At 50.6% G+C, this 57671-nt stretch carries 52 protein-coding genes and 1 pseudogene (2 of these 53 cut by a window edge); 30 read left to right on the top strand and 23 right to left on the bottom strand.

The window, feature by feature from the left end:
• From FEK46_RS07835 to FEK46_RS07825, 3 genes and pseudogenes are all read right to left on the bottom strand, one after another.
• Window positions 1-1070, bottom strand: a pseudogene (locus FEK46_RS07835) (formate C-acetyltransferase); it reaches 1228 nt to the left of the window's first position.
• Between the two features lie 52 nt (window positions 1071-1122).
• Window positions 1123-1443, bottom strand: a complete 321-nt coding sequence (locus tag FEK46_RS07830; RefSeq protein WP_130206566.1) for a PTS fructose-like transporter subunit IIB — start codon at window positions 1441-1443, stop codon at window positions 1123-1125.
• 14 nt (window positions 1444-1457) lie between these two features.
• Entirely contained in the window at window positions 1458-2537 is a 1080-nt protein-coding gene (locus FEK46_RS07825) for a PTS fructose transporter subunit EIIC (protein WP_130215303.1), read from the bottom strand.
• Between the two features lie 309 nt (window positions 2538-2846).
• On the opposite strand from FEK46_RS07825, the gene ptsP reads away from it, so the two are divergent.
• From ptsP to FEK46_RS07805, 4 genes are all read left to right on the top strand, one after another.
• On the top strand, window positions 2847-5348 hold the full coding sequence (gene ptsP, locus FEK46_RS07820; protein WP_135560286.1) for a phosphoenolpyruvate--protein phosphotransferase: 2502 nt from the start codon (window positions 2847-2849) through the stop codon (window positions 5346-5348).
• An 11-nt stretch (window positions 5349-5359) separates the two neighbouring features.
• Window positions 5360-6022, top strand: coding sequence for a fructose-6-phosphate aldolase (gene fsa, locus FEK46_RS07815; protein ID WP_135560287.1), 663 nt, complete (start codon window positions 5360-5362; stop codon window positions 6020-6022).
• Window positions 6023-6032: 10 nt separating this feature from the next.
• Entirely contained in the window at window positions 6033-7136 is a 1104-nt protein-coding gene (gldA, locus tag FEK46_RS07810; RefSeq protein WP_130206574.1) for a bifunctional L-1,2-propanediol dehydrogenase/glycerol dehydrogenase, read from the top strand.
• Window positions 7137-7411: 275 nt separating this feature from the next.
• Window positions 7412-8029, top strand: a complete 618-nt coding sequence (locus tag FEK46_RS07805; RefSeq protein WP_135560288.1) for a DUF1287 domain-containing protein — start codon at window positions 7412-7414, stop codon at window positions 8027-8029.
• Between the two features lie 26 nt (window positions 8030-8055).
• On the opposite strand, the gene yijE is transcribed toward FEK46_RS07805, so the two are convergent.
• The 3 genes from yijE to metF form a co-directional block, all read right to left on the bottom strand.
• Window positions 8056-8961, bottom strand: coding sequence for a cystine transporter YijE (gene yijE / locus FEK46_RS07800; RefSeq protein WP_130206576.1), 906 nt, complete (start codon window positions 8959-8961; stop codon window positions 8056-8058).
• A gap of 93 nt (window positions 8962-9054) precedes the next feature.
• Entirely contained in the window at window positions 9055-11235 is a 2181-nt protein-coding gene (gene katG / locus FEK46_RS07795; protein ID WP_130222342.1) for a catalase/peroxidase HPI, read from the bottom strand.
• Window positions 11236-11575: 340 nt separating this feature from the next.
• A complete protein-coding gene (gene metF, locus FEK46_RS07790; protein WP_135560289.1) occupies window positions 11576-12466 on the bottom strand; it encodes a methylenetetrahydrofolate reductase in 891 nt (296 codons plus the stop codon).
• 498 nt (window positions 12467-12964) lie between these two features.
• On the opposite strand from metF, the gene FEK46_RS07785 reads away from it, so the two are divergent.
• On the top strand, window positions 12965-14464 hold the full coding sequence (locus tag FEK46_RS07785; protein WP_131161576.1) for a PTS transporter subunit EIIC: 1500 nt from the start codon (window positions 12965-12967) through the stop codon (window positions 14462-14464).
• 87 nt (window positions 14465-14551) lie between these two features.
• The gene (gene malI / locus FEK46_RS07780) at window positions 14552-15568 is read left to right on the top strand and encodes a Mal regulon transcriptional regulator MalI (protein ID WP_135560291.1); all 1017 of its coding nucleotides are present in this window, start codon (window positions 14552-14554) and stop codon (window positions 15566-15568) included.
• 65 nt (window positions 15569-15633) lie between these two features.
• Here malI and metL read toward each other — a convergent pair whose 3' ends face one another.
• Together metL and metB are read right to left on the bottom strand one after the other, a co-directional pair.
• Window positions 15634-18066: a bifunctional aspartate kinase/homoserine dehydrogenase II gene (metL, locus tag FEK46_RS07775; protein WP_135493215.1), complete on the bottom strand. Its 2433-nt coding sequence runs from the start codon at window positions 18064-18066 to the stop codon at window positions 15634-15636.
• Window positions 18067-18068: 2 nt separating this feature from the next.
• Window positions 18069-19229 carry a cystathionine gamma-synthase gene (gene metB, locus FEK46_RS07770; protein ID WP_131161573.1) on the bottom strand — a complete coding sequence of 387 codons (1161 nt, stop codon included), beginning with the start codon at window positions 19227-19229 and terminating at the stop codon, window positions 18069-18071.
• A 276-nt stretch (window positions 19230-19505) separates the two neighbouring features.
• Here metB and metJ point away from each other — a divergent pair, with 276 nt between their 5' ends.
• Together metJ and FEK46_RS07760 are read left to right on the top strand one after the other, a co-directional pair.
• Window positions 19506-19823 (top strand): met regulon transcriptional regulator MetJ, encoded by a 318-nt coding sequence (gene metJ, locus FEK46_RS07765; protein WP_000852812.1) that lies wholly within the window; start codon window positions 19506-19508, stop codon window positions 19821-19823.
• 59 nt (window positions 19824-19882) lie between these two features.
• Window positions 19883-20491, top strand: coding sequence for a YiiX family permuted papain-like enzyme (locus FEK46_RS07760; RefSeq protein WP_135408547.1), 609 nt, complete (start codon window positions 19883-19885; stop codon window positions 20489-20491).
• Between the two features lie 163 nt (window positions 20492-20654).
• Here FEK46_RS07760 and FEK46_RS07755 read toward each other — a convergent pair whose 3' ends face one another.
• A complete protein-coding gene (locus FEK46_RS07755; protein WP_130206592.1) occupies window positions 20655-22040 on the bottom strand; it encodes an MFS transporter in 1386 nt (461 codons plus the stop codon).
• A gap of 389 nt (window positions 22041-22429) precedes the next feature.
• Here FEK46_RS07755 and FEK46_RS07750 point away from each other — a divergent pair, with 389 nt between their 5' ends.
• From FEK46_RS07750 to FEK46_RS07735, 4 genes are all read left to right on the top strand, one after another.
• On the top strand, window positions 22430-22771 hold the full coding sequence (locus FEK46_RS07750; RefSeq protein ID WP_135490497.1) for a hypothetical protein: 342 nt from the start codon (window positions 22430-22432) through the stop codon (window positions 22769-22771).
• 140 nt (window positions 22772-22911) lie between these two features.
• On the top strand, window positions 22912-24144 hold the full coding sequence (locus FEK46_RS07745) for an ABC transporter substrate-binding protein (RefSeq protein WP_135408545.1): 1233 nt from the start codon (window positions 22912-22914) through the stop codon (window positions 24142-24144).
• Window positions 24141-26108 (top strand): ATP-binding protein, encoded by a 1968-nt coding sequence (locus FEK46_RS07740; RefSeq protein ID WP_135560292.1) that lies wholly within the window; start codon window positions 24141-24143, stop codon window positions 26106-26108. The genes FEK46_RS07745 and FEK46_RS07740 overlap by 4 nt, the downstream gene beginning before the upstream one ends.
• Before the next feature lie 2 nt (window positions 26109-26110).
• A complete protein-coding gene (locus FEK46_RS07735; protein WP_130215272.1) occupies window positions 26111-27373 on the top strand; it encodes a sigma-54 dependent transcriptional regulator in 1263 nt (420 codons plus the stop codon).
• An 81-nt stretch (window positions 27374-27454) separates the two neighbouring features.
• Here FEK46_RS07735 and rpmE read toward each other — a convergent pair whose 3' ends face one another.
• Window positions 27455-27667 (bottom strand): 50S ribosomal protein L31, encoded by a 213-nt coding sequence (rpmE, locus tag FEK46_RS07730; protein WP_000710769.1) that lies wholly within the window; start codon window positions 27665-27667, stop codon window positions 27455-27457.
• A gap of 203 nt (window positions 27668-27870) precedes the next feature.
• On the opposite strand from rpmE, the gene priA reads away from it, so the two are divergent.
• The 8 genes from priA (at window position 27871) to FEK46_RS07690 (ending at window position 36570) form a co-directional block, all read left to right on the top strand.
• Window positions 27871-30069: a primosomal protein N' gene (gene priA / locus FEK46_RS07725; protein ID WP_135560293.1), complete on the top strand. Its 2199-nt coding sequence runs from the start codon at window positions 27871-27873 to the stop codon at window positions 30067-30069.
• A gap of 155 nt (window positions 30070-30224) precedes the next feature.
• Window positions 30225-31250, top strand: coding sequence for a DNA-binding transcriptional regulator CytR (cytR, locus tag FEK46_RS07720; protein ID WP_130206604.1), 1026 nt, complete (start codon window positions 30225-30227; stop codon window positions 31248-31250).
• Between the two features lie 91 nt (window positions 31251-31341).
• A complete protein-coding gene (gene ftsN, locus FEK46_RS07715; protein WP_130206606.1) occupies window positions 31342-32301 on the top strand; it encodes a cell division protein FtsN in 960 nt (319 codons plus the stop codon).
• Between the two features lie 92 nt (window positions 32302-32393).
• The gene (gene hslV / locus FEK46_RS07710) at window positions 32394-32924 is read left to right on the top strand and encodes an ATP-dependent protease subunit HslV (RefSeq protein WP_000208242.1); all 531 of its coding nucleotides are present in this window, start codon (window positions 32394-32396) and stop codon (window positions 32922-32924) included.
• Window positions 32925-32933: 9 nt separating this feature from the next.
• On the top strand, window positions 32934-34265 hold the full coding sequence (gene hslU, locus FEK46_RS07705) for an HslU--HslV peptidase ATPase subunit (protein ID WP_001293348.1): 1332 nt from the start codon (window positions 32934-32936) through the stop codon (window positions 34263-34265).
• Window positions 34266-34331: 66 nt separating this feature from the next.
• Window positions 34332-35258, top strand: coding sequence for a 1,4-dihydroxy-2-naphthoate polyprenyltransferase (menA, locus tag FEK46_RS07700; RefSeq protein WP_130206608.1), 927 nt, complete (start codon window positions 34332-34334; stop codon window positions 35256-35258).
• Window positions 35259-35350: 92 nt separating this feature from the next.
• Window positions 35351-35836, top strand: coding sequence for a ribonuclease E activity regulator RraA (rraA, locus tag FEK46_RS07695; protein ID WP_000872908.1), 486 nt, complete (start codon window positions 35351-35353; stop codon window positions 35834-35836).
• Window positions 35837-35895: 59 nt separating this feature from the next.
• On the top strand, window positions 35896-36570 hold the full coding sequence (locus FEK46_RS07690; RefSeq protein WP_138194664.1) for a hypothetical protein: 675 nt from the start codon (window positions 35896-35898) through the stop codon (window positions 36568-36570).
• A gap of 251 nt (window positions 36571-36821) precedes the next feature.
• Here the strand turns inward: FEK46_RS07690 and zapB are convergent, their stop codons facing one another.
• A complete protein-coding gene (gene zapB, locus FEK46_RS07685; RefSeq protein ID WP_001296623.1) occupies window positions 36822-37067 on the bottom strand; it encodes a septal ring assembly protein ZapB in 246 nt (81 codons plus the stop codon).
• A gap of 424 nt (window positions 37068-37491) precedes the next feature.
• Here zapB and glpF point away from each other — a divergent pair, with 424 nt between their 5' ends.
• The 4 genes from glpF (at window position 37492) to fpr (ending at window position 41920) form a co-directional block, all read left to right on the top strand.
• Entirely contained in the window at window positions 37492-38337 is an 846-nt protein-coding gene (gene glpF, locus FEK46_RS07680; RefSeq protein ID WP_130206614.1) for a glycerol uptake facilitator protein GlpF, read from the top strand.
• A 22-nt stretch (window positions 38338-38359) separates the two neighbouring features.
• Window positions 38360-39868 (top strand): glycerol kinase GlpK, encoded by a 1509-nt coding sequence (gene glpK, locus FEK46_RS07675; RefSeq protein WP_130206616.1) that lies wholly within the window; start codon window positions 38360-38362, stop codon window positions 39866-39868.
• Window positions 39869-40066: 198 nt separating this feature from the next.
• The gene (gene glpX, locus FEK46_RS07670; protein WP_130206618.1) at window positions 40067-41077 is read left to right on the top strand and encodes a class II fructose-bisphosphatase; all 1011 of its coding nucleotides are present in this window, start codon (window positions 40067-40069) and stop codon (window positions 41075-41077) included.
• Between the two features lie 96 nt (window positions 41078-41173).
• Window positions 41174-41920, top strand: a complete 747-nt coding sequence (gene fpr, locus FEK46_RS07665) for a ferredoxin--NADP(+) reductase (protein ID WP_135560294.1) — start codon at window positions 41174-41176, stop codon at window positions 41918-41920.
• 4 nt (window positions 41921-41924) lie between these two features.
• Here the strand turns inward: fpr and uspD are convergent, their stop codons facing one another.
• From uspD to FEK46_RS07650, 3 genes are all read right to left on the bottom strand, one after another.
• Entirely contained in the window at window positions 41925-42353 is a 429-nt protein-coding gene (uspD, locus tag FEK46_RS07660; protein WP_130206622.1) for a universal stress protein UspD, read from the bottom strand.
• Between the two features lie 26 nt (window positions 42354-42379).
• Window positions 42380-42679, bottom strand: coding sequence for a DUF406 domain-containing protein (locus tag FEK46_RS07655; protein ID WP_032204720.1), 300 nt, complete (start codon window positions 42677-42679; stop codon window positions 42380-42382).
• 210 nt (window positions 42680-42889) lie between these two features.
• On the bottom strand, window positions 42890-43330 hold the full coding sequence (locus tag FEK46_RS07650; RefSeq protein ID WP_135560295.1) for a DUF805 domain-containing protein: 441 nt from the start codon (window positions 43328-43330) through the stop codon (window positions 42890-42892).
• Between the two features lie 100 nt (window positions 43331-43430).
• On the opposite strand from FEK46_RS07650, the gene FEK46_RS07645 reads away from it, so the two are divergent.
• Window positions 43431-44030, top strand: a complete 600-nt coding sequence (locus tag FEK46_RS07645; protein WP_130206624.1) for a YiiQ family protein — start codon at window positions 43431-43433, stop codon at window positions 44028-44030.
• 107 nt (window positions 44031-44137) lie between these two features.
• Window positions 44138-44905: a triose-phosphate isomerase gene (gene tpiA, locus FEK46_RS07640; RefSeq protein WP_130206626.1), complete on the top strand. Its 768-nt coding sequence runs from the start codon at window positions 44138-44140 to the stop codon at window positions 44903-44905.
• Window positions 44906-44963: 58 nt separating this feature from the next.
• Here the strand turns inward: tpiA and cdh are convergent, their stop codons facing one another.
• From cdh to cpxP, 5 genes are all read right to left on the bottom strand, one after another.
• The gene (gene cdh, locus FEK46_RS07635; protein ID WP_130215256.1) at window positions 44964-45719 is read right to left on the bottom strand and encodes a CDP-diacylglycerol diphosphatase; all 756 of its coding nucleotides are present in this window, start codon (window positions 45717-45719) and stop codon (window positions 44964-44966) included.
• Window positions 45720-45823: 104 nt separating this feature from the next.
• The gene (gene sbp / locus FEK46_RS07630) at window positions 45824-46813 is read right to left on the bottom strand and encodes a sulfate/thiosulfate ABC transporter substrate-binding protein Sbp (RefSeq protein ID WP_135560296.1); all 990 of its coding nucleotides are present in this window, start codon (window positions 46811-46813) and stop codon (window positions 45824-45826) included.
• A 319-nt stretch (window positions 46814-47132) separates the two neighbouring features.
• The gene (gene pfkA, locus FEK46_RS07625; RefSeq protein ID WP_032185626.1) at window positions 47133-48095 is read right to left on the bottom strand and encodes a 6-phosphofructokinase; all 963 of its coding nucleotides are present in this window, start codon (window positions 48093-48095) and stop codon (window positions 47133-47135) included.
• A 180-nt stretch (window positions 48096-48275) separates the two neighbouring features.
• Window positions 48276-49178 (bottom strand): CDF family cation-efflux transporter FieF, encoded by a 903-nt coding sequence (fieF, locus tag FEK46_RS07620; RefSeq protein WP_064530279.1) that lies wholly within the window; start codon window positions 49176-49178, stop codon window positions 48276-48278.
• 148 nt (window positions 49179-49326) lie between these two features.
• Window positions 49327-49827 (bottom strand): cell-envelope stress modulator CpxP, encoded by a 501-nt coding sequence (gene cpxP, locus FEK46_RS07615; protein WP_130206850.1) that lies wholly within the window; start codon window positions 49825-49827, stop codon window positions 49327-49329.
• 148 nt (window positions 49828-49975) lie between these two features.
• Here cpxP and cpxR point away from each other — a divergent pair, with 148 nt between their 5' ends.
• Together cpxR and cpxA are read left to right on the top strand one after the other, a co-directional pair.
• Window positions 49976-50674, top strand: a complete 699-nt coding sequence (gene cpxR, locus FEK46_RS07610; RefSeq protein WP_130206632.1) for an envelope stress response regulator transcription factor CpxR — start codon at window positions 49976-49978, stop codon at window positions 50672-50674.
• Window positions 50671-52044 carry an envelope stress sensor histidine kinase CpxA gene (cpxA, locus tag FEK46_RS07605; RefSeq protein ID WP_000580414.1) on the top strand — a complete coding sequence of 458 codons (1374 nt, stop codon included), beginning with the start codon at window positions 50671-50673 and terminating at the stop codon, window positions 52042-52044. The genes cpxR and cpxA overlap by 4 nt, the downstream gene beginning before the upstream one ends.
• 214 nt (window positions 52045-52258) lie before the next feature.
• On the opposite strand, the gene yiiM is transcribed toward cpxA, so the two are convergent.
• Window positions 52259-52933, bottom strand: a complete 675-nt coding sequence (gene yiiM / locus FEK46_RS07600) for a 6-hydroxyaminopurine reductase (RefSeq protein ID WP_135560297.1) — start codon at window positions 52931-52933, stop codon at window positions 52259-52261.
• 153 nt (window positions 52934-53086) lie between these two features.
• Between yiiM and FEK46_RS07595 the strand changes: the two genes are divergently transcribed.
• The gene (locus tag FEK46_RS07595; protein ID WP_135560298.1) at window positions 53087-53977 is read left to right on the top strand and encodes a dihydrodipicolinate synthase family protein; all 891 of its coding nucleotides are present in this window, start codon (window positions 53087-53089) and stop codon (window positions 53975-53977) included.
• Between the two features lie 55 nt (window positions 53978-54032).
• Here the strand turns inward: FEK46_RS07595 and kdgT are convergent, their stop codons facing one another.
• From kdgT to FEK46_RS07580, 3 genes are all read right to left on the bottom strand, one after another.
• Window positions 54033-55016: a 2-keto-3-deoxygluconate transporter gene (gene kdgT, locus FEK46_RS07590; protein ID WP_130259279.1), complete on the bottom strand. Its 984-nt coding sequence runs from the start codon at window positions 55014-55016 to the stop codon at window positions 54033-54035.
• A 259-nt stretch (window positions 55017-55275) separates the two neighbouring features.
• Window positions 55276-55896, bottom strand: a complete 621-nt coding sequence (gene sodA / locus FEK46_RS07585) for a superoxide dismutase [Mn] (protein ID WP_001361705.1) — start codon at window positions 55894-55896, stop codon at window positions 55276-55278.
• A 156-nt stretch (window positions 55897-56052) separates the two neighbouring features.
• Window positions 56053-56793 carry a MipA/OmpV family protein gene (locus FEK46_RS07580; protein ID WP_135560299.1) on the bottom strand — a complete coding sequence of 247 codons (741 nt, stop codon included), beginning with the start codon at window positions 56791-56793 and terminating at the stop codon, window positions 56053-56055.
• Window positions 56794-56917: 124 nt separating this feature from the next.
• On the opposite strand from FEK46_RS07580, the gene FEK46_RS07575 reads away from it, so the two are divergent.
• Window positions 56918-57671 carry the 5' portion of a LysR family transcriptional regulator gene (locus tag FEK46_RS07575; protein ID WP_130206642.1) on the top strand. The gene runs 221 nt beyond the window's last position, so only the first 754 of its 975 coding nucleotides appear in the window; its start codon is at window positions 56918-56920; its stop codon lies off the right edge, out of view.

Raw genomic sequence — 57671 nt, 5'->3', positions numbered from 1 at the left:
AACTGCACGCTTTGATAGGCATCGAGGCAAAGGAACGAAAGTACGTTCACTGCGCTACGTCCGTTCTCGGTTAACCCGCCGAGCAGTGCGGTATACCCGGTTGGGAAACCTGCGAAATAACGCGCGCTGCTGGTAGAACGTAACAGTACGATGTCGTTGCATTTCACCCATAAAGATTCGAGCAGTTCTTTCAGGAACGCCGGATCTTCCCCCTGAGTTAATGATGCCTGATAGAACGGCAACATATACTGGTCGAAGCGCCCCAGCGACAGCGAACTAGCGTTGGATTCGTATTGCAGGATGATGTTCATGTACCAGAACAACTGGCACGCCTGCCAGAACGTCTGCGGCTTATGTTCGGCATTATGGCGGGAGATCTCCGCAATAGTCAGCAGTTCTTCGCGACGCTGGGCATCTGTGCAGTTTGCCGCCATCGTTTCCGCCAGTTCGGCGTAACGCAAAATGTGTTTCTGCGAGGCTTCGAGCAGTAACAGCGCAGCCTGATAAAAGTGATTCTCCGGCTGTTGTTGACAATGTTGCTGCATCTGCGCCACCAGCTCACCCAGCCCGTGATTCAGCAGGCGCGGGTAATCAATAATAATGTGTCCCTGGCCTTTATCCGTCTGGTTGATGCTAAAAATCTGCGTGCTGGTCGCGGCTTTTACTTCATCCGTCATCTGCCCGTTGATGAAATCTTTCATCGAACGTTTTTCCCAGTACGGGAACAACTCTTCGCGGTAGATACGTTTATCTTCTTCGCTAATGGCGAAGCGGTCTTGCGGGCGCGTCGGGAACTGATCCAGCTCTTTCAGCAGCCAGTAAGGGTCCATTTCCGGCGACATAATCCCGGCGCGCGGTTTTACGGTGCGGTTACCGGCAATCAGTTCTTCATCACGAATCGAAATTTCAACATGTTCAAGGATATACGCTGTTGCTCTCGCCCGACGCAATATCACCGGCTCGCCTTCAGTTTGCCGATGACTGGCAGTGTAAAGCAGCGCACGCTCCAGCGAGATTTCACGGGTATTGGAAAACAATGCAGTTTTAAGGCGAGAGATACGATTCGTCATGAGGAACTCCTGTAGGGAAAAACAAGCCCGCCGTTTCAGGCGGGCTAAAAACTCAAGCAGTCTGTGCCAGATGGGCTTCGATTTTGTTCATGATGGCGTCAGCACGTTTTACCGCATCGCTGATGTTGACGCGCACGATGGTCTTGCCAGCAAAACGCTCTTCAAACTTGATGCCGATATCTTTGGTCAGAATCACCATATCGGCGCTCGCCACGTCTTCCGCAGTCAGTTCGTTTTCCAGACCAATCGACCCCTGGGTTTCTACTTTTACTTCCCAGCCTTTCGCTTTCGCGGCACTTTCCAGCGCCTCTGCCGCCATATAGGTATGGGCAACACCTGAAGGACATGCGGTTACTGCAATAATTTTCGTCATGGCTCGTTCCTCAATTAATTAATTTCAAAATCCAGATCCAGGTCGTCTTCCTTCTCATCAGTCGAAGACCCATTTTTACGCGCCAGACTTTTCAGCACGTTAACGCAGATAGCCGTTGCTACAGCCCCAACAGCCACTGCCGCGATGTAACCCAACTTGCCTTCAACCACCGGCAGCACAATCAGACCACCCCAGCCTGCATAGCACTGCGCACCTACCATTGCTGCGGTCACCGTGCCACAGACAGTCCCTACCATAATGGAAGGAATGACACGCAACGGATCGGCGGCAGCGAAAGGAATCGCCCCTTCGGTGACGCCAACACAGCCCATTACCAGCGCCGCTTTACCGGTTTCGCGCTCTTCTGCGGAGAAATTTTTACGACCAATCAGCGTTGCCAGCCCCATGCCCAGCGGCGGAACACAGATCCCCACGGCAGCAATTGCCACCACGGTATAAACACCCTGAGCGACGCAAATCAGCATAAACGCATAGGCCACTTTGTTAACCGGGCCGCCCATATCGAACGCCAGCATCAGCCCCATAATCACCGCCAGCATCACCACGCTGCCTTGCTGCATACCCTGAAGCCACTGAGTCAGGCTGTTAGTCAACGCGCCTACCGGCTCGCCCAGCCCCCACATCATGACGCCAGCGGTAATTAAGGTACCGACGATCGGAATAATGAAGATAGGCATCACCGAGCGCAGAACTTTATGCACCGGGATTTTCTTCAGGTAATGCACCACAATGCCGCCGATGATCCCGGCGATCAGCGCACCAAAGAAGCCCGCACCAAAGCTGTTACCAACCCAGGCACCGATAGCACACGGGGCCAGCGCAGAACGTTCTGCAATGGAATAACCGATGTAAGCGGCGAGGAAAGGCACCATCAGCGTCAAACCTGCAACGCCGATATCAAACAGTTTTTTCAGATTCGGATCGGCTACGGCATCCGGCACTGCGCCTTTGCCATACAACATGACGGAAACCGCCAGCAAAATACCGCCCGATACCACGAAGGGAATCATGTGTGAAACGCCCGTCATTAAGTGCTGACGAGTGTTTTTCAGGATCTGTACCAACTCATTCATAAGTCGCTCCCAGGCTTACCCAAGCCTATGTCCATATTTTTTGATGGGAGAAACAATAGGCAATCGCAAGCAGGTCAAACAGTGGATAAAAAGGCCATTTACTGGACTTTTGTAATGTCAGTACAAAAATGCGATCCGCCTCATAACTTGCGTTAACTCGGAATCATGCCGGAATGGCGCGTCTTGTGAGACGCGTCGCAAATTGGCGGTTACATTACATTTGTCCAGCTTTTGGCAGATTTGTCACATGGCAGGCCGTTGCCATGCGCTCTTATCCTGTAAACAGAAAACCGTACCGGGAGAGAGGCAATGGCCCTGATTGTGGAATTTATTTGTGAGCTGCCTAACGGCGTACATGCGCGTCCGGCAAGCCACGTTGAAACGCTGTGTAATACTTTTTCATCTCAAATTGAGTGGCATAACCTGCGTACTGACCGTAAAGGCAACGCCAAAAGCGCCCTGGCGCTGATTGGCACCGATACACTGGTGGGCGATAACTGCCAGTTACTGATTTCCGGGGCTGACGAACAAGCAGCACACCAGCGCTTGAGCCAGTGGTTACGTGATGAATTCCCCCACTGCGATGCGCCGCTGGCAGAAGTTAAATCTGACGAGCTGGAGCCGCTGCCGGTTTCACTCACTAATTTGAATCCGCGCATTATTCGCGCCCGCACCGTATGTAGCGGTAGCGCAGGCGGCACGCTGACGCCAATTTCATCGTTAGATCTCAACGCACTGGGTAATCTTCCCGCCGCCAAAGGTGTGGACGCTGAGCAATCCGCGCTGGAAAACGGCCTGACACTGGTAATGAAAAACATTGAGTTTCGTCTGCTGGATAGCGACGGTGCTACCAGCGCGATTCTGGAAGCGCACCGCTCGCTGGCTGGCGACACGTCCCTGCGCGAACATTTACTGGCAGGCGTTAGCGCCGGATTAAGTTGCGCCGAAGCGATTGTTGCCAGCGCGAATCACTTTTGCGAAGAGTTCGCCCGTTCCAGCAGTAGCTACCTGCAAGAGCGTGCGCTGGATGTGCGCGACGTGTGCTTCCAGTTACTCCAGCAAATCTACGGTGAACAACGCTTTCCGGCGCCAGGTAAACTGACACATCCCGCTATTTGTATGGCGGATGAACTGACCCCCAGCCAGTTCCTCGAACTGGATAAAAATCACCTCAAAGGATTGTTGCTCAAAAGCGGCGGCACCACCTCACACACGGTAATTCTTGCTCGTTCGTTCAACATTCCGACGCTGGTTGGTGTGGATATCGATGCCCTTACCCCGTGGCAGCAACAAACGATTTATATCGACGGCAACGCCGGGGCAATTGTGGTTGAGCCAGGGGAAGCCGTAGCCCGTTATTATCAGCAAGAAGCCCGCGTACAGGACGCTCTGCGTGAGCAACAGCGTGTCTGGCTGACCCAGCAAGCGCGTACCGCTGACGGTATCCGTATCGAAGTCGCGGCGAACATCGCCCACTCCGTGGAAGCGCAGGCCGCATTTGGCAATGGCGCGGAAGGCGTTGGTTTGTTCCGCACTGAAATGCTCTATATGGATCGCACCAGTGCACCGGGCGAAAGCGAGCTGTACAACATTTTTTGTCAGGCGCTGGAGTCCGCCAACGGGCGCAGCATTATTGTGCGCACTATGGATATTGGCGGTGACAAACCCGTTGATTATCTGAACATTCCGGCAGAAGCTAACCCGTTCCTCGGTTATCGCGCGGTGCGTATTTATGAAGAATACGCCTCGCTGTTCACCACACAACTACGCTCGATCCTGCGCGCCTCTGCTCACGGCAGCCTGAAAATCATGATCCCGATGATCTCTTCAATGGAAGAGATCTTATGGGTGAAAGAAAAACTGGCAGAAGCCAAACAGCAGCTACGTAACGAACACATTCCGTTTGATGAGAAGATCCAGCTCGGCATTATGCTGGAAGTGCCGTCGGTGATGTTCATCATCGATCAATGCTGCGAAGAGATTGATTTCTTTAGTATCGGCAGTAACGATCTGACGCAGTATCTGCTGGCGGTGGATCGCGATAACGCTAAGGTTACTCGTCACTATAACAGCCTGAATCCGGCATTCTTGCGGGCGCTCGATTACGCCGTGCAGGCGGTGCATCGCCAGGGGAAATGGATTGGTCTGTGCGGAGAACTGGGGGCGAAAGGTTCCGTGCTGCCGTTGCTGATTGGTTTAGGTCTGGATGAACTCAGCATGAGCGCGCCGTCGATTCCGGCAGCGAAAGCGCGAATGGCACAGCTTGATAGCCGCGAATGCCGCCAGTTGCTCAACCAGGCAATGGCCTGCCGGACTTCGCTGGAAGTGGAACACCTGCTGGCGCAATTCCGTATGACGCAACAGGACGCACCGCTGGTCACCGCCGAGTGCATCACGCTGGAAAGCGACTGGCGCAGCAAAGAAGAAGTGCTCAAAGGCATGACCGATAACCTGCTGCTGGCGGGCCGCTGCCGCTATCCGCGTAAACTGGAAGCCGACTTGTGGGCGCGCGAGGCCGTTTTCTCTACCGGTCTGGGCTTTAGTTTCGCCATTCCACACAGCAAATCAGAACACATTGAGCAATCCACCATCAGCGTAGCGCGTCTGCAAGCGCCGGTGCGCTGGGGCGATGATGAAGCGCAATTCATCATTATGTTAACGCTGAACAAACACGCCGCGGGCGATCAGCATATGCGCATTTTCTCGCGTCTCGCTCGTCGCATCATGCACGAAGAATTCCGTAACGCGCTGGTTAACGCCGCCTCTGCCGACGCTATCGCCAGCCTGCTGCAACATGAACTGGAACTGTAAAAGGAAACATCATGGAACTGTATCTGGACACCGCTAACGTCGCAGAAGTCGAACGTCTGGCACGCATATTCCCCATTGCCGGGGTAACAACTAACCCGAGCATTATCGCTGCCAGCAAGGAGTCCATCTGGGAAGTGCTGCCGCGTCTGCAAAAAGCGATTGGTGATGAAGGCATTCTGTTTGCTCAGACCATGAGCCGCGACGCGCAGGGGATGGTGGAGGAAGCGAAGCGCCTGCGCGACGTTATTCCGGGCATTGTGGTGAAAATCCCGGTGACTTCCGAAGGTCTGGCAGCAATTAAAATACTGAAAAAAGAGGGTATTACTACACTTGGCACCGCAGTGTACAGCGCCGCGCAAGGATTGCTGGCCGCGCTGGCAGGGGCAAAATACGTTGCTCCCTATGTAAATCGCGTGGACGCTCAGGGCGGAGACGGCATTCGTACCGTCCAGGAGCTGCAAGCGTTACTGGAAATGCACGCGCCAGAAAGCATGGTGCTGGCTGCCAGCTTTAAAACACCACGTCAGGCGCTGGATTGTTTGTTGGCAGGATGTGAATCCATCACACTGCCCTTAGATGTAGCGCAACAAATGCTCAACACCCCTGCGGTAGAGTCGGCTATAGAGAAGTTCGAGCACGACTGGAATGCCGCATTTGGCACTACTCATCTCTAAAGGAGCAATTATGGACCGCATTATTCAATCACCGGGTAAATACATCCAGGGCGCTGATGTCATTAATCGCTTGGGCGAATACCTGAAGCCGCTGGCAGAACGTTGGTTGGTTGTTGGCGATAAATTTGTATTAGGTTTTGCTCAGGCAACCGTCGAGCAAAGCTTTAAAGATGCCGGGCTGGTTGTTGAAATCGCCCCCTTTGGCGGTGAATGTTCGCAAAATGAGATCGATCGTCTGCGCGGCATTGCCGAAACGGCACAGTGTGGCGCGATTCTCGGTATTGGCGGCGGTAAAACCCTTGATACCGCCAAAGCACTGGCGCATTTCATGGGTGTTCCGGTAGCAATCGCACCGACCATCGCTTCTACCGACGCGCCGTGCAGTGCGTTGTCTGTTATTTACACCGATGATGGTGAATTTGACCGCTATCTGCTGCTGCCAAATAACCCGAATATGGTCATTGTCGATACTAAAATCGTGGCGGGCGCACCTGCGCGTCTGTTAGCAGCGGGTATTGGTGATGCGCTGGCAACCTGGTTTGAAGCGCGTGCATGCTCTCGTAGCGGCGCGACCACCATGGCGGGCGGTAAGTGTACTCAGGCGGCGCTGGCGCTGGCTGAACTGTGCTACAACACCCTGCTGGAAGAAGGCGAAAAAGCGATGCTTGCCGCCGAACAGCATGTAGTGACTCCGGCGCTGGAGCGCGTGATTGAAGCGAACACCTATTTGAGCGGCGTTGGTTTTGAAAGCGGTGGTTTGGCGGCGGCTCACGCGGTGCATAACGGCCTGACCGCTATCCCAGATGCGCATCACTATTATCACGGTGAAAAAGTGGCATTCGGTACGCTGACGCAGCTGGTTCTGGAAAACGCGCCGGTTGAGGAAATCGAAACCGTAGCCGCACTTAGCCATGCGGTAGGTTTGCCAATAACTCTCGCTCAACTGGATATTAAAGAAGATGTCCCGGCGAAAATGCGAATTGTGGCAGAAGCAGCATGTGCAGAAGGTGAAACCATTCACAACATGCCTGGCGGCGCGACGCCAGATCAGGTTTACGCCGCACTGCTGGTAGCCGACCAGTACGGTCAGCGTTTCCTGCAAGAGTGGGAATAACCTATGTCAAACTCCCGGTTTGTCCGGGAGTTTGAACGCAAAATAGCCTGATGCGCTACGCTTATGTGGCCTATCTAATCTCTGCAATATATTGAATTTGCGTGTTTTTGTAGGCCAAATAAGGCGTTCACGTCGCATCCGGCACTCTGTGCCAGTAATCTGAAACTCCCACGTTGATTGGGAGTTTTTTTATCCGCTTCTGGACATTTTCTCCACAGAACAATCGTTAGCCCGGAAGGTCGAATCTGTGACTCTTATTTTCACGGATGAAACAGATGAAAGCTTCACTGGCGCTGGTCAGCCTGCTAACGGCATTTACCAGCCCCCCCTTAAAATCTCCCGCCGTTCCACCAGCCGTGGTACCAATCCAGGCCAACACCAATCTTGCCATCGCGGACGGTGCCAGACAGCAAATTGGCAGCACGCTATTTTACGATCCGGCGTATGTGCAGCTTACCTATCCTGGCGGTGATGTCCCGCAAGAACGCGGCGTATGTTCCGATGTGGTGATCCGCGCCTTGCGCAGCCAGAAGGTCGATTTGCAGAAACTGGTTCACGAAGATATGGCGAAGAATTTTGCCGATTATCCGCAAAAGTGGAAGTTAAAGCGCCCGGACAGCAACATCGATCACCGTCGGGTGCCTAATCTGGAAACCTGGTTTACCCGCCACGATAAAACACGCCCCACCAGCAAAAACGCTGGTGACTATCAAGCGGGCGATATTGTCTCCTGGCGACTGGACAACGGGCTGGCACATATTGGGGTGGTTTCAGATGGCTTCGCCCGCGACGGTACGCCGCTGGTGATACATAACATTGGCGCGGGCGCGCAGGAAGAAGATGTGCTGTTTAGCTGGCGGATTGTGGGGCACTATCGCTATTTTGTTAAATAAGAGCTCGCCCCACATGAAGAAAAAATTCAGATCCTTTTTACACTGACGGCTTCTTTTTTCTTACGGCTCACCAGCGCCAATGCCAGCACAATCAGCACAATACCGCTACCTTCAACCGCACCAGGATTCTCACCGAGCAGCCACCAGGAAAAGAGTACGCCGCAAACGGGAACGGCCAGTGTGCTTAAGCTGGCAATACTGGCAGGCAAGTTTTTCAATACAAACAACCATAAGCTCCACGCCAGCGCCGTCGCCAGAATTGCACTGTAGGCCAGCGCCCAGAACACGGTGGGCTGCCAGTCAATTTCACGTTGCGGCACCAGCCAGGCGACTACGCTCATCACCAGCGCCGCATACAGCATCTGCCAGGATGTTAACGACAATAAATCCACGCGCGGATGACGGGCGTAAAGGCGTTTAGCGACAATGGCACTCGCCCCCCAACTGACGCCGGAGAGGATCGCCAGCATGGCGCTTTTCATCGAAGAGAAATCGAGTTGCCACGGCTGCAACACCAAAAATAAACCGAAAGCGGCAATCAGAATCGCGAAATATTGCCCACGTCGCAGGCGTTCACCGAGAAACAACGCGGCGAAAATCACCACCCAGAACGGCATGGTATAGCTCAGGATCGCCACTTTCCCCGCTCCGCCGCTGACCAGCGCCCACTGCGCCAGACCAACCATCCCGCAGGTTTGTAACAGGGCAATGGCTAAGGTGTATTTAAACGGCGTCGGGCGCATTCCGCGACCACGTAACAAAAGAACGATGAATAAAACGAGAGCGCCGAAAATGCAGCGTAAGGCGGTGAAGTCGAAGGCACCGATGTAGCTGGTGACTTGCTTCATGAAAATCCAGCTATAACTCCAGATAAGTGTGAGCGCAACCAGGCCACTGATTGCCAGTGGGTTGCTCTTTCCTGCGGCAGACATGAGAGATCCAGTGTGTAGTTTTCCTGTGGACACTATACGCCGGTAAAGAAACTTCAGCGACTGCCTGAAAGGCAGTCGCTGAAGAAGGTCAGATTACAGCAGGTCGAAACGGTCGAGGTTCATCACTTTCACCCATGCTGCCACGAAGTCTTTAACAAATTTCTCGTGGGCATCGCTGCTGGCGTAAACTTCTGCCAGTGCACGCAGAACGGAGTTAGAACCAAATACCAGGTCCGCACGGCTGGCGGTGTATTTCACTTCACCCGTTTCACGATCACGGCCTTCGAACAGCTCTTTCGATTCGTCGGTCGCTTTCCACTCGTAGCGCATATCCAGCAAGTTCACAAAGAAGTCATTGCTCAATACGCCCACACGGTCAGTGAAGACACCGTTTTTGCTGCCATCGAAGTTGGCGCCCAGCACACGCATCCCGCCCACCAGCACAGTCATTTCTGGTGCAGTCAGCGTCAGTTGCTGCGCTTTATCGATCAGCAGTGATTCAGTGGTAGCCTCGCCCGACGCAGCGCGATAGTTACGGAAACCATCAGCAACAGGTTTGAGCAGCTCGAACATCTCGATATCCGTCTGATCCTGACGTGCATCTACGCGGCCTGGTGTGAACGGAACACTGATGCTGATACCCGCAGCACTCGCCGCTTTTTCGACACCAACAACACCGGCGAGAACAATAATGTCAGCGAGTGAAGCCGTGTGTGAGGATTTATAGATCCCCTCCAGCACCGGCAATGCGCGTGCTGCTGCGGCATTAACCTCCCAGTCGCGCTGCGGAGCTAATGCCAGACGCGCACCGTTGGCACCGCCACGTTTATCCCCACCGCGGAAGGTGGAGGCAGAAGCCCAGGCAACAGAAACCAGCTCGCTCACAGAGAGACCAGACTCAGCAATCGCCGTCTTCAGGTTAAGGATATCTTCCTCGCTCGGGTTGAAGAACGCATGTGGCAGCGGATCTTGCCAGATCAGATCTTCTTTCGGCACTTCCGGTCCGATGTAACGAGATTTCGGCCCCATATCCCTGTGCGTCAGTTTGAACCACGCACGGGCAAAGGCTTCGTTGAACGCTTGCGGATCGTCAAGGAAGCGACGTGAAATCTTCTCAAACTCTGGATCAAAACGCAGCGTCAGGTCAGTGACCAGCATCGTCGGCTTACGTTTCTTCGACGGATCGAACGGATCCGGGATAATTTCCGGTGCATCTACAGCTTCAAACTGGATGGCGCCTGCCGGGCTACGAGTCTGTACCCACTCATACTTGAACAGGTTTTCGAAGAAATAGTTGCTCCACTGGGTCGGCGTCTGGGTCCAGACCACTTCCAGACCTGACGTAATGGCATCAGCACCGACACCGGAACCAAAATCACTTTTCCAGCCTAAGCCCTGGTTTTCGATCGGGGCCGCTTCTGGATCAGGACCTACGTGCGTTGCCGGGCCTGCGCCGTGAGTTTTACCTAACGTATGACCACCCGCGATCAGCGCAACGGTTTCTTCGTCGTTCATCCCCATATTGCCAAATGTCGCGCGAATAGCTGCAGCCGCAGAAAGCGGTTCGCCACTGGCATTTGGTCCTTCCGGGTTAACGTAAATCAGCCCCATTTCGGTTGCTGCTAATGGGCGTTTTGCCAGTTCTTCCGGGTTACGGTGGGCAAGCCAGGTTTTTTCATCACCCCAGTTAACATCCAGATCCGGTTCCCAGACGTCTTCACGACCGGCACCAAAACCGAAGGTACGGAAACCGGAGTTTTCCAGCGCCACGTTACCCGCGAGGATAAACAGGTCGGCCCAGGAGATTTTCTGACCATATTTTTGTTTGATTGGCCACAACAGACGACGCGCTTTATCCAGGCTGACGTTATCCGGCCAGGAGTTGAGCGGTGCAAAACGTTGCTGACCACGACCCGCGCCGCCGCGACCATCAATTGAACGGTAAGTCCCCGCGCCGTGCCAGGCCATACGAATAAACAGGCCAGCGTAGCTGCCCCAGTCTGCTGGCCACCACGGTTGAGACTCTGTCAGCAGATCTTTCAGATCTTTTTTCAGGCCGTAGTAATCTAGCTTGCTAAATTCTTTGCGGTAGTCGAAGTCCTCACCCAGTGGGTTAGAACGGTTAGAATGTTGGTTTAACAGGTCAACACGGAGTTGTTTTGGCCACCAGTCATGAGTGGTTGTTCCCGCACCGGCGCTCTGGTCATGACCGCCATGATGGAACGGGCATTTTCCGGCTGCTGTTGTGTTATGGATATCGTCTGACGTGCTCATCAATATACTCCCTCTACAGTGTTACCCTTACGATACACAGCGTTAGAGAGAAGTTATAATTGAATTAATCCACGGATGCGATAGTTGGGATCTTACATATCATTAGTTAAAGAGATGTAGATCAAATTGATCTTAAATAAGCCTTTTTGATTATGTCCGATTACGGACAAATACCTTATAAAAAAGGGTTTTATCCCTGTTTTCTCTCTGTTCTTTTAAGGAATGAAGGAGAAAAAGCGAGTCAATAGTTTTACTTGTCTGCCCCCTCGCTTCGAGGAGGCATTTTGTGCTTTGTTTTAATTTTGTGATCACCGTGTGATTTTTACAGAAACCAAAGCACTTATAAACCAGGTCGGACACCCAATGTGTGGCAAATCGCGTAACTCATTTCAGCGCGGTTAAGCGTATAGAAGTGGAAATCTTTCACTCCTTCACGGCTTAAAATCTTCACCATATCCATCGCAATATTCGCGCCCACCAGCTTGCGGGTTTCGGCGTCGTCATCCAGACCATCAAACATTTGCGCCATCCACGCCGGAATGCGTACGTTGGTCATGTCAGCAAATTTCTTCGCCTGTTTAAAGTTAGAGACGGGCAAAATGCCAGGAATAATTTCCACATCGATACCCGCCGAAACGCAGCGATCACGAAAACGCAGGTAGCTTTCGACATCAAAGAAGAATTGGGTAATCGCGCGATTGGCGCCGGCGTCCACTTTGCGTTTCAGGTTAAGCAAATCCGCCTGGGCGCTTTTCGCTTCCGGATGCACTTCCGGATACGCCGCCACGGAGATATCGAAATCCGCGACGTCTTTTAACAGCGTCACCAGGTCAGAGGCATACATTTCCGGCTTACCGCTTCCCGTCGGCAGGTCGCCACGCAGCGCCACGATATGGCGAATACCGTTATTCCAATAGTCGCGGGCGATGGTCCGCAGCTCGTCAGGCGTCGCATCAATGCAGGTGAGATGCGGTGCAGCCTCCAGACCAGTACGGTCTTTAATGCCTTTAATGATGCTGTGCGTACGGTCGCGCTCGCCGGAGTTTGCGCCATAGGTCACTGAAACAAATTTCGGTTTCAGGCTACTAAGACGATCGATGGAGTTCCACAGGGTCTGCTCCATTTCACTGGTACGCGGCGGGAAAAATTCGAACGAAACATTAATCTGCCCCTGGACTTCGGCCAGGCTCTGATTCAGGGCATCCCGCTGGCTGGCGTGAAAAAAGCTCATACCTTACCTCATCAATCGCTTGTAGTTATATGTTGTGTTGTGAACATCTATCCATTTAGACGTCCAGATGTAAAGATGAAGGAAAAGCCGAGGGGCGTCAACCGAAAAATGCCCCATGATGGTGAGGAAAAATCAGGGAAGATGAATTTTCTTCATTTGAATGTGGGAGTAAATGGGTTCTCTCACATTATCGCGCGCGAAGTAATGAATAAACGGATAAACCATCGGCTTCAAATTGATTTAAATAAGAGTTAATTAATATGCTCGTCTGTGTTAGCTGGACACTTATTTAAATAAAACAAATAGATACCATAATTTGCATTCAATACTGCATGTTTATTATTTGAACTACTTCAAACTATTAACAATTTCTCCAAAATTATGTTGCAGAGCAATTATGCATCCCCCACGATAAGTAGAACGTTCTACTAGAACGTTCTACTTATACAAAAAAAGACTAATTCGCGCAGATTTATGCGCTATTCGGGGGAAATCAGCATGAATCTGATGTCGAGTTTCGTGAAGTCACTTTCTAAATTGTCGATGATTGGTCGCGCCCTAATGCTGCCAATTTCGCTTCTGCCTGCCGCTGGGCTGTTACTGGCGTTCGGAGATAAATTCCATTTGCCGTTGATGATGAATGCAGGCGGCATTATTTTTGATAACTTGCCGATGCTTTTTGCTATCGGTTCCGCCGTAGGGCTGGCTTCTGAATCGGGAATTGCGGCGTTATCCGCAGCCGTTTCCGTTTTTGTCACCAATATCACCATCAGCACCGTACTTAGCATCACGCCAGAAATGGCCGGGCAAGGCGGCAAATACGCGATGGTGGTGGGTATCCCCACATTGCAAATGGGCGTTTTTGGCGGCCTGATATGTGGGATCCTGGCGGCGTGGTGTTACAACCGTTTTCATACCATGCAATTGCCAGAATTCCTTGGTTTTTTCTCCGGGAAACGCTTTGTCGCTATCGCGACGGCTTTTCTCTCCTTCATTCTTGGCCTGTTACTACCCTATGTCTGGCAACACATTCAGTCAGGAATCGATGCATTATCGGTTATCGTTAATGGTAACAACCAAGCAGCATCGACCTTTATTTTTGGTGTAACTGAACGAGCGCTCATTCCGCTTGGCTTGCACCACATCTGGTATCCGTCGTTTTGGTATTCTTTTGGGGATTACACTACCCATGCCGGGCAAATGATTCACGGCGATCAGACGATTTGGTTCAAGATGTTGGAAGAAGGGGTGAAATCATTTAGCAGCGACAGTTATCATGACGCCGGTAAATTTATGCAAGGCGAATTCCCCTTGATGCTGTTTGCCCTGCCTGCGGCGTGCCTGGCGATGTACCATGAAGCGCACACAAAGAATAAGAAAATTGCCGCCGGTATTCTGTTCTCAGCCGCATTAACCTGTTTTCTGACCGGTATTACAGAACCCGTTGAATTTACATTTATCTTTGTCGCCCCTGTGCTGTATATCTTCAATGCCATCATGGCAGGCCTTTCCTATATGGCGATGTATCTGCTACATGCACATATTGCCAAATCCTTCTCTGCAGGGCTTATTGACTATATTTCGTTTGGCATCCTGCCATCCTTTAACGGCTATGAAACCAACTTCCTGAGCGCCATTATCGTCGGCGTGCCAATGGCGGTGATCTACTACTTCACCTTCCGCTTTGTTATTCGTCGTTTTGATGTGAAAACGCCTGGTCGTACTGAAACTACGGTTAGCGCTAATGATAAAACCGATGACGAGCTGGCAACAGAAATCATCACGCTGCTTGGCGGTCAGCAAAACATTAAATCGGTAGGCTCCTGCATCACGCGTTTACGTCTGGAAGTCTCTGATAAAGAAGCGGTGGATCAGGATGGTCTAAATAATATTGGCGCCCGTGGCGTGGTTTATGTTGGCGATAACGGCATTCAGGTCATTTTTGGCGCGCGAGCGCAATTTATCGCGCAAACCATGTCGACGATGATCGGTAAATAGCCTTAAGATTACTCGATGTCAGAGGTTCTGGTCCCTGACCAGAACCTTCTTGCTATTTAAAGAATCAACGTTGTTCAGGGAGTGAGTTTGAAGAAAGTCAGCATAATTGATGTTGCCAAAAGAGCCGGAGTTTCCGTCTCTACCGTGTCGCTAGTGCTGCGCCAGAAAGGGAAAATCTCAGAGGCGACCATCGGGAAAGTTCATGCTGCTATTGACGAACTGGGCTACGTGCATAATGTTGCCGCCGCCAATTTACGTTCCCACACGTCAAATATTATCGGACTGATTTTACGTGATTTTAGCGATAGCTTTTCCATCAAAGTGATGGCCAGTATTGTTCAGGAACTGGAAGCCAGGGGCTATATGGTATTCCTTGGGCAACCACAGAACGAACATGAACATCTTGAACGTTGTTTACTTTCCTTCAAGCAACAAGGTGTTGCCGGAGTGATTTATCTGGCTTCCGATGCGCATCGTGAAACCCTCCCCACGCTAATCCGCCAGTGTTCGCTTCCCCTTGTTGTCGCGTCACAAACGCCTATCAAAGATGAGTGCAACCTGGTGTTGCGTGACAACCAGCAGGCAGCAAGTCTTGCCACACGTTATTTAATTGAGCGCGGCCATCGTTACATTGCCTATCTCGGTGGCAGAGAAAGTGATCTTATCCGTCAGCAGCGACTGGTTGGTTTTCGCCAGACCCTGGCAAAATTTGGCATTGCTTGTCGTGACGAGTTCACGCCAGCCTGTGACGGTGACACCTGGGCTGCCAGCATGGCAACGCGCCAGTTGCTGGAAAATAACAACGCCATTACCGCCCTGCTCTGCCATTCGCCCGAGGCCATGATTGGCAGCATCAACGGCATACATCAGGTGGGGCGTACCGTCGGGAAAGACGTCTTTCTGACCCAGCAGGTAGCGCTAATTGGTTTTGAAGATATGCTGCATATCAACCTGACCTCTCCTGTTTTCACCTATGTATCTTCCGCCAGTGAAGAAACCGGACGCCAGGCAGCGACCCTGATGATTCGCAAATTAAAAGACCCGGATTTGCAAACCCAAAAAATTGCGCTTTCCGGGCAACTGGTGGTGCGGGAATCGGCGTAAAAGAGATGCTTTCAAATAATTCTTTGCCGAAAGCATCCTTCTTTTACAAGCCAGGGTAAAAGCAATTACAACAACTGCGCCAGTCGGTTGATATCCGACTGAATCGCCCCGGCGGTGACGTCGCGCCCTGCGCCAGGCCCACGGATCACCAGCGGATTATCGCGATACCAGCGGCTTTCGATGGCAAAGACGTTATCGCACGGCAGCAATGATGCCAGCGGATGGTCTTCACGTACCGCTTCCACGCCTACACGCGCTTTGCCGTTGGCATCGAAACGCGCTACGTAGCGCAGCACCAGCCCCATTTCACGGGCAGCTTCCAGCCGTTGCACCATCTGCTCGTTAAGTTCATCGCCATTTTCAAAGAAGTGGTCGATGCTGCCGCCTTCGCAATGGGCAGGCACCAGCGACTCCACGCGTACCTGATCCGGTTCGATGTTGTAACCTGCTTCACGCGCCAGAATCACCAGCTTGCGCATCACGTCTTTGCCGGAGAGATCGTCACGCGGGTCAGGTTCGGTTAAGCCCTGCTGCCAGGCCTGATCCACCAGCTCGGTAAACGGCACGCTACCGTCGAATTGCAGGAACAGCCAGGAGAGCGTGCCGGAGAAGATCCCACTGATCGACAAAATAGTATCGCCGCTGTCGATCAGATCGCGCACGGTATGGTTGATCGGCAAGCCCGCACCGACGGTGGCATTGTACAGCCAGTGACGCCCGGTTTTTTCGAAGGCGTCGTGGATCTGGCGATATTTATTGCTGTCGCTGGCTCCCGCCAGTTTGTTGGCACTGATGACGTGGAAACCGTGGCTGGCGAAATCGAGATATTGATCAGCAAGCTGCTGGCTGGCAGTAACATCCAGCACCACTAAATCATCATACGGATGGGCACGCATCCACAGGAACAACGACTCTTCATCCTGCTCGACTGCTTCATCGTTGAAGAAGGCTAACGCGCGGCTGGCGTCCAGCCCGTCGTAGCTCAACAGGCTGCGACGGCTGTCCACCACGCCTGCCAGCACAAATTCAAAGCCGGTGCGTGCCGAGAGCGTACTCTGCTCGCGGGCGAACAGTTCCAGCCAGCGGGAGCCGATATTGCCCTTGCCGAACAGCACCAGGCCGATGCGTTTTTCTGCACGGAAGACGGACTGATGCAGCCCCTGAATCAGGCTTTCGGTTGGTCCGGTGCGCAGTACTGCCACCAGGCTGATGCCGTCATCCGACTGCCAGGTAAACTCGACCGGCTGGCCTTTCAATTGCTGCCAAAAGCGGTGGCAATGCAGCGGGTTACGGGTGACGCCCGCCCCAACCATCGCCACCAGCGCCAGCCCCTGACGCAGGCGCAGTTCGCCGGGTAATCCCGCTTCGTCGAGGATTTTCAGCGCACTGTCAGCGACTTCTGCGGTGTAGCAAAATTGCAGCAACTGGCGATCGTTATGCACGCCAACTGCCAGTGGACGCACCTGAGCACGTTTCAGGATTTGGTCGATCTCTTTATGCGCCAGTTTGAAATCCTGGCTGGTGGGCACCTGAAACTCAATCAAGCAGACATCATCATGGCTGGTGACAATACGCGCGCCAGTACCGGAGGCCAGCACACGTTCAATACGCGTGGAGCCTTGGTCTGGCGTGTAGCTACAGCGCAGTTGCAGGTCGATTTCGCTGCCAGAAACCGGCTGTAAAGTACGGGCGTGAAGAACGGGAGCCGCCAGACGCGCCAGTTCGCTGGCTTCATCCAGACGCAGCAACGGCAGCAGGCAGGCATCTTTCACTTTACGCGGGTCGGCGCTGTATACCCCGGCGACGTCGCTCCAGATGGTTACGCGAGAAACGCCCGCCAGCGCACCGATTTGTGTCGCGGAATAGTCGGAACCGTTACGCCCCAGCAGCACCGTTTCACCGGCGTTGTTACGGCTGATAAACCCGGTCACCACCAGACGTTTGCCCGGATGTTGTACCAGTAGCTGTTGCAGCAGCGGGTAAGAAAGCCCTTCATCAACCTGCGGCTGCGCGGCGCGTTCAGCGCGTAAAAACTCGCGGGCATCAAGCCAGGCCGCAGGCAGCCCTTGTTGATTAAGCACCGCAGACATCAGGCGCGCCGACCACACTTCACCGTGGCCCACCACTTCCGCATACACCGCATCGTTAATACCACTGTCGAGCAACGCCGCCAGGCGTTCCAGATCGCTGACAAAAGCGCTAATGAGGCTATCGGCTTCTTCAGCGGGTAGCAGACCGCTAATCAGATCGCACTGATAGCGACGCAGCGTTTGTTGAACCTGATGCGCAGAGAGACGATCGGTCTGGCTTAGTTTCAACCAGTTAATCAACTGGTTAGTGGTGCTACCGGCGGCGGAAACCACCATCATATCGTCAGGCTGAGAGTACTCCGCCATAATGCCCGCGACACGCAAATAACACTTCACATCAGCCAGACTACTGCCACCAAATTTATGCAGCTGACGACCTTTCGCCCCTGCCTGCGCAATCACACTCATTTTTACCCCTTGTTTGCAGCCCGGAAGCCATTTTCCAGGTCGGCAATTAAATCTTCGCCATCTTCAATACCGGTGGAGATACGCAGCAGCGTCTCGGAGATCCCGGCGGCAGCACGCGCTTCTGGCGCCATGCCTGCATGTGTCATGGTTGCGGCGTGAGAGATTAAACTTTCCACTCCCCCTAACGATTCCGCCAGCGTAAACAACGACAGCCCGCCCAGGAAACGACGCAGCGTCTGCTCATCGCCATCCAGTTCAAAACTCAACATTGCGCCAAAGCCTTTTTGCTGGCGCGCGGCAATTTCATGCCCCTGATTTTCCGGCAGCGACGGGTGATACAGTTTTTTCACCAACGGCTGGGTTTGCAGATATTTCACAATCGCCTGCGCGTTGCGCTGGGCCAGCTCCATACGCGGCACCAGCGTTCGCAACCCTCGCAGTAGCAGATAGCTGTCAAACGCGCCGCCCGTCACGCCAATATTGTTTGCCCACCAGGCCAGTTCGGTGACAACGTCCGGGTCTTTAGCAATCACCACGCCGGCCACCACGTCAGAGTGGCCGTTCAGATATTTCGTACATGAATGCAACACCAGATCGGCACCCAATGCCAGCGGATTTTGCAATGCCGGGCTTAAGAAGGTGTTATCCACCACGCTCACCGCCCCGACTTCCCTTGCCAGATGGCAGATTTTCGCAATATCCACGACGCGTAACAATGGATTACTTGGGCTTTCTACCAGCACCAGTTTAGGTTTTTCCGCCAGTGCCGCCTGCAATGACTGCTCATCACCTTGATCAACAAATAGCACGCGATAACAGCCGCGTTTTGCCAGGCTGTCAAACAGGCGATAGCTGCCGCCGTAGCAGTCGTGCGGTGCAACCAGCAAATCGCCAGGTTTCAAAAAGACGGTAGTGACCAGGTGGATCGCTGACATCCCGGTATTTGTAAGTACCGCGCCAGCACCGCCTTCCAGTTCCGCCAGCGCCCGCTGAACCACATCGCGCGTTGGGTTGCCGCGACGCGAGTAATCATGCGCGCGCGGCTCGTTAAATCCGGTAAAGTTATAGGTGCTGGAAAGATGGATCGGTGGGACAACGCAACCATACTGTTCGTCGTCATTTAACCCGCTACGCACTGCGATGGTGGCCTGTTTACGCGTCATGTGATGAAGTTCCCTGGGCTTTGTCGGTGAAATGTCAGGCACCAGAGTAAACATTGTGTTAATGGACGTCAATACATCTGGACATCTAAACTTCTTTGCGTATAGATTGAGCAATTCCCCAATAACCGTTAAAATTACATGCATTATCACGCCGACAGGTGCATTACACGATGTCACGGTAGCGCCTGTACGGTAAACTATGCGGGTTTATGGCCATTACCCACATTAATTGTGTGGTCTGGTTTCAATTTATTGACGAAGAGGATTAAGTATCTCATGGCTGAATGGAGCGGCGAATATATCAGCCCATACGCTGAGCACGGCAAGAAGAGTGAGCAAGTCAAAAAGATTACGGTTTCCATTCCTCTTAAGGTGTTAAAAATCCTCACCGATGAACGCACGCGTCGTCAGGTGAACAACCTGCGTCACGCTACCAACAGCGAACTGCTGTGCGAAGCGTTTCTGCATGCCTTTACCGGGCAACCTCTGCCGGATGATGCCGACCTGCGTAAAGAGCGCAGCGACGAAATTCCGGAAGCGGCAAAAGAGATCATGCGTGAGATGGGGATTAACCCGGAGACGTGGGAATACTAATGCTGAAAAAAGCGGTCTGGCGTTAACCAGCCGCTTTTTTTATACATGGACGTTTAACTATGAAAAACAGGCTGCTGATCCTCAGCCTGCTGGTTTCTGTACCTGCCTTTGCCTGGCAACCACAAACCGGCGACATCATCTTTCAGATCTCTCGCTCATCGCAAAGTAAAGCGATCCAACTGGCAACTCATTCCGATTACAGCCACACCGGTATGCTGGTGATACGCAACAAAAAGCCCTACGTTTTTGAAGCGGTCGGCCCGGTGAAATACACCCCCCTCAAGCAGTGGATCGCCCACGGTGAAGATGGCAAATACATTGTTCGCCGCGTTGAAGGCGGACTGAATACCGAACAACAGCAAAAACTGGCGCAAACGGCAAAACGTTATCTCGGCAAACCGTATGACTTTAGCTTCTCGTGGAGCGATGATCGTCAGTACTGCTCGGAAGTCGTTTGGAAGGTTTATCAGAACGCGCTGGGAATGCGCATAGGTGAACAGCAAAAGCTGAAAGAATTCGATCTTAGCAACCCGCTGGTCCAGGGAAAGCTTAAAGAACGATACGGTAAAAATATCCCGCTTGAGGAAACGGTGGTTTCGCCACAAGCCGTTTTCGATGCGCCACAACTCACCACGGTTGCCAAAGAATGGCCGCTGTTTTCCTGGTAATGGATTACTGTGAACACGGCTGGCGTTCCCGCCGCAAACGTTAATCGCGTTTTGCCATAACTCGAAATGCGCTTTACGCAACCAAACGGGTACGAAATCGATGATGAAAGGCAATTGTGCGGAGAAGCAAGTGGGCCAATCACATCGTGACTGGCCCTAAAACTTAGCTTTTTTGGGTCTGAAGCTCTGGTTGATACGTCTCAGCATCATTTTGACGTTGTTTTTCCATAGCGATCGCACCAAAGTGCGTTAACGTACAGAAAATGATGCAACAGATAACACCAGCAAGCAGAAGATAAAAACCACCATCCCAACCAACCTCATCGACCATAATACCAAACAGGCTTGTACCAAGCGTCGCTCCAAGAATATAGCTCATGAAACCACGCAAACCGACAGCAGAGCCCACGGCAAAACTGGGTACAATTTCCATTGTCTGAACAGAGGCCAGGAACTGCGGAACATAGATAAGGCAGCCCACGCAAGCAGCGAAAATAGTAATAGAGAGTAGAGAATCGCTTTTCCAGTAGCCCAACAGGCAGAAGAAAATCAATACCATACTGATAATCGCTGGCGGCATACGGCGACCATGAAATAATTTATCACTCAACCAGCCAGCAAATAATGTCGTTGGAATAGCCGCCCATTCGAAGATTAAAAATGCCGTACTCATTTCGGTCTTTGTAAAATGCTTCACGCTTAACAGATAAATAGGTAACCAGCTGATAATTCCGAAACGCACCATATAGACAAAAACATCAACGAAAGAGACAAACCAGGCATTCTTATTTTTAAGCACATAGGTACAAAAAATTTGCCAGGCCGTCATATCTTCCGGCGCACGATCATCTTTTGCTTTAATGCTGACGTCGTCCGGAACGATTTCGTTTAATGGCGGCAAACCTTCACTTACCGGTGAACCTTTACCTGACATCAGTACCACGATAGCAATGACAACAGAGACAATCGCTGGAATAACATATGTTGCTATTTTCCAGTGTTCAGTGCCCAGTACGGCAAATGCGCCGCCGACAATCGGAGCAACAATACCACCACCCACGTTGTGCGAAATATTCCAGACCGCGCCGACAATGCCCCGTTCTTTACGAGGAAACCAGTTGGCGATCGTAATAAACGACGGGCCAACACCCATTCCCTGAAAGAAACCATTCAGAATGACAAGTCCTGCAAACATCCAGAATGCGAAACTAAAACCAAGTGCCACGTTAACGAGAGCACAAAGTATTAAACCCACTGCCATATATACTTTAGGATTAGCTTTATCCGCCAGACTGCTCATTATCCCTTTACTAATACCGTAGGCTATCAGCATACAACTGCTTAACAGCCCTATTTGCGTCGCAGAAAGATTAAGCTCTTGTTTTAAATACGGAGTAGAGAGAACAAAGTTATTCCTGACAATGTAATACGAAAGATAACCGATAAATACGCTGAATAACGCCTGCATACGGTAACGATTATAGGTACTTTTCACTTCACTTTCAGGAACCTTATGTGTTGCCACTTTAGGTTTCAATAAAGAAAGCATATATCACCTTCCAGTTCATAGTGTTGTTTAATCAAATAATAATATTCATAGCAATGCTCATTACTACTCTCTGAAGAGTATTTAAAAAGCCTTTGCTTAGTGAGTTTTGAAGATAGTGAAGCAAGAGAGTTTAAGTTACAATACAGGGCAAATGAGTCAAAACTGACTCAAAAAAACAAATTAAATGTCCCATTTCTTTCCCATATTTGATTTTGGAAAATGCAACATGGTTATTATTTAAACCTTAACGTGTTACAACAGGCCCAATTTAAAAAAAATTAGTTTTATTAAAATTTTCATTTTTTGAGTTCAATCACATATTTTGCTTCGATAATCGGGATCATTGAAGATACTTGTTCTTGTTATGCCTGAGAACCATGCTGCACAACATGAAAACCTTCATCACCGCACAACAAAAAGCAGAGTCTGAACACCTTCAGGATATCCGTCGTAACACGCTGATTTGCGCTCAAATTAAGGCCTTTTTTATGGTTTCTGAAGACTGGAACTCCGTCATGATTACTGAGACGCTAAGTCTGCATCAGGCCACCGCAGATGACCCTATTTACGATAGTGCTTGTTATTACCATCCTCAACGAGTAAAAAAATGGGATGAAGCCGCCAATAACAAATTTCATTTTTTACTGCTATACAGTCAGAACCTGAATCTGAGAGCGAAAATGTGGAAATTAATTAATGCGCATTTCCGTAACAGTCACTTGCGGATATAGTAATGCTGGTTGCTTGCCGAATTAATGATAATTTACAAATACAAAAACACATGGCTTGAAGTTCGTTGCTTATGTTAACTAATGGATAACAACATGGATTACAGCCCAGGAATTTATCTCTTATTAATGGGATTTTTGACATGATTCGCATTATACAAAGAGCACTAATCTATTGGATTTTATATATCAGCGTTGCCTCAGCGCATGAATTAGTGATTGCTACAACGCTTTCTTCGGAAGCGACAGAGCACATTATCAGTCAATGGCAAAAGCAACCACAGGCAACCAAAATCCGTACGCTCAACCGAACCAGTGCATCTATTGAGCGCCTGCTGGAAAATCCATTGGGTGAAAATATTGATCTAGTACTGAGTTCATCCCCGATGTTGCTACAGCGGTTACAAAGTAAAAATCTGCTCCAGCCATTTAATAATCAAATAGAAACAAGTAGAAAGTTAGTACCGGAATCCATTCGTTCAACCACCGTTGCTGTTGCCATATCGGGCTACGGCATTCTTATCAATGTGGCGCATCTGGAAGACAAAAAAGAGCCTGTGCCAACGTCATGGCAGGAATTAAGTAAGTCGCGTTATCAAGGAACGCTATTAATGAGCAGTCCTTCTCGTTCAGATACTACTCATCTGATGATTGAAGATCTTCTGCAACAACAAGGATGGAGTAGCGGTTGGAGTACGCTACTGAAAATAGGCGGTAATCTCGCCACCATTTCATCACGTAGCTTCGGCGTAGCAAATAAGATCAGTACAGGACTGGGGGACGCTGGTCCGGTAATCGACAATTACGCTAACGTACTGCTTAATAATTCAACTTTACGTTTCAGCTATTTCCCCAACTCGCGCGCAGCGCCTATGTTTATTGCCATTACAGAAGGCAGTAATCATCCACAAGAGGCGGGACGTTTTATTGATTTCTTGTTGAGTCCGGAAGGTCAGCAAGCACTGAGCGATTCTGATTCAGGGAAGTATCCGGTATATCCTCTGCCCTCCGGCACTCCACTCGCTGACCAACAAATGCGGTTATTTGCATCTCCTTCGCTTGATTACCCGTTGATCATGCAACGCCAAAAGCTCGTGCAATTGTTATTTGATTATGCGATTACTTTTCGCCTTACCGAGCTTCAGAAAAGCTGGAAAGCATTATATGCCGCAGAACATCGGCTTAAGCGGACATTGCCAGAGATGCGCGCACTATTAACCGCGGTTCCCGTTACTCCGCAACAGTCTGTTAATCCTACATATCTACAGCAATTCGAACTGCAATCAGGTTTTCGTGAAGCCCAGATTATGGCATGGCAGCAGTTTTTCCTGCAGCAGCAGCAATTAGTGAATACGCAACTTGAGTCATTAAAGTGAAACAACTACATACTATCGGGACGAGCTTGCGTCTCGCCTTTGTTTTTAGTGCCGTTCTTACGCTATTCGTTAGTGTAGTTAGCCTTTATTCCTGGCATGAACAAAATTCCCAGGTTCGCTACGCACTTGACGATTATTTCCCACGAATTCAGGCTTCATTTCTTTTTGAAGAAAATCTCACGGCATTGGTAAATGAATTCAATGAGCTACAACAGACAACCAACACCGATAGCCGCCTTCAGGTAAGAGAGCAAATTGAACAACGGCTACAAAAAATTCAGTCAATTAATCCCCATCTTGATTCAGTACATCAAAGTGCGCTTAACCAACAGGTCGCCAGTAGTCGCAAATTGCTTGGCAATCTCGATAAGGCATTGAATGAACATAATAAGGAAAACGGAAAACTCGACGTTATCTCTTCAAGAGTTAACTGGTTGCATGACGATTTCAATAATGAACTCAACTCCCTGACTCAGGATTTAAGTTGGCAACAATCATCATTGCTCAATCAACTCAGCCAACGGAAAGATCTTCACGAAAACCAGGGGTTGCAAAATGCACTGCAATCTATTCAAAACGAGTTGCAGCTCGTTTTCGAACTCTCACATATAGAAACTGAAATCGTCAGTACCTTAAAGGAGATGCTTAACACGCATAACAATGATACCGAGTCGTTAAGACAACATATTCAATACCTGGATTTTTTGAAGCATAGCATTGACGAAAATGTGCGGTCGTTAGCTTCTTATTCCAGCACTATTACATTACACCAGACAGTTTATTCCCTGTGGGAACTGGGTACACAGCAAAATTATCTACCCGGAACTCTGGCCGCCTGGCGGCAGGCTCAACAGACCCTTATGAATACCATCAGGGATAAAGAGCGTGTATTTACGCAAATACGCGGCCAATTAGAAACGCAACTGGGTAATAGCCATCAACAGCTACAAACTTTCAATCTGCGATTAGAAAAAATAATGCAAATTAGTGGACTACTGATTTTTGCCGCTATGGTGACGGCCTTACTGTTCGTTATTCTGGTGAATTACTTCTACATTCGGCCAAGAATGATCCGCCGTTTTCGCTTACTGAATGATGCCGTCGTCAAATTAAGTAACGGTGAACTCGATGCAGATATTCCAGTCTCCGGCAATGATGAGCTTGGTAGAATTGCCAACCTGCTCCGCCAGACGATAGCGCAAATTAATCAGCAGCAACGTCAACTGGGGCAGGAAATCTGTGATCGAATCGCGACAGAAAAAAATCTGCGAACAGCACAAAGTGAATTGATCCAAACCGCCAAACTGGCCGTAGTCGGGCAGACAATGACAACACTGGCACATGAAATCAATCAACCGCTTAATGCATTATCTATGTACCTGTTCAGCGCCAATCGCGCTATAGAGCAACAAGACGCTGGTTTGGCGAAAAACTATATCGTTACGATGCGATTGCTGGTTGAGCGCATGGATAATATCGTTAAACGACTGCGAAACTTCGCCCGCCGCCGCGATGGTGAACTCGTAGGTGGAGCAATTAATTTACAGCAGGTAATTTATTCATCCTGGGAGCTTCTGGCATTGAAACATCGGCCACTGAAAGCATCTCTTCACTACCCGGATAATTTTCCTGCCGTTTATGGCGACGATGTTTTGATTCAACAAGTTTTAGTTAATTTATTTACGAATGCCCTGGAAGCCAGTCAGGAAAAACCGCCCACAATAACCATTAACTTTGAAGAAGAAGACACCACGTTAACGCTCTATATTGCTGATAATGGAAAAGGCTGGCCAGTGCTTCTGGCTGATCGACTATTAACACCGTTTACGACTGACAAAGCTGTAGGTTTAGGTATTGGTCTTTCGATTAGTCATTCTATTATGCGTCAGTGCCAAGGAGAGCTATATATCGCGTCTACCCTCGACCGCCATGCGTTGGTTATTCTATGTTTCAGGAAACTTTAAGCATGACAGATACAACTCCAACAATACTGCTCATTGATGACGACAATGATGTTCTGCAAGCCTACAGTTCTCTCTTACAGCAAGAGGGTTATGCCGTATGTACCTGTAGCAATCCTTCAGAAGCGCTGCAATTGCTGCAAGATACCTGGGAAGGAATCGTGGTATGCGACGTTTGCATGCCGGATATTTCAGGCATTATGCTGCTGGAAAAAATAATGCTGATTGATCCTAATCTTCCCATTCTGATGATCACCGGCCACGGCGATGTCCCAATGGCCGTTGAAGCGGTAAAAAAAGGAGCGTGGGATTTCCTGCAAAAACCGATCAATCCGGAACAATTTTTATCGCTTATCGAAAAAGCGCTGGCAGAGCGTGAAGATTATCTGGAACAAAAAAAATGGCGACGAGCGCAATTTAATCGGCACTTAATTGGTAACAGTGGCTGGGTTCGTCAGACGCGTCAGCAGCTTGAAACTCTGGCAGAAACCGATCTTCCCGTCTGTTTTTACGGCGAACCTGGAACCGGCAGAACATTAGCCGCCCATTATCTTCACCAATTTAGTTCTCGCAAGGAAAGGCCTTTAATTGAACGCACACTCAGCGCTAATAGTCAGCAACCGCTGGAAGAATGGGTGGAAGAAGCAAAAGGTGGCACGCTGTTATTAAAAGAACTTGAATATTTAACGCAAGAAAATCAGCGTCTCTTGATTCAACTCCAGGAACGCCCACAGGATCGATCGTTTCGTCTGATTGTTGTTAATCAAAGCCCTCTGGCTGCACTTGCCGCCACACAAAAAATTATTCCCGCATTGTATTTTCTTTTTTCACTTACCCACATCGAATGCCCACCGCTAAGTCAACGCCCGGGGGATATTGAGCCTATTTTTCACCATTATCTGACTCTCACCTGTAAACGATTAAATCGCCAACAACCGCTGCTGGGGAAAACGTTTTATAAGCGACTGATGGCGCGAACCTGGCCCGGTAATATCATTGAATTAATAAATGCAGCAGAATTGGTGGCTGTGGGTGTTTTAATGCTGGACGATTCAGTCAGTTTGCAGATGATGGATGCTGATCCAACACCACTTGATGAACGTGTAGAAAGCTATGAAAGACAAATAATTATTGATGCACTCAACTTCTTCCAGGGACGTATCAACGACGTTGCCGATTACTTTCAGATCCCCAGAAAAAAGCTGTATTTGCGCATGAAAAAATACGGTATTGATAAAATGGATTTTCGCGATGTAAAGGAAAGATAACAATCCAATACGTTATCCTGCTAATGAAAGTTTTCAGGCACAAAAAAAGCGCCGTTCGGCGCTTTTTTCGGAAATCCGGTCTTATTTGCTGCCCGGGATGTTGAAACGCTTGTTGAAGCGGTCAACACGGCCACCGGTAGCAACATCACGCTGTTTGCCAGTGAAGAACGGGTGGCACTTGCTGCACACGTCGAGGTTCAGATCATGACCAACGGTGGAGCGGATTTTCATTACGTTACCGCAAGAGCAGCTAGCAGTAATTTCTTCGTATTTCGGGTGAATATCTTTTTTCATGGGAAAACCTCGGTTTAAGGCCGCGTCGCTCTTCCAGCCCTAACGCCAGACACCACGCGATGTTTAAAGTATAGTTTCAATACGATCATTTCGTATCAAAGGCGCCGAATCATACAGAAATTAACCAGCGTATGCAAACTGATCCGCACTCCTCTACCGCAATGTGTATACTGTTCCACCGAATTTCAAGTCAGGATGATGCTATGCCCGTTGCCCACGTTGCCTTGCCCGTTCCGCTTCCCCGCACCTTTGACTATCTCCTGCCAGAAGGCATGACTGTTAAAGCCGGGTGTCGCGTGCGCGTGCCGTTTGGCAAACAGCAGGAGCGCATCGGGATTGTCGTGTCAGTTAGCGACGTCAGCGAGTTGCCGCTCAACGAACTGAAAACCGTAGTAGAAGTGCTGGACAGTGAACCCGTTTTTTCCAGTTCCGTTTGGCGCTTACTGCTTTGGGCGGCGGATTACTATCATCATCCAATTGGCGATGTATTGTTTCATGCCTTGCCGATTTTATTGCGCCAGGGGCGGCCTGCGGCGAACGCGCCCATGTGGTACTGGTTTGCTACCGAACAAGGTCAGGCGGTGGATATCAACAGCCTGAAACGTTCGCCTAAGCAACAACAGGCGCTGGCGGCGTTGCGACAAGGGAAAATCTGGCGTGACCAGGTAGCGGAACTTGAATTCAACGATGCCGCACTACAGGCGCTGCGCAAAAAAGGTCTTTGCGAGCTGGCAAGCGAAACGCCGGAATTTAGCGACTGGCGAACGAACTATGCTGTTACTGGCGAACGTCTACGGCTGAATACCGAACAAGCCACCGCCGTTGGCGCAATTCATAGCGCGGCGGATACTTTTTCTGCCTGGCTGCTGGCGGGCGTTACCGGTTCCGGTAAAACAGAGGTTTATTTGAGCGTGCTGGAAAACGTGCTCGCTCAGGGCAAGCAGGCGCTGGTGATGGTGCCGGAAATCGGCCTGACACCCCAGACGATCGCCCGTTTTCGTGAACGGTTTAATGCGCCAGTGGAAGTTCTGCATTCCGGCCTGAATGACTGTGAGCGCCTTTCGGCCTGGCTGAAAGCGAAAAATGGCGAGGCGGCGATTATGATTGGCACCCGTTCCGCACTGTTTACACCGTTTAAAAATCTCGGTGTGATTGTTATCGATGAAGAGCACGATAGTTCCTACAAGCAGCAGGAAGGCTGGCGCTATCATGCCCGCGACCTGGCGGTATATCGCGCGCACAGCGAGAAAATCCCGATAATTCTCGGTTCGGCAACACCCGCGCTGGAAACATTATGCAACGTGCAGCAGAAAAAATACCGCCTGCTGCGTCTGACACGTCGGGCGGGTAATGCGCGTCCGGCAATTCAACATGTACTGGATTTAAAAGGTCAGAAGGTGCAGGCGGGGCTGGCTCCGGCGTTAATCACCCGTATGCGCCAGCATTTGCAGGCCGATAACCAGGTCATTCTCTTTCTTAACCGCCGTGGTTTTGCGCCTGCACTGCTGTGCCACGACTGCGGCTGGATTGCCGAATGTCCACGTTGCGATCACTACTACACGTTGCATCAGGCGCAGCAGCATTTGCGCTGCCATCATTGCGACAGTCAGCGTCCAGTACCGCGCCAGTGTCCGTCCTGCGGCTCTACCCATCTGGTGCCGGTGGGTCTGGGAACAGAACAACTTGAACAGACGTTAGCGCCGCTTTTCCCTGGTGTAGCCATTTCACGTATCGACCGCGATACCACCAGCCGTAAAGGCGCGCTGGAGCAGCAACTGGCAGAAGTGCATCGCGGCGGCGCGCGAATTTTGATTGGCACGCAAATGCTGGCGAAAGGTCACCATTTCCCGGATGTAACGCTGGTTGCATTACTGGACGTGGACGGCGCGCTGTTTTCTGCCGATTTTCGCTCGGCGGAGCGTTTTGCCCAGCTATACACCCAGGTGGCAGGCCGTGCCGGACGCGCAGGTAAACAAGGCGAAGTGGTGCTGCAAACGCACCATCCGGAACATCCTCTCTTACAAACCTTGCTGTATAAAGGTTATGACGCTTTTGCGGAACAGGCGTTGGCCGAGCGGCGAATGATGCAACTGCCGCCGTGGACCAGCCATGTGATTGTGCGCGCGGAGGATCATAACAATCAGCACGCGCCGCTGTTCCTGCAACAGTTGCGTAATCTGCTTCTCTCCAGCCCACTGGCGGATGACAAATTGTGGGTTCTCGGCCCGGTTCCGGCTCTGGCGCCTAAACGCGGCGGTCGCTGGCGCTGGCAAATCTTGTTGCAGCACCCTTCCCGCGTGCGTTTACAACACATCATCAATGGCACACTGGCGCTTATCAATACCATACCGGATTCACGCAAAGTGAAATGGGTGCTGGATGTTGATCCCATTGAGGGGTAAACCACTCACGATGCGAGGCGGATCGAAAAATTAAATATTCATCACACTTTTCATGAAAATTCTGTAACCGTTTTCACGCACTATCTGCTAAAAATGTTGCCGATATGAAGTAAACATGGATGTAGTACGCCTGACGTGCCAGGCGAGGAGTGAGTGTGAAAGCGAAGAAGCAGGAAACTGCCGCAACAATGAAAGACGTTGCCCTGAAGGCAAAAGTCTCTACAGCGACCGTCTCCCGAGCATTAATGAATCCAGATAAAGTCTCCCTGGCCACCCGTAATCGGGTTGAAAAAGCAGCCCGGGAAGTGGGTTATTTTCCGCAGCCAATGGGGCGTAACGCTAAGCGTAATGAATCCCGAACGATTCTGGTGATTGTCCCGGATATCTGCGACCCCTTCTTTAGCGAAATTATTCGCGGTATCGAAGTCACGGCGGCAAGTCATGGATATCTGGTACTGATTGGCGACTGCGCACACCAAAATCAGCAGGAAAAGACCTTTATCGACTTGATCATCACCAAACAAATTGATGGCATGTTGCTGCTGGGTTCAAGGCTGCCGTTTGATGCAAGCATAGAGGAACAACGTAATCTGCCGCCGATGGTGATGGCGAACGAATTCGCACCAGAGCTGGAACTGCCTACGGTTCATATCGACAACCTGACCGCTGCCTTTGATGCCGTAAATTATCTGTATGAACAAGGGCATAAACTGATTGGCTGTATTGCCGGCCCCGAAGAGATGCCATTGTGTCACTACCGTCTACAAGGCTACGTGCAGGCACTGCGTCGCTGCGGCATTATGGTTGATCCGCAATATATCGCCCGGGGCGACTTCACCTTCGAAGCCGGAAGTAAAGCCATGCAACAGCTGCTCGACCTTCCGCAACCGCCAACTGCCGTCTTCTGTCATAGCGATGTCATGGCGCTCGGCGCACTTTCTCAGGCGAAACGCCAGGGGCTGAAAGTCCCTGACGACCTTTCCATAATCGGTTTTGACAACATCGACCTGACACAATTTTGCGATCCGCCGCTGACAACCATTGCACAGCCGCGCTACGAAATTGGTCGGGAAGCTATGCTGTTACTGCTTGATCAAATGCAGGGGCAAACGGTCGGAAGCGGCTCACGTTTAATGGACTGCGAGCTTATTATCCGGGGATCGACGCGCACGTTATCTTAAAGTAAACCTTTAAGGCTTCCGTGACTGGTCAAAGGCCCGCCGCTTAAGTAACATGGCGGGCTGACGAACGAATAAATACAGCGAAACGATAGTGGCACAACGAGATTATGTACGCCGCAGCCAACCGGCACCTTCGCGGCGAAAAAAGAGCACCTCACGGAAAAAGCAACGAAATATGCCTGCGGTTTCTCCCGCAATGGTCGCTATTGCTGCAGCCGTTCTTGTGACCTTTATCGGGGGTCTGTACTTCATTACGCACCACAAGAAAGAAGAGTCTGAGACGCTGCAAAGCCAGAAAGTGACCGGAAACGGGCTACCTCCGAAACCGGAAGAACGTTGGCGCTATATTAAAGAGCTGGAAAGTCGCCAGCCGGGCGTACGTGCGCCAACAGAACCGTCTGCTGGCGGCGAAGTGAAAACGCCGGATCAGCTGACTCCGGAGCAGCGCCAGCTTCTTGAACAAATGCAGGCTGATATGCGTCAGCAACCAACGCAGCTTGCCGAAGTCCCGTGGAATGAGCAGACACCGGCACAGCGCCAGCAAACGCTGCAACGCCAGCGTCAGGCGCAGCAGTTAGCGGAACAGCAACGCCTGGCTCAGCAGTCGCGTACGACCGAGCAAAGCTGGCAGCAACAGACGCGTACGTCGCAAGCCGCGCCGGTACAAGCGCAACCGCGCCAGTCTAAACCGGCTTCTACCCAGCAACCGTACCAGGATCTGCTGCAAACGCCTGCGCATACAACCTCGCCGCCGAAGCCACAGCAGGCCGCACCAGTAGCACGCGCGGCTGAAGCGCCAAAACCAACAGCGGAGAAGAAAGATGAACGTCGCTGGATGGTTCAGTGCGGTTCATTTAAAGGTGCTGAACAGGCTGAGACTGTACGTGCGCAGTTGGCTTTCGAAGGCTTTGACTCGAAAATTACCACCAACAATGGCTGGAATCGTGTGGTCATCGGGCCGGTGAAAGGCAAAGAGAACGCTGACAACACCCTCAATCGTTTGAAGATGGCAGGCCATACAAACTGCATTCGGCTCGCCACCGGGGGTTGAAACCCTCAAAATCTCCCCCATCTATACTTGCATTATGCCCCGCACAATTGTGCGGGGCTTGAATTCTGTATTCCTAACCAAGGGGTCTGCTCGTGACAACTATAGTAAGCGTACGCCGTAATGGCCACGTAGTAATCGCCGGTGATGGTCAGGCCACACTGGGTAACACCGTAATGAAAGGCAACGTTAAAAAAGTTCGCCGCCTGTATAACGATAAAGTGATCGCAGGCTTTGCCGGCGGCACGGCGGATGCCTTCACGCTGTTCGAACTGTTTGAACGTAAACTGGAAATGCATCAGGGCCATCTGGTTAAAGCGGCAGTTGAGCTGGCAAAAGACTGGCGTACCGATCGCATGTTGCGCAAACTTGAAGCACTGCTGGCGGTCGCGGACGAAACTGCATCGCTGATCATCACCGGTAACGGTGACGTGGTGCAGCCAGAAAACGATCTTATTGCTATCGGCTCCGGCGGCCCTTACGCCCAGGCTGCGGCACGCGCTCTGTTAGAAAACACAGAACTTAGCGCCCGTGAAATTGCTGAAAAGGCGTTGGATATTGCAGGCGATATTTGCATCTATACCAACCATTTCCATACCATCGAAGAATTAAGCTACAAAGCGTAAGGATCTCCCATGTCTGAAATGACCCCACGCGAAATCGTCAGCGAACTTGATAAGCACATCATCGGCCAGGATAACGCTAAGCGTTCCGTGGCGATTGCACTGCGTAACCGCTGGCGCCGCATGCAGCTCAACGAAGAGTTGCGCCATGAAGTAACCCCGAAAAACATTCTGATGATCGGCCCGACCGGCGTCGGTAAAACTGAAATCGCCCGTCGTCTGGCTAAGCTGGCGAACGCGCCGTTCATCAAAGTTGAAGCAACCAAATTCACCGAAGTCGGTTATGTAGGTAAAGAAGTCGATTCTATTATTCGCGACCTGACCGATGCCGCAGTGAAAATGGTACGTGTACAAGCTATCGAGAAAAACCGTTATCGCGCTGAAGAACTGGCAGAAGAACGTATTCTCGACGTGCTGATCCCACCGGCTAAAAACAACTGGGGACAGACCGAACAGCAGCAGGAACCTTCCGCTGCCCGTCAGGCATTCCGCAAAAAACTGCGTGAAGGCCAACTCGATGACAAAGAAATCGAGATCGATCTTGCCGCAGCACCGATGGGCGTTGAAATTATGGCGCCTCCGGGAATGGAAGAGATGACCAGTCAGTTGCAGTCTATGTTCCAGAACTTGGGCGGTCAGAAGCAAAAAGCGCGTAAGCTGAAAATCAAAGACGCCATGAAGCTGCTGATTGAAGAAGAAGCGGCGAAACTGGTAAATCCGGAAGAATTGAAGCAAGACGCTATCGACGCCGTAGAACAGCACGGGATCGTGTTCATCGACGAAATCGACAAAATCTGTAAGCGCGGCGAATCCTCCGGCCCGGATGTTTCTCGTGAAGGCGTTCAGCGTGACCTGCTGCCGCTGGTAGAAGGTTGTACTGTTTCCACCAAACACGGGATGGTCAAAACAGACCACATTCTGTTCATCGCTTCTGGCGCATTCCAGGTTGCGAAACCGTCTGACCTGATCCCAGAACTGCAAGGTCGTCTGCCGATCCGCGTTGAGCTGCAGGCCCTGACCACCAGCGACTTTGAGCGTATTCTGACCGAGCCGAATGCCTCTATCACCGTGCAGTACAAAGCACTGATGGCGACCGAAGGCGTGAATATTGAGTTCACCGACTCCGGTATCAAACGCATTGCAGAAGCGGCATGGCAGGTAAACGAATCTACCGAAAACATCGGTGCGCGTCGTTTACATACCGTTCTGGAGCGTTTGATGGAAGAGATTTCCTACGACGCCAGCGATTTAAGCGGTCAAACCATCACTATTGACGCAGATTATGTGAGCAAACATCTGGATGCGTTGGTGGCAGATGAAGATCTGAGCCGTTTTATCCTATAATCGCGTTCAATCATTTTCATCATTGTTTGATGGGGCTGAAAGGCCCCATTTTTATTGGCGCGTATTATGACTGAACAACAAATTAGCCGAACTCAGGCGTGGCTGGAAAGTTTACGACCTAAAACCCTCCCCCTCGCCTTTGCTGCAATTATCGTCGGGACGGCGCTGGCATGGTGGCAAGGTCACTTCGATCCGCTGGTCGCTCTGCTGGCACTCATTACCGCCGGGCTATTACAGATCCTCTCTAACCTCGCCAATGACTACGGTGATGCCGTCAAAGGTAGCGACAAACCTGACCGCATTGGACCGCTGCGCGGCATGCAAAAAGGGGTCATTACCCAGCAAGAGATGAAACGGGCGCTCATTATTACCGTCGTGCTCATTTGCCTCTCTGGACTGGCGCTGGTCGCAGTGGCGTGTCATAACCTGGCTGATTTTGTCGGCTTCCTGATTCTTGGTGGGTTATCAATTATCGCCGCTATCACCTATACCGTGGGCAATCGCCCTTATGGTTATATCGGCCTGGGTGATATTTCCGTACTGGTTTTCTTTGGCTGGTTGAGCGTGATGGGCAGCTGGTATTTGCAGGCGCATACGCTGATTCCGGCGCTGATCCTTCCGGCAACGGCCTGTGGTCTGCTGGCAACGGCGGTGCTCAACATTAACAATCTGCGCGATATCAATAGCGACCGCGAGAATGGCAAAAACACACTGGTAGTGCGCTTAGGTGAAGTGAACGCCCGTCGTTACCATGCTTGCCTGCTGATGGGCTCGCTGGTGTGTCTGGCGCTGTTTAATCTCTTTTCACTGCATAGCCTGTGGGGTTGGCTGTTCCTGCTGGCAGCACCGTTGCTGGTGAAGCAAGCCCGTTATGTGATGCATGAAATGGACCCGGTGGCGATGCGTCCGATGCTGGAACGCACCGTCAAGGGAGCATTATTAACTAACCTGCTGTTTGTTTTGGGAATATTCTTAAGCCAGTGGGCTACATAACTGACAAATATCAATTAACAATTGATGATTTTGCCAACAACCCACATAGCGCGATATACTGAAAATTCTCGCAGCAACTGAATGTTAAGCCTATGAAATACGATACTTCCGAGCTTTGTGACATCTATCAAGAAGATGTCAACGTCGTGGAACCGCTGTTCTCCAACTTTGGTGGACGGGCGTCGTTTGGCGGACAAATCATCACGGTAAAATGTTTCGAGGACAACGGGTTGCTGTACGATCTGCTCGAACAGAATGGCCGTGGTCGTGTCCTTGTCGTCGATGGCGGTGGTTCTGTTCGTCGCGCACTGGTCGATGCTGAACTGGCACGTCTGGCAGTACAAAATGAATGGGAAGGTCTGGTCATTTACGGCGCGGTGCGTCAGGTAGATGATCTGGAAGAGCTGGACATCGGCATCCAGGCGATGGCCGCAATTCCGGTCGGTGCCGCTGGCGAAGGCATTGGCGAAAGCGATGTCCGCGTCAATTTTGGCGGCGTCACCTTCTTCTCCGGCGACCATCTCTATGCCGACAATACCGGGATTATTCTTTCTGAAGATCCGCTGGATATTGAATAAGTATCTGCCATGCGTTAAAAGGGGAATTAAATTCCCCTTTTTTATACATGGACGTATTCATGCAGAATATTATTCTTTTAATTATATATTTATTTCTTATAGCCGTTAACCATTTCCGCTACAAATTCCTTTTATCTGGCAACACCGGTGAAATGATTTTATATTTTGCTAACGTATTTTTTAACCCACTTGCCCTATCATTTATTACCGCCACAATCATCTGTATAACGATAAAAAAAAGAAGCAGCCGCAGCTTTATTCGCGGCACTTGTTGGTTAATGGGATTATTTCTTATCTATAGCAGCTATACGGTGTGGGAACGGCACAGCACATGGGATTATACTTTCCCGGGGCCAGGTATCACCGTCACGGTTCCGAGCAAACAGTGGGTTGCCAATATAGTAAAACAAGGGCCAACCCTGGTGACTCGGGATGCCCATGCTATTTTAGCTATTGTTGCCTTCTCACAAAATGAACTCGGTGTACATTCAATCGAGGAACTTACCGAGACTCAAAACGGAACTGCAGAAATGCATGTTTGTGATGTTCAGGGATTTACCTGCGCTTATCAGGAAGGAGTGCAAACAATGAGTGATGGCAAAGTAAGACATGCTATTTTCATGACTCTACTGGATAACACTAATTTGATACAACTGGTCGCAGCTATCGACCCAGATTATTTGGAAGAATATCAAGAAGAAGTAATGAAAATGATGCTTTCTGCCCGTCAATGATCTGATTAATATATTATTGATACGAGATGCATTATCTTATTAATACTATGGATATTAGTTGTTTTTCTTAGTCACCTTCAGCACAGCAATCTGTGGTACAGGGTCCCTGGCATGGCTGGAAAATATATCAGTTCAGTCTTTCTGGGGTCACTATTACGTCCCGTGCTTGTGTCAGGTCTTTTATGCGCATTCGCTCAAAAAACACTGAAGTAAAAAATAAGGCGCCTTGCGGCGCCTCTGCATGGAAGAGATTAAACCTCTTCCATACGACCCAGCAGGGCCTGCAGACGTTCCTGCCAGCCGTTCTGCTGTTCTTTCAGATGGTTGTTCTCACGCTCCAGCTCTTCGCGCTGATGCTGGGCATTTTGAACTTCCTGCGACAGTGAGTTGTTTTTTTCTTTCAGCTCTTCGATTTCCATCTGCAACAGAGTGATGGTATCAATCGCCTGCTGTACTTTTGCTTCCAGTTTCTCAAACACTTCTAATGACATTGTCATACCTCTCCTGAATTGCAAGGCGTTGATGGATAAAAATCCTCGTCCCGATTACCGGTGACGCCTTAATAAATACGAGCGCATTTTAGTTAGCTCCGATTGTATGAAGCCGCGCCATCGCTGTCCAGCGGCACGCCTTGTAGATTACGGTTTGCCACACTTTTCATCCTTCTCCTGGTGACATAATCCACACCAATAGAAAATGTTAATAAAATTGTTACATTAATGTTCTAACAAACATACATCATGTATAGACAGATGAAAAAAATAGCGCGATAACGCTCATTTTATGACGAAGCACACACATTTTAAGTTCGATATTTCTCGTTTTCGCTCGTTAACGATAAGTTTACAGCATGCCTACAAGCATCGTGGAGGTCCGTGACTTTCACGCATACAACAAACATTAACTCTTCAGGATCCGATTATGAGTCAAACATCAACCTTGAAAGGCCAGTGCATTGCTGAATTCCTCGGTACCGGGTTGTTGATTTTTTTCGGTGTCGGTTGCGTTGCTGCACTTAAAGTCGCTGGCGCGTCTTTTGGTCAGTGGGAAATCAGTGTTATTTGGGGACTGGGGGTGGCGATGGCCATCTATCTAACCGCAGGGGTTTCCGGCGCACATCTTAATCCAGCTGTCACCATTGCGCTGTGGCTGTTTGCCTGTTTCGACAAGCGCAAGGTTATTCCTTATATCGTTTCACAAGTCGCCGGAGCTTTCTGCGCTGCGGCATTAGTTTACGGGCTTTACTACAATTTATTCTTCGACTTCGAGCAGACCCATCATATTGTTCGCGGAAGCGTTGAAAGTGTTGATCTGGCGGGTACTTTCTCTACTTATCCTAACCCTCATATCAATTTTGTGCAGGCCTTCGCAGTTGAGATGGTGATTACCGCTATTCTGATGGGGCTGATCCTGGCGTTAACGGACGATGGTAACGGCGTACCGCGCGGCCCTTTGGCTCCCTTGCTGATTGGTCTACTGATTGCGGTCATTGGCGCATCTATGGGTCCATTAACGGGCTTTGCCATGAACCCAGCACGTGATATCGGTCCGAAAGCCTTTGCCTGGCTGGCGGGCTGGGGCAATGTCGCCTTTACCGGCGGCAGAGACATTCCTTACTTCCTGGTGCCGCTTTTTGGCCCTATCGTTGGCGCGATTGTTGGTGCATTCGCCTACCGCAAACTGATTGGTCGCCATTTGCCTTGCGATATCTGTGTTGTGGAAGAAAAGGAGATCACAACTCCTTCAGAACAAAAAGCTTCGCTGTAATGTGACTACGGGACAATTAAACATGACTGAAAAAAAATATATCGTTGCGCTCGACCAGGGCACCACCAGCTCCCGCGCGGTCGTGATGGATCACGATGCCAATATCATTAGCGTGTCACAGCGCGAATTTGAGCAAATTTACCCAAAACCAGGCTGGGTAGAACACGACCCGATGGAAATCTGGGCCACCCAAAGCTCCACACTGGTAGAAGTGCTGGCGAAAGCAGATATTAATTCCGATCAAATTGCAGCTATCGGTATTACGAACCAGCGTGAAACCACCATCGTCTGGGAAAAAGAAACCGGCAAGCCTATCTATAACGCTATTGTCTGGCAGTGCCGTCGTACCGCCGAGATCTGTGAGCATCTCAAGCGTGACGGCATGGAAGAGTACATTCGTAACAACACCGGTCTGGTGATTGACCCGTACTTCTCTGGCACCAAAGTGAAGTGGATCCTCGACCATGTGGAAGGTTCCCGCGAGCGTGCACGCCGTGGTGAACTGCTGTTTGGTACGGTTGATACCTGGCTTATCTGGAAAATGACTCAGGGCCGCGTTCACGTCACTGATTACACTAATGCGTCTCGTACCATGTTATTCAACATCCATACTCTGGACTGGGACGACAAAATGCTCGACGCGCTGGATATCCCGCGTGAGATGCTGCCAGAAGTACGTCGTTCTTCCGAAGTGTACGGTCAGACCAACATTGGCGGCAAAGGCGGCACGCGTATTCCGATCGCCGGGATTGCGGGCGACCAGCAGGCGGCACTCTTCGGCCAGTTGTGCGTGAAAGAAGGGATGGCGAAGAATACCTACGGTACCGGCTGCTTTATGCTGATGAACACTGGCGAGAAAGCAGTGAAATCAGAAAACGGTCTGCTGACCACCATCGCCTGTGGCCCGAGCGGAGAAGTAAACTACGCACTGGAAGGTGCGGTATTTATGGCGGGCGCCTCCATTCAGTGGCTACGCGATGAAATGAAGTTGATTAACGACGCCTACGATTCCGAATACTTTGCAACTAAAGTACAAAACACCAACGGTGTGTATGTCGTTCCGGCGTTTACCGGACTGGGTGCGCCCTACTGGGATCCGTATGCGCGCGGGGCCATTTTCGGCTTAACTCGTGGGGTGAACGCCAACCACATCATCCGTGCGACGCTGGAGTCTATTGCCTATCAGACGCGTGACGTGCTGGAAGCAATGCAGGCCGACTCAGGCATTCGTCTGCACGCCCTGCGCGTGGACGGTGGCGCGGTGGCAAATAACTTCCTGATGCAGTTCCAGTCCGATATTCTCGGCACGCGCGTTGAGCGCCCGGAAGTTCGCGAAGTGACTGCGTTGGGTGCGGCCTATCTTGCTGGTCTGGCGGTTGGCTTCTGGCAAAATCTCGACGAACTGCAAGAGAAAGCAGTGATTGAACGCGAGTTCCGTCCTGGCATCGAAACTACCGAGCGTAATTACCGTTACGCTGGCTGGAAAAAAGCGGTCAAACGCGCGATGGCCTGGGAAGAACACGACGAGTAATGTCAGGCACCTGAACCGATTGTCTGATGCTGATCGCCTGATGCGACGCTGACGCGTCTTATCAGGCCTATGAGCCGGATACATATCCGGCATCACACAGACTCTGAAACCGTGCGGGGGCAACCCCCGCACACATCAATAATCCGCTCCCTCCCCTGTGCTACACTTCGCGCCATTCCTTACTGCTTAGAGTTTGCTATGAGACGAGAACTTGCCATCGAATTTTCCCGCGTCACTGAATCTGCGGCGCTGGCTGGCTACAAATGGTTAGGACGCGGCGATAAAAATACCGCTGACGGCGCAGCGGTTAACGCCATGCGCATTATGCTCAACCAGGTCAACATTGACGGCACCATCGTCATTGGTGAAGGTGAAATCGACGAAGCACCGATGCTCTACATTGGTGAAAAAGTCGGTACTGGTCGCGGTGATGCAGTGGATATTGCTGTTGATCCGATTGAAGGCACGCGCATGACGGCGATGGGCCAGGCTAACGCGCTGGCGGTGCTGGCTGTAGGCGATAAAGGCTGCTTCCTCAACGCGCCAGATATGTATATGGAAAAGCTGATCGTCGGACCGGGAGCTAAGGGTGCCATTGACCTGAATCTGCCGTTGGCGGATAACCTGCGCAATGTTGCCGCGGCGCTCGGCAAACCATTGAGCGAACTGACGGTAACGATTCTGGCGAAACCGCGCCACGATGCCGTTATCGCAGAAATGCAGCAACTCGGCGTGCGCGTGTTTGCGATTCCGGATGGTGACGTTGCGGCCTCAATTCTCACCTGTATGCCAGACAGCGAAGTTGACGTGCTGTACGGCATTGGCGGCGCGCCGGAAGGCGTGGTTTCTGCGGCGGTGATTCGGGCGTTAGATGGCGATATGAATGGCCGTCTGCTGGCGCGTCATGATGTCAAAGGCGACAACGCAGAAAATCGCCGCATTGGTGAACAGGAACTGGCACGCTGCAAAGCAATGGGCATCGAAGCGGGTAAAGTGTTGCGTCTGGGCGATATGGCGCGCAGCGATAACGTCATCTTTTCCGCAACCGGTATCACTAAGGGCGATCTACTGGAAGGTATTAGCCGCAAAGGCAATATCGCCACTACCGAAACGCTGCTGATCCGTGGTAAATCCCGCACCATTCGTCGCATTCAGTCGATTCACTATCTGGATCGTAAAGACCCGGATATGCAGGTGCACATTCTCTGAGTGATTTGATCGATTGAGCCTTCCAGTCCTTCGGGACTGGAATTTTTTTGTTTGGAGAACGAAGATAAGGCAAGTCAATCAAAACAGGAGAAAAACATGGCTGATTGGGTAACAGGCAAAGTCACTAAAGTGCAGAACTGGACCGACGCCCTGTTTAGTCTCACCGTTCACGCTCCCGTGCTTCCGTTTACCGCCGGGCAATTCACTAAACTTGGCCTTGAAATTGACGGCGAACGCGTCCAGCGCGCTTACTCCTACGTTAACTCGCCCGATAATCCCGATCTGGAGTTTTACCTGGTTACCGTTCCCGATGGCAAATTAAGCCCGCGACTGGCGGCGCTAAAACCGGGTGACGAAGTGCAAGTGGTTAGCGAGGCGGCTGGCTTCTTTGTGCTGGATGAAGTGCCGGACTGCGAAACACTGTGGATGCTGGCAACCGGTACAGCGATTGGCCCTTATTTATCAATTCTGCAATTGGGCAAAGATTTAGATCGCTTCAAAAACCTGGTGCTGGTTCACGCCGCACGATATGCCGCCGACTTAAGCTATCTGCCGCTGATGCAAGAACTGGAAAAACGCTACGAAGGGAAACTGCGCATTCAGACGGTGGTCAGTCGGGAAACGGCTGCGGGTTCGCTCACCGGGCGAATACCGGCGTTAATTGAAAGCGGCGAACTGGAAAACGCGATTGGCCTACCAATGGATAAAGAAACCAGTCATGTGATGCTCTGTGGTAATCCGCAAATGGTGCGCGATACGCAACAGCTGCTAAAAGAAACCCGGCAGATGACGAAACATTTACGTCGTCGACCGGGCCACATGACAGCGGAGCATTACTGGTAAGCGGTTACTTATCGATAAACGGCACGATGAGCAGGTCCGCATTCAACTTATTGATCATCCCGCGGTATGCTGGCATCAAACGGTTGATAAATGAGTGGTGATGCCCACAGACAAGGAGGTCGCACTGCTCTTGTTGCAGAATTTCAAGCAGTGTTTCCGGCATTTCTCCGCGTTCAATACGCAGTTTGGTCTTCGGCCACTGAATATTTTTCGTCAGTTTATACAGCTTGTTATCTGACTTATCTTTCAATAGTTGAAGAATATCTTCTGTTGCAGGGAAGTAAATGCCCGGATACAACTCGCTTAAGCCATCATCAATATGAATCAATGTCAGGTGAGCGTCATTATGTCTGGCGAGATCCAGGGCTTTGTTCACCAGTAAGGCATCTTCTTCATTTCCGGAAATTGCCACGCCAATGTGTTTATAAGCCATGTTTAACTCCTTCTAAAGCGACTCCATCAAGCTAACGAACGCAGGGATAACTCAAAAATAATCATCTCGGCCTGGCATGAGAAGGTGAAGGCCGCATCAAGCTCAACTTGCCCCTCCAGATCCTTAATCTTATAGGCCACGCTGGCCCCTTCATCCGCAGAGGATGCAGTGGCGGCAAGCTCTTTCAGTTTGGTCATAAAGGACTCTGCTTCTTCGCGGGTGGCAAAAAAGCGCGAAAACTTACTGGTACAGTTGTCGTTATCAATCACCGTACCGATATCAATCGCACATCCTTTAGTACTGCATTTATCTACGACATCTTTCATAGGGCACCTCTGTATATTCGCCTCTCTGTCGATTACGACTTAAGAATAATGCGCCGTTAAGAGAAGAACAAACAAGTAATGATCTTATGGATTACCATTTTTTTTGATATTGCTTAATGTGAGGAAATGAGGAGGATTTTCCGGGTATTGTCATTTCCAGTGTGGAAATAACGATCCCGGAAAAAATAGCAATAAAAGATATATTAAAGGTTAATTACTTGATTTATTGTCGGCTTTATACTTCACATCCAGAGTATCTTTGCCAAATTTATTTTCGCCCTGCGTACCGACAAATGCGCCAAGATCAATAAGCATCATCACCAGAATCAACGTCGGGACAAAACGCCCCACCGTCCATTGCCAGACGCCCGGTAAAATCGCCCAGTTACCCGCCAGCAGCATCCACGCTACAATCATTAAAAATGCCCATGCGCCGGAACGCCCGCGATCGTGCAGTCGTTTGACCGTTACTGCCGCTGTCGGCCAAAGTAAGCACACCAGGCAAAACGCGGCGGTCTGGATATCGAGTAAGTTTTTACCTGCCAGTGAGAAAAGCGCCAGCATGCCAACGAACCAGAGGCCAATCCAAATCCAGAAATCACGGCGCCCAATACGCCCTTTAAACGAGAATAACCATTGCTGTATGGTCATGTAAGTTCCTTGATGGTTGTCTTTTCCAGGATTCTACCCTTTTGACAAGGGAGACAGATATCGTTTTAATCGGAGCCAGTCATAACAAAAGGTACTGTCGATGAAGCCAGGGTTTACGCTGTTTTTTCTCTTATGTTCTGCATCAGCCGTTAGCACAACGGTGCATGCACAAACACCAGGTACGGCGACCACTGCGCCCTATCTACTTGCTGGCGCCCCTACCTTCGATCTCTCCATCAGCCAGTTTCGAGAAAACTTTAACAGCCAGAACCCCAACCTGCCACTGAACGAGTTTCGCGCCATCGACAGCAGCCCCGACAAAGCCAATCTGACTCGCGCCGCCAGTAAAATTAACGAGAACTTGTATGCCTCTACGGCGCTGGAGCGTGGCACTTTAAAAATCAAAAGCATTCAAATTACCTGGCTACCAATCCAGGGACCAGAGCAAAAAGCCGCCAAAGCAAAAGCTCATGAATACATGGCGGCGGTGATCCGCACACTCACCCCGCTGATGACCAAAACACAAAGCCAGAAAAAGCTACAGTCGCTCCTTACTGCGGGGAAAAACAAACGTTATTACACAGAGACAGAAGGCGCACTGCGCTATGTTGTCGCGGACAACGGCGAAAAGGGACTGACCTTCGCTGTTGAACCGATTAAGCTGGCGCTATCTGAATCGCTTGAAGGGTTGAATAAATGACAAAAAGCAAAGCCTTTCCAGTGATGAATCTCTATACTGTTTCACAGACCTGCTGCCCCGCGGGGCGGCCATCTTCCTTTATTCGCTTATAAGCGTGGAGAATTAAAATGCGACATCCTTTAGTGATGGGTAACTGGAAACTGAACGGCAGCCGCCACATGGTTCATGAGCTGGTTTCTAACCTGCGTAAAGAGCTGGCAGGCGTTGATGGCTGTGGCGTTGCAATCGCGCCACCAGAAATGTACATCGATATGGCGAAGCGTGAAGCTGAAGGCAGCCACATCATGCTGGGTGCGCAGAACGTGGATCTGAACCTGTCCGGCGCATTCACTGGTGAAACCTCTGCTGCTATGCTGAAAGACATCGGCGCACAGTACATCATCATCGGTCACTCTGAACGTCGTACTTACCACAAAGAGTCTGACGAACTGATCGCGAAAAAATTCGCGGTGCTGAAAGAGCAGGGTCTGACTCCGGTTCTGTGCATCGGTGAAACCGAAGCTGAAAACGAAGCGGGCAAAACTGAAGAAGTTTGCGCACGTCAGATCGACGCGGTACTGAAAACTCAGGGTGCTGCGGCATTCGAAGGTGCGGTAATCGCTTACGAACCAGTATGGGCAATCGGTACTGGCAAATCTGCAACTCCGGCGCAGGCTCAGGCTGTTCACAAATTTATCCGTGACCACATCGCTAAAGTTGACGCTAACATCGCTGAACAAGTGATCATCCAGTACGGCGGTTCTGTAAACGCGTCTAACGCCGCAGAACTGTTCGCTCAGCCGGACATCGACGGCGCGCTGGTTGGCGGTGCTTCTCTGAAAGCTGACGCCTTCGCAGTGATCGTTAAAGCTGCAGAAGCGGCTAAACAGGCTTAAGTCTGACTGGTGCCGGATATCGCATCCGGCACTTAGCTTTCCTCAACAACTCCTCGCTTTAACGCAAAATCTCACACTGATGATCCTGAAGTTCCTCGGCTGAAGCACGATTCAGCGTCAGCAGATTGCGCTGCGTCGCCAGCAATACAAACGAGTTATCACTCTGCCGCACCATCGCCAGCGCGTAACTGCCCATATGTTCCCGTGCCTCTGGCACTTCTTCTGCCAGCATCATAAACGGACTCCGTTTTACCAGCTCGCTTTCAGTTACCCTACGTGCCAGGTATTCATGCCCACGCAGCCCTCCGGGCAGCGGTAACCAACGGGTGCTGATATTCGCCAGATTATTATCCAGTTGTTCGCGCACATCAGGACGAATACAAGAGATATGGATATGAAAATGGTTTTGCGTGCGCCCGGTACGGGAGTTAATCGCCAGAGATACCGCGCGATCGGGGACTGGCTGGCCGTATTTTTTGCTCATAAAATCACGCGCCTGCCAGGCTAACCAGAAGAAATTAGGCGTTGAAGGATCGGTTAACAATGGACTTTCAGTGCCGTTAATACGATACGTTGGCATCAACAAATATTGCAGAGGACCGTTGAGGTCTTTTAAAACCACATATCCGGCATTGGGTTTGACTTCCGCACATGGCGAAGGGTTTTGGTTTTGCTGCTGGTTGGGTAAACATTGCTCAAGGGCAATCTGGCGCAACGTGTCCGACTCTTCACCGGTCAATTTCCAGTAACCAATGCCTGCAGCAGCAACAGCGATAACCATCATCGCTAAAAAAAGAAGACCTGCTTTTTTCATCTTTTTTTCCCTGTACCTCAAAGAGATGCAAGGGTAACGCAAAATCGTGACAAATAAAAAACCCGGTCGCGAGATGCCACCGGGTCTGATTGCCTTCAACAAAATTAACGTTTGCTGATTTGGTCAAACGTACCGCCGTTAGAGAAATGCTCTTTTTGCGCTTTCGTCCAGCCACCGAACTCTTCATCAATGGTGAATAACTTCAGCTTCGGAAAGGCATTTTCATATTTTTTCGCTACCTGAGGATCGCGCGGACGATAGTAGTTTTTAGCCGCAATCTCTTGGCCTTCTGGCGAGTAGAGATAGTTCAGGTAAGCTTCCGCCACCTCTTTAGTGCCTTTTTTCTCTACCACTTTATCGACAACTGACACCGTAGGCTCTGCGAGAATAGACTCGCTCGGCGTGACGATTTCGAATTTATCTTTCCCCAGTTCATTCGCCGCCAGCAGAGCTTCGTTTTCCCAGGCAATCAGCACGTCGCCAATGCCGCGCTCAACAAAGGTATTCGTTGAACCGCGCGCACCGGAATCCAGTACTTCGACGTTTTTATACAACGACTGCACGAATTCCTGCGCTTTTGCCTGATCGTTGTTGTTGTGATGCAAGGCGTAGCCCCAGGCGGCCAGGTAGTTCCAGCGAGCACCACCAGAACTTTTCGGGTTCGGGGTGATCACCGAAACACCAGGCTTAATCAAATCGTTCCAGTCATGAATCTGCTTCGGATTCCCCTTACGCACCAGGAAGACAATGGTAGAAGTATAAGGTGCGGAGTTATCCGGCAGACGCTTGATCCACGCTTTATCGATACGACCACGTTCAGCAATGGCATCCACGTCATAGGCTAGCGCCAGCGTGACGACATCAGCGTCTATGCCATTGATTACCGACGTCGCCTGTTTACCCGAACCGCCGTGCGACTGGCGAATCACCACGTTATCGCCGGTTTGCTGTTTCCAGTGGGCGCTGAAGGCTTTGTTGTACTGCTCGTACAGTTCGCGCGTTGGATCATACGAAACGTTAAGAAGCTGAATATCCTTTGCCATAACGCTGGTCGCTGCCAGTAATAAAGTTAACCCTACGCCCCACTTGTTCATCGCCCGGCTCTCTTATGTTGTGTTGTGATGAACAAAGCGTGCCAGAAAGGGATTCAAACATTAAAGAATAAAAAAAGATTGGCTATAACTTGCGGGTATATATGGGGGAGTTAAAAAGGCGGAAGAAATCCGCCTCATATTGCTGACAAAGTGCGCTTTGTTCATGCCGGATGCGGCGTGAACGCCTTATCCGGCCTACAAAAGCTTGCAAACTCAATAGATTGCAGAATTCATGTAGGCCTGATAAGCGAAGCGCATCAGGCATTTTTGCCTCTGTCATCGGTTTCAGGCTAAAGAAATCTGCCTTTTTCCGAAATCATTAATACAGTTTTTTCGCGCAGTCCAGCCAGTCACCTTTGAACGGACGCTTCATGTTTTCGATAGCATCGATGATGTCATGGTGAACCAGTTGTTCGTTCTGAATACCTACACAACGACCACCGTAGCCTGCCAGCAGCAGATCGATAGCGTAAGCGCCCATACGGGAAGCCAGAATACGGTCGTAAGGTACCGGGGAACCACCACGCTGGATGTGGCCCAGCACAGTTGCGCGGGTTTCACGGCCAGTTTCTTTTTCGATGAAATGAGCCAGCTCGTCGACGTCACACATATGTTCAGTGATCGCCACAATCGCGTGTTTTTTACCTTTCGCGATACCGGCTTTGATTTCGTTTACCAGATCGTCACGGCTGAATTCAACTTCCGGAACCACAACGAATTCACAGCCACCAGCAATAGCCGCAGCCAGAGTCAGATCGCCACAGTAGCGGCCCATCACTTCCACCACGGAAATACGTTGGTGAGAAGAAGAGGTGTCACGCAGACGGTCGATAGCTTCAACAACGGTGCTCAATGCCGTGAAGAAACCAATGGTGTAGTCAGTACCTTTGATGTCGTTGTCGATGGTGCCCGGCAGGCCGATGCACGGGAAGCCCATTTCGGTCAGACGCATTGCCCCCATGTAGGAACCGTCACCGCCGATAACCACCAGCGCGTCGATACCACGTTTTTTCAGGTTTTCGATAGCCACGGCGCGGATGTTCTCGTCGCGGAATTCCGGGAAGCGCGCAGAACCGAGGAATGTACCACCACGGTTGATCATGTCAGACACGCTGTAACGGTCTAGCTGTACCATACGGTCTTCATACAGACCCAGATAGCCGTCATAAATACCCATTACTTCCAGACCTTCTGTCAGCGCAGAACGAACAACCCCGCGAATTGCGGCGTTCATGCCTGGCGCATCACCGCCGCTTGTCAACACACCGATTTTCTTAATCATGACTACCTCTGAACTTTGGAATGCAAAATGAAATCTGTTGCCGGAAGTCTTCTTGCACATCGAAGTGATCCAACGAATGTACAAATAGTATAACAATCACTTCCTGCTGAATTGATTCAGGTCAGGCCAAATGGCGGTATTTTATACACAAAATGCGGGTCTGGCTCTCTTTTGTACGGATTATGAAAGCGTAGACCGTTTACTCTCCCTGGGTACGACAGAACAAGGATCCTGATGGATAATCACATCTGAACCCGGAAAACGCCGTAAAATAGCCTGCTCTACCTGATCCGCCACCATATGTGCCTGAACCAAAGGCAGAGAGTCTTCCATTTCCAAATGAATCTGAATAAAGCGGGTCGGCCCTGACTGCCGCGTGCGAAGATCGTGAGCGCCGCTAACTCCCGGCCAGGAAGTCACGATATCAATAATTTCCTGTCGTTCACCATCGGGCAGCGCGCGATCCAATAATGACTGGACCGCCTCATACCCCATGCGTAACGCGCTATATAAAATATAGATGCCGATTCCCAAAGCAAACAGGGCATCAGCACGATGCCAGCCGTACCAGGACAATCCCAGCGCCAGCAAAATCGCGCCGTTCATCATAACATCAGACTGATAATGTAGCATATCTGCCCGCACTGCCTGGCTTTGCGTCCGGCGAACGACCCAACGCTGAAACGAGACAAGAATAATCGTACAAATTAGCGCCACAATAGTCACGATAACCCCAACACCCGGGTCTTTCATCGGTGTCGGAGAAACCAAATGCTGAATACCGGTCAAAAACAGGAACAGCGCGGAGCCGGAGATAAACATACTTTGCGCCAGCGCGGCGAGCGATTCAGCTTTACCGTGACCAAAGGAGTGATTATCGTCGGCAGGTTGCAGTGAGTAACGCACGACCAATAAGTTAGTTAATGACGCGCCGATATCCACCAGCGAATCCACCAGCGCAGCGAGAATACTCACTGATCCGGTATACCACCATGCAAAAATTTTAATCAGTAATAACAGCGAAGCCATCGCCGTTGCAGCAATCGCTGCCCGACTGACCAGCTGCCCATAAGATTGATTCATAAATACTCCCGCTATCAACTGACGGTAGTATAACGGATGCAAATCATCTGCAATGCATCAAGTAACAGGCAAATTGCGGATAAAAAAAACCCCCACATCATGTGGGGGAAGACAGGGATGGTGTCTATGGCAAGGAAAACAGGGTTTACTACTGGGAACGTGAGTTGCTACTACTCAATAGCTTCAACGATGAACTTTTTTGCCATTGCGTCACGTCGCGCAACTGTTCCATTCGTTGTTGATGTTTCTTGTTTAAAACCGCTTGCTGCTCCGGCGTTAACAGGCGATACATTTGGTTGCGGACTTTTGCCATCTCAACCTGACGAGCTATTTGCTCGTTCGCCATTTTTTCTGCCTGTGCGCGCACAGCGTTTTCATCAAAATTTTCTGCGGTGACAAGGCGATGCATTGTCTCCAGTTCGCTAACATTAACAGGTGGCTGTTCGTGCCGGGCCTGTTGCATAAGATCTCGCATCTGCTGACGCTGATGTTCGGTTAAACTTATGCCGTCGAACATATGGCTCTGCGTACTGCGCTGCGTAAGTTCTTCTCCCGGATGCCAGTTATCGCCTGAACCGACTTCAGCAGCGTGGCTTAATGAACTGACTGCCAGCGTTGAGGCCATGACGGCAGCGGTAACTATGCGCATCATTTGCTCCCAAATCTTTCTGTCGCGATTCAACGATAGAGAGTTTACGATTCAGGCTGCAAACATGCGTCAGGGGGTGTAAAACAACGTAAAGTCATGGATTAGCAACGTCTGATGACGTAATTTCTGCCTCGGAGGTATTTAAACAATGAATAAAATCCTGTTAGTTGATGATGACCGAGAGCTGACATCCCTGTTAAAGGAGCTGCTCGAGATGGAAGGCTTCAACGTGATTGTTGCCCACGATGGGGAACAGGCGCTTGCTCTTCTGGACGACAGCATTGATTTACTTTTGCTTGATGTGATGATGCCGAAGAAAAATGGTATCGATACGCTGAAAGCACTTCGCCAGACACACCAGACGCCAGTCATTATGTTGACGGCTCGCGGCAGTGAACTTGATCGCGTCCTCGGCCTTGAGCTGGGTGCGGATGACTATCTCCCGAAACCGTTTAACGACCGTGAACTGGTTGCGCGTATTCGCGCGATCCTGCGCCGTTCGCACTGGAGCGAGCAACAGCAGAACAGCGATAACGGTTCGCCGACGCTGGAAGTTGATGCCTTAGTGCTGAATCCAGGCCGTCAGGAAGCCAGCTTCGACGGGCAAACACTGGAGTTAACCGGTACTGAATTTACCCTGCTCTACCTACTGGCGCAGCATCTGGGTCAGGTGGTTTCTCGCGAGCATTTAAGCCAGGAAGTGCTGGGCAAACGCCTGACGCCTTTCGACCGTGCTATCGATATGCATATTTCCAACCTGCGTCGTAAGCTGCCGGATCGTAAAGACGGTCATCCTTGGTTTAAAACATTGCGTGGTCGCGGCTATCTGATGGTTTCCGCTTCATGATAGGCAGCTTAACCGCGCGCATCTTCGCCATCTTCTGGCTGACGCTGGCGCTGGTGTTGATGCTGGTTTTGATGTTACCCAAGCTCGATTCACGCCAGATGACCGAGCTTCTGGATAGCGAACAGCGTCAGGGGCTGATGATTGAGCAGCATGTCGAAGCGGAACTGGCGAACGATCCACCCAACGATTTAATGTGGTGGCGTCGCCTGTTCCGGGCCATTGATAAGTGGGCGCCACCAGGCCAGCGTTTATTACTGGTGACCACTGAAGGCCGCGTGATCGGCGCTGAACGCAGCGAAATGCAGATCATTCGCAACTTTATTGGTCAGGCCGATAACGCCGATCATCCGCAGAAGAAAAAGTATGGTCGCGTGGAACTGGTGGGTCCGTTCTCCGTGCGTGATGGCGAAGATAATTACCAACTGTATCTGATTCGCCCGGCCAGCAGTTCTCAATCCGATTTCATTAACTTACTGTTTGACCGCCCGCTATTACTGCTGATTGTCACCATGCTGGTCAGTACGCCGCTGCTGTTGTGGTTGGCCTGGAGCTTGGCAAAACCGGCGCGTAAGCTGAAAAACGCTGCCGATGAAGTTGCCCAGGGGAACTTACGCCAGCATCCGGAACTGGAAGCGGGGCCACAAGAATTTCTTGCCGCAGGTGCCAGTTTTAACCAGATGGTGACCGCACTGGAACGCATGATGACCTCCCAGCAGCGCCTGCTTTCTGATATCTCTCACGAGCTGCGCACGCCGCTGACGCGTCTGCAACTGGGTACGGCGTTACTGCGTCGTCGTAGTGGTGAAAGCAAGGAACTGGAGCGTATTGAAACCGAAGCCCAGCGTCTGGACAGCATGATTAACGACCTGTTGGTGATGTCACGTAATCAGCAGAAAAACGCGCTGGTGAGCGAGACAATCAAAGCCAACCAGTTGTGGAACGAAGTGCTGGATAACGCGGCATTCGAAGCGGAACAGATGGGCAAGTCGTTTACGGTTAACTTCCCGCCAGGGCCGTGGCCGCTGTACGGCAACCCGAACGCCCTGGAAAGTGCGCTGGAAAACATTGTGCGTAATGCTCTGCGTTATTCCCATACGAAGATTGAAGTGGGCTTTGCGGTTGATAAAGACGGTATCACCATTACGGTGGACGACGATGGTCCAGGCGTTAGCCCGGAAGATCGCGAACAGATTTTCCGCCCGTTCTATCGTACAGATGAAGCGCGCGATCGTGAATCTGGCGGTACAGGTTTGGGGCTGGCGATTGTCGAAACCGCCATTCAGCAGCACCGTGGTTGGGTGAAAGCGGAAGACAGCCCGCTGGGCGGTTTACGTCTGGTGATTTGGCTGCCGCTGTATAAGCGGAGTTAAACTCCGCTTTTGTAGATCGGATAAGGCGTTTACGCCGCATCCGGCGTCTGAGCATGATGCCTGATGCGACGCTGATAGCGTCTTATCAGGCCTACTCTCTACTACGCAAAGGGCAGCATTTGTGGCCAGATAAGGCGTTTACGCCGCATCCGGCATTTGAGCATGATGCCTGATGCGACGCTGGTCGCGTCTTATCAGGCCTACTCTCCGGGGGTTATTTCCCCCACAACCGCCGCGAATTATCTTCAATCTTGCCGCTAAGTCGGCGTTTCTGCATCGTCCGCGTCCAGCTTTTCGATAGCCCGGCTGCGGAAAGCAAGCGGTGATACTGCTCATCATCAAACGGCATATGCCATGCGATGGCGGCAGCCTCTTGCACGGTCACATCGCTAACGCGGGAAACCAACTCCAGCGGAGCATCAGCAGATACCAGCCCCGGCGCAATCACGCTATACAGCCAGCCGACTTTACCCGTGTTTTGCATCAACTGAGCTATATCACTGATATCAAAGTGGTAATTGAGTTTGTAGCACGGAGAGCGCGGCTGGGTGACCTGAATCAACGCCTCTCCCCAGCGGAAAATATCACCTATAAAAACATTACTTTCCGTCAGGCCGTCGGTTGAGAGGTTTTCACCAAACGCAGGTGCAACAAACAACTCTGCCTGTTCCGGAAATTCCCGCGCCCAGTAGAGATAATGCTCGCGAGGATAATGACACAGCGCCCTGTCCGGCCCACCGTGAATCTTTTTCTCTGCCTGTTCGTCGCCTTCCAGCCCCAGTTCTGTCAACATTAACTCGCCATCGACCTGGATTTTCGCAATTGCACTTGGACGGCTTTCCGGATAATCCCGAATGTTGCCTACGTATACATCAACTGGATATCGCATCTGTTCCCTCTCCACCGAGAAATTTCCCCATTAGACCATATTTATTTTACGTCAGGCGCGCAAAATGAGAGCACGGTTCACATGACAAAACTGTAGACATGTTATCAATGAGATGTTTTTTGAAACACTATTTCATTATGAGGAGTTTACAGCGTGGCTGATAAATCACTGTTTTCTGGCGTCTGGTGTCCTTCCATCACGCCGATGGATAAAGACGGGAATGTAGACCTTAACGGATTGAAGCAGCATCTGCAGCGACTCACTGACGCTAATATCGATGTGATATTGCTAATGGGAAGCATTGGTGAGTTTGTCTCCTTCACACTGGAAGAGAGGCTCATGCTTATTCGTGAAGCACGAGCCATGAGCAAGCTAAAAATGGTGGCCAACGTCTCGTCCACATGCACGCATGATGTACTGATTATGGCGCAAGAAGCGTATCGCACGGGCTATGATGCAGTGATGATCCTCCCGCCTTATTACTACGGCCAGACGGCGAAGCAATTATTAAGCTATTTCCGCCATCTGGGTCGCGAATTACAGGGCAAATGGTTCGCATATAACTTCCCGGCGCGGACCGGTTGTGATTTAACCCCAGACCTGGTCGCCACACTGGCGAGTGAGTTTCCTGAGTTTGCCGGAATTAAAGATACCGTCGATTGCCAGTCACACACCCGCAGCATGATTCAGGCAGCTCAGGCTGTGCGTCCTGATTTTGCGGTGCTTTCGGGGTATGACGAGTATTACATTCCTAATTTGCTGGCTGGCGGCGCGGGGATAATCTCTGGCTTAAATAACGTTATGCCGGAGCTGTTTGTCGAAGCCCGCGAAGCCTTCAAACGCGGCGACCTAGCAGCTTTACAAGATATCCAGCAACAGATCGGCACCTATATGTCCATCTACGCCATCGGTGAAGATTTTGTCACTACCATCAAGACGGTGGTATCACGTAAGTTTGGTTACTGCACAGGAGTGTCGCGCAATGCCGGTGGGGAGTTAACAGAAAGCGAATGTCGGACGATTGATGAGGTATTTGTTATTTAAGGTAAAACGCCGGATGAACGTCAATTCATCCGGCGATGATATGGAATAAGAGAGGTTATTTCACCGTACCCAGAATTTCGATCTTCGCCACTCTGGCTTTGGCTTTACGTGACCAGACAGAGGTAAGAATTGGCACCAGAATCGACGTCACAATTACCGCCGTCGCCACCAACGAAGTTGCCGCAGGCGCCATCGGTTTAAAGGCCGGGATCATTTCCGCAATCAGTACCGGCGTTGCCACCGCGGCCCCGGCAGAACTGGAGGCGGCAATTCCGGCAGTGCCATCGCCACCGCCAATCAATTTATCGGCAATAATCAACGGAATACCGGTCACGATAATCACCGCCACACCCAACAGGATCCCCAACAAACCGGTCTGGGCAATCACGGTTAAATCAATGGTATTGCCCAGCGCGAAGGCAAAGAACGGAATCAGCGTCTGCACCGCTTTGCTAAAAAACTCGCGCAATTCAGAATCAAGGTTCCCCAGCGCGAACCCCACCAGGAACGGCAACACTGCGCCAACGAAAACATGCGGTTCAAACGAAGCAATCCCGGCGGTTCCCAGAATAATCATCGTCATTAGCGGACCAGATTCCAGCGACATCAACACAAATGCCCCGGCCTCTTCTTTGGTGCCGTACTGCTGCATGATAGAGGCATACAGACCGCCGTTGGTCATGTCCATTGCCGCCACCAGCGCCAGCGTTGAAAGCCCGGCAAAAAATCCAACTTCGACACCGTGCTCAGGAATAATGCGCGAAGCAATGGCCGCAACCACCCACGCAACGGCAATTTTGGTTACCACCAGCGTACCGGATTTACGCAACACTGTTCCCGTCGCGCTTAATTTGATAGACGCCCCCATGCAGAAAAACCACACCGCCAGAATTGGCACCGTGCCAGTAATCATCCCGTTGGTGAATGATCCAAAATATTTCCCCGCCCCCGGCGAGAAGGTATGACACAGTGCGCCAAGGAACAGCGGGATGAGCATCATCCCCCCCGGGATTTTCTCTATCGTGCGTTTTATCTGCATTTCCATCACCTGTTAGCATATTTTTATAGGCTGATGCGAAGTTCCTTAACGGAGCATCAGTGTTGATGGAAACGAAGATAGACATTCATCATAGCAATAAAAGTGATCAACACCACACCAATTGAAACGTCGTTTTAATTTTATAGGATCATTGTTTTTCTTTTGAAATTGATCACAAAAAAACCACCGTTATGCACGATGGTTTGTTTTTTATGCTGACAAGAGGCGTAAACGCCTCATTGCAGCAGGCAAGATGCGATTATTTTTTCGCCGCGAAACGTGCCGCAGCTTCATCCCAGTTCACTACGTTCCAGAACTCTTTGATGTAGTCCGGACGACGGTTCTGGAATTTCAGGTAGTAAGCGTGTTCCCACACATCCAGGCCCACAATCGGGAAGCCGGAAGCGCCAGAAATGGCTTCGCCCATCAGCGGGGAGTCCTGGTTAGCAGTAGAAACCACCGCCAGTTTATCGCCTTTCAGCACCAGCCATGCCCAGCCGGAACCAAAGCGGGAAGCTGCCGCTTTTTCAAATTCTGCTTTGAAGTTATCAACGGAACCGAAATCACGTTCGATAGCCGCTTTCAGATCGCCCTGCAAGGTGGTGCCTTTTTTCAGACCTTTCCAGAACAGACTGTGGTTAGCGTGACCGCCAGCGTTGTTGCGCAGAACGGTTTTTTTGTCTGCTGGCAGCTGGTCCAGTTTGGTGATCAGCTCTTCAACCGGCAGGTTAGCGAATTCTGGCAGGCTTTCCAGCGCCGCGTTGGCGTTGTTGACGTAGGTCTGATGGTGTTTGGTGTGGTGGATTTCCATGGTCTGCTTATCGAAGTGCGGTTCCAGGGCATCGTAAGCATACGGCAGGGATGGCAGGGTATAGCTCATATTCATCTCCAGTATTGTCGGGCGGCCGATTGTTAATGCCGCGTAAGCAGTTGGTTCATTATAGTTAATTAAATGATATTGAAAATGATTATCAATGCCGTACTTTTCATAGGGGAATGCCCGAGATGATTCCGGTCAGTTTTTCTACCCAGTCAATTAAAAACGCCAACTCACTCCGGTGACAAAAGTAAAACTTTCATTACGGTCAATCATTGGGCTGTTAGTGATCTCTTCCGGCAGCTCACTGTATCCGGCACTCGCCATTAATACGACGTGTTCTCCGATGGGGTATTTTGCCGTCAGGCTGACATAAGGCACCCAGGCATCCTGCGCGGTATAACTCGCCAGACCGCTGTGACGAGACTCGCTCTCTGAAATGCCATAGTAATAGTCACTGAAATTCTCGTCATAATAGAGAACGCCAAGAGCAGGTGTCAGCGACAGGCGACCTATCTGCATTTTGTGGAATAACGATAACTCACCTACCCAACCGTTACTGTTATCCAGAACATCAGCTGCCGCAGAAGCTTTCACGGTCCCCCAACGCTCATGGTGATACCAGGCAACTCCCGCCATTGCCGTACTGTCACGCTTATCGAGTTGTTGCATAGCATGGTCGTCATTATCGGCAGGATCAAATTCCAGCGGCATCCAGGATGCAGTCAGGCTAAGTTCATTTTTTTCACTTTGCGACAGAATAAAACCTAACGTCGTCTGGCGGACATAAAAAGAATCGCCCTCATAACTGATCAGCGGAATTGCTTTGGTATTTTCATTATAACCGCGATAAGGCGATTCATTATAAACTGCGCCAGCACCAACGGATAATTCTGCGGCAGTTGCACTTGCCATAAAAGGCATAAAAAATAACGCCACAATATTGCGGTTAATTAACATGTCCGACATTCCATTTTAAATTAAGATAAAAAAGAGTCGGCATAGTAATACTTACAATTTCTCCGGTGCAAGATTCATATTTATATAGTAATATATAAAATTATATATAAATTGGACTGTTGCGATGACAAAATTACAACTCAAGTACCGGGAGTTAAAAATTATCTCGGTAATCGCTGCCAGTGAAAATATCAGCCATGCGGCCACCGTGCTTGGCATCGCGCAGGCCAATGTTAGTAAATATCTTGCTGATTTTGAATCAAAAGTGGGCTTAAAGGTCTTTGACAGAACCACACGGCAATTGATGCTGACGCCTTTTGGCACCGCGCTATTACCGTACATTAATGATATGCTCGACAGAAACGAGCAGCTTAATAATTTTATTGCAGATTATAAGCATGAGAAACGTGGTCGGGTTACCATCTACGCACCAACTGGCATTATTACCTATTTATCCAAACACGTTATCGACAAAATTAAAGATATCGGTGAAATCACCTTATCGCTAAAAACCTGCAATCTTGAGCGCAACGCCTTTTATGAAGGTGTCGAATTTCCCGATGATTGTGATGTTTTAATCAGCTACGCGCCGCCAAAAGATGAATCGCTGGTTGCCAGTTTTATTACGCAATATGCAGTAACCGCCTATGCCAGCCAAACTTATCTTGAGAAACACCCCATTAGCCGACCAGACGAACTTGAACATCACTCCTGTATTTTGATCGACTCGATGATGATCGATGACGCGAATATCTGGCGCTTCAACGTCGCCGGAAGTAAAGAAGTACGTGATTATCGTGTTAAGGGAAATTACGTCTGTGACAATACTCAGTCGGCGCTGGAGCTGGCGCGAAATCACCTGGGGATTGTGTTTGCGC

Origin of the sequence: Escherichia sp. E4736 (genome assembly GCF_005781225.1) — a bacterium.
In the GTDB taxonomy this organism is placed as follows: Bacteria; Pseudomonadota; Gammaproteobacteria; order Enterobacterales; family Enterobacteriaceae; genus Escherichia.
This window is presented reverse-complemented; position numbering and strand designations above follow the sequence as displayed.

Coding starts and splice junctions, on each gene's coding strand:
- menA (WP_130206608.1), top strand. CDS start 34,332: ATGACTGAACAACAAATTAGCCGAACTCAGGCGTGGCTGGAAAGTTTA.
- uspD (WP_130206622.1), bottom strand. CDS start 42,353: ATGGCTTATAAACACATTGGCGTGGCAATTTCCGGAAATGAAGAAGAT.
- FEK46_RS07755 (WP_130206592.1), bottom strand. CDS start 22,040: ATGCTTTCTTTATTGAAACCTAAAGTGGCAACACATAAGGTTCCTGAA.
- FEK46_RS07690 (WP_138194664.1), top strand. CDS start 35,896: ATGCAGAATATTATTCTTTTAATTATATATTTATTTCTTATAGCCGTT.
- rraA (WP_000872908.1), top strand. CDS start 35,351: ATGAAATACGATACTTCCGAGCTTTGTGACATCTATCAAGAAGATGTC.
- fpr (WP_135560294.1), top strand. CDS start 41,174: ATGGCTGATTGGGTAACAGGCAAAGTCACTAAAGTGCAGAACTGGACC.
- ptsP (WP_135560286.1), top strand. CDS start 2,847: ATGGCCCTGATTGTGGAATTTATTTGTGAGCTGCCTAACGGCGTACAT.
- hslU (WP_001293348.1), top strand. CDS start 32,934: ATGTCTGAAATGACCCCACGCGAAATCGTCAGCGAACTTGATAAGCAC.
- pfkA (WP_032185626.1), bottom strand. CDS start 48,095: ATGATTAAGAAAATCGGTGTGTTGACAAGCGGCGGTGATGCGCCAGGC.
- FEK46_RS07805 (WP_135560288.1), top strand. CDS start 7,412: ATGAAAGCTTCACTGGCGCTGGTCAGCCTGCTAACGGCATTTACCAGC.
- metF (WP_135560289.1), bottom strand. CDS start 12,466: ATGAGCTTTTTTCACGCCAGCCAGCGGGATGCCCTGAATCAGAGCCTG.
- FEK46_RS07650 (WP_135560295.1), bottom strand. CDS start 43,330: ATGACCATACAGCAATGGTTATTCTCGTTTAAAGGGCGTATTGGGCGC.
- gldA (WP_130206574.1), top strand. CDS start 6,033: ATGGACCGCATTATTCAATCACCGGGTAAATACATCCAGGGCGCTGAT.
- metL (WP_135493215.1), bottom strand. CDS start 18,066: ATGAGTGTGATTGCGCAGGCAGGGGCGAAAGGTCGTCAGCTGCATAAA.
- rpmE (WP_000710769.1), bottom strand. CDS start 27,667: ATGAAAAAAGATATTCACCCGAAATACGAAGAAATTACTGCTAGCTGC.
- cpxR (WP_130206632.1), top strand. CDS start 49,976: ATGAATAAAATCCTGTTAGTTGATGATGACCGAGAGCTGACATCCCTG.
- glpX (WP_130206618.1), top strand. CDS start 40,067: ATGAGACGAGAACTTGCCATCGAATTTTCCCGCGTCACTGAATCTGCG.
- metB (WP_131161573.1), bottom strand. CDS start 19,229: ATGACGCGTAAACAGGCCACCATCGCAGTGCGTAGCGGGTTAAATGAC.
- sbp (WP_135560296.1), bottom strand. CDS start 46,813: ATGAACAAGTGGGGCGTAGGGTTAACTTTATTACTGGCAGCGACCAGC.
- metJ (WP_000852812.1), top strand. CDS start 19,506: ATGGCTGAATGGAGCGGCGAATATATCAGCCCATACGCTGAGCACGGC.
- katG (WP_130222342.1), bottom strand. CDS start 11,235: ATGAGCACGTCAGACGATATCCATAACACAACAGCAGCCGGAAAATGC.
- FEK46_RS07750 (WP_135490497.1), top strand. CDS start 22,430: ATGAAAACCTTCATCACCGCACAACAAAAAGCAGAGTCTGAACACCTT.
- yijE (WP_130206576.1), bottom strand. CDS start 8,961: ATGTCTGCCGCAGGAAAGAGCAACCCACTGGCAATCAGTGGCCTGGTT.
- glpF (WP_130206614.1), top strand. CDS start 37,492: ATGAGTCAAACATCAACCTTGAAAGGCCAGTGCATTGCTGAATTCCTC.
- cdh (WP_130215256.1), bottom strand. CDS start 45,719: ATGAAAAAAGCAGGTCTTCTTTTTTTAGCGATGATGGTTATCGCTGTT.
- fsa (WP_135560287.1), top strand. CDS start 5,360: ATGGAACTGTATCTGGACACCGCTAACGTCGCAGAAGTCGAACGTCTG.
- FEK46_RS07645 (WP_130206624.1), top strand. CDS start 43,431: ATGAAGCCAGGGTTTACGCTGTTTTTTCTCTTATGTTCTGCATCAGCC.
- FEK46_RS07745 (WP_135408545.1), top strand. CDS start 22,912: ATGATTCGCATTATACAAAGAGCACTAATCTATTGGATTTTATATATC.
- FEK46_RS07735 (WP_130215272.1), top strand. CDS start 26,111: ATGACAGATACAACTCCAACAATACTGCTCATTGATGACGACAATGAT.
- FEK46_RS07760 (WP_135408547.1), top strand. CDS start 19,883: ATGAAAAACAGGCTGCTGATCCTCAGCCTGCTGGTTTCTGTACCTGCC.
- FEK46_RS07830 (WP_130206566.1), bottom strand. CDS start 1,443: ATGACGAAAATTATTGCAGTAACCGCATGTCCTTCAGGTGTTGCCCAT.
- cpxA (WP_000580414.1), top strand. CDS start 50,671: ATGATAGGCAGCTTAACCGCGCGCATCTTCGCCATCTTCTGGCTGACG.
- fieF (WP_064530279.1), bottom strand. CDS start 49,178: ATGAATCAATCTTATGGGCAGCTGGTCAGTCGGGCAGCGATTGCTGCA.
- cpxP (WP_130206850.1), bottom strand. CDS start 49,827: ATGCGCATAGTTACCGCTGCCGTCATGGCCTCAACGCTGGCAGTCAGT.
- FEK46_RS07655 (WP_032204720.1), bottom strand. CDS start 42,679: ATGAAAGATGTCGTAGATAAATGCAGTACTAAAGGATGTGCGATTGAT.
- zapB (WP_001296623.1), bottom strand. CDS start 37,067: ATGACAATGTCATTAGAAGTGTTTGAGAAACTGGAAGCAAAAGTACAG.
- glpK (WP_130206616.1), top strand. CDS start 38,360: ATGACTGAAAAAAAATATATCGTTGCGCTCGACCAGGGCACCACCAGC.
- yiiM (WP_135560297.1), bottom strand. CDS start 52,933: ATGCGATATCCAGTTGATGTATACGTAGGCAACATTCGGGATTATCCG.
- priA (WP_135560293.1), top strand. CDS start 27,871: ATGCCCGTTGCCCACGTTGCCTTGCCCGTTCCGCTTCCCCGCACCTTT.
- kdgT (WP_130259279.1), bottom strand. CDS start 55,016: ATGCAGATAAAACGCACGATAGAGAAAATCCCGGGGGGGATGATGCTC.
- FEK46_RS07785 (WP_131161576.1), top strand. CDS start 12,965: ATGAATCTGATGTCGAGTTTCGTGAAGTCACTTTCTAAATTGTCGATG.
- FEK46_RS07825 (WP_130215303.1), bottom strand. CDS start 2,537: ATGAATGAGTTGGTACAGATCCTGAAAAACACTCGTCAGCACTTAATG.
- FEK46_RS07580 (WP_135560299.1), bottom strand. CDS start 56,793: ATGTTAATTAACCGCAATATTGTGGCGTTATTTTTTATGCCTTTTATG.
- tpiA (WP_130206626.1), top strand. CDS start 44,138: ATGCGACATCCTTTAGTGATGGGTAACTGGAAACTGAACGGCAGCCGC.
- sodA (WP_001361705.1), bottom strand. CDS start 55,896: ATGAGCTATACCCTGCCATCCCTGCCGTATGCTTACGATGCCCTGGAA.